The sequence below is a fragment of the Caballeronia eucalypticola genome (assembly GCF_047608185.1).
Lineage (GTDB): Bacteria > Pseudomonadota > Gammaproteobacteria > Burkholderiales > Burkholderiaceae > Caballeronia.
Genome location: NZ_JBLKRU010000037.1, coordinates 1 through 57,671, shown reverse-complemented (window position 1 = coordinate 57,671; position 57,671 = coordinate 1). Strand labels below are relative to the sequence as shown.

General features: G+C 58.3%; 46 protein-coding genes and 3 pseudogenes (1 of these 49 running past the window's edge). 18 read left to right on the top strand and 31 right to left on the bottom strand.

Translation table 11 applies throughout. The annotated features are described in order from the left end of the window. Positions 1-483, bottom strand: partial view of an NmrA family NAD(P)-binding protein gene (locus tag ACMX25_RS30675; RefSeq protein WP_414953671.1) — the 5' portion only. It extends 441 nt beyond the left edge of the window; the window shows 483 of its 924 coding nt (coding positions 1-483); the start codon lies at positions 481-483; its stop codon lies beyond the left edge, outside the window. A 75-nt stretch (positions 484-558) separates the two neighbouring features. After that, positions 559-1,731, bottom strand: coding sequence for an iron-containing alcohol dehydrogenase (locus ACMX25_RS30670; RefSeq protein ID WP_414953670.1), 1,173 nt, complete (start codon positions 1,729-1,731; stop codon positions 559-561). Between the two features lie 205 nt (positions 1,732-1,936). On the opposite strand from ACMX25_RS30670, the gene ACMX25_RS30665 reads away from it, so the two are divergent. Genes ACMX25_RS30665 through ACMX25_RS30655 form a run of 3 tightly spaced genes read left to right on the top strand, consistent with a single transcriptional unit; the run spans position 1,937 to position 5,995 of the window. Beyond that, entirely contained in the window at positions 1,937-3,739 is a 1,803-nt protein-coding gene (locus tag ACMX25_RS30665) for an acyl-CoA dehydrogenase C-terminal domain-containing protein (RefSeq protein WP_414953669.1), read from the top strand. A gap of 47 nt (positions 3,740-3,786) precedes the next feature. Then, on the top strand, positions 3,787-5,076 hold the full coding sequence (locus ACMX25_RS30660; protein ID WP_414953668.1) for a CaiB/BaiF CoA transferase family protein: 1,290 nt from the start codon (positions 3,787-3,789) through the stop codon (positions 5,074-5,076). 43 nt (positions 5,077-5,119) lie between these two features. After that, positions 5,120-5,995 (top strand): SDR family oxidoreductase, encoded by an 876-nt coding sequence (locus tag ACMX25_RS30655; RefSeq protein WP_414953667.1) that lies wholly within the window; start codon positions 5,120-5,122, stop codon positions 5,993-5,995. A gap of 210 nt (positions 5,996-6,205) precedes the next feature. Here the strand turns inward: ACMX25_RS30655 and ACMX25_RS30650 are convergent, their stop codons facing one another. The 5 genes from ACMX25_RS30650 to ACMX25_RS30630 all read right to left on the bottom strand — a co-directional run bounded on the left by ACMX25_RS30650 (position 6,206) and on the right by ACMX25_RS30630 (position 13,076). Then, positions 6,206-8,074: an AMP-binding protein gene (locus ACMX25_RS30650; protein ID WP_414953666.1), complete on the bottom strand. Its 1,869-nt coding sequence runs from the start codon at positions 8,072-8,074 to the stop codon at positions 6,206-6,208. Positions 8,075-8,155: 81 nt separating this feature from the next. Next, on the bottom strand, positions 8,156-9,292 hold the full coding sequence (locus ACMX25_RS30645) for a thiolase family protein (RefSeq protein WP_414953665.1): 1,137 nt from the start codon (positions 9,290-9,292) through the stop codon (positions 8,156-8,158). Positions 9,293-9,366: 74 nt separating this feature from the next. Continuing rightward, positions 9,367-9,846 carry a MaoC family dehydratase gene (locus ACMX25_RS30640; RefSeq protein ID WP_414953664.1) on the bottom strand — a complete coding sequence of 160 codons (480 nt, stop codon included), beginning with the start codon at positions 9,844-9,846 and terminating at the stop codon, positions 9,367-9,369. Positions 9,847-9,894: 48 nt separating this feature from the next. After that, on the bottom strand, positions 9,895-11,982 hold the full coding sequence (locus ACMX25_RS30635) for a 3-hydroxyacyl-CoA dehydrogenase NAD-binding domain-containing protein (RefSeq protein ID WP_414953663.1): 2,088 nt from the start codon (positions 11,980-11,982) through the stop codon (positions 9,895-9,897). Positions 11,983-12,329: 347 nt separating this feature from the next. Then, a complete protein-coding gene (locus ACMX25_RS30630; protein ID WP_414953662.1) occupies positions 12,330-13,076 on the bottom strand; it encodes a TetR/AcrR family transcriptional regulator in 747 nt (248 codons plus the stop codon). Between the two features lie 286 nt (positions 13,077-13,362). Between ACMX25_RS30630 and ACMX25_RS30625 the strand changes: the two genes are divergently transcribed. The 8 genes from ACMX25_RS30625 (at position 13,363) to ACMX25_RS30590 (ending at position 23,492) form a co-directional block, all read left to right on the top strand. Next, positions 13,363-14,160 carry an ABC transporter ATP-binding protein gene (locus ACMX25_RS30625; RefSeq protein ID WP_414953661.1) on the top strand — a complete coding sequence of 266 codons (798 nt, stop codon included), beginning with the start codon at positions 13,363-13,365 and terminating at the stop codon, positions 14,158-14,160. Between the two features lie 4 nt (positions 14,161-14,164). Further along, positions 14,165-14,935: an ABC transporter ATP-binding protein gene (locus ACMX25_RS30620; protein ID WP_414953660.1), complete on the top strand. Its 771-nt coding sequence runs from the start codon at positions 14,165-14,167 to the stop codon at positions 14,933-14,935. A 70-nt stretch (positions 14,936-15,005) separates the two neighbouring features. Then, positions 15,006-16,256, top strand: a complete 1,251-nt coding sequence (locus ACMX25_RS30615) for a branched-chain amino acid ABC transporter substrate-binding protein (protein ID WP_414953659.1) — start codon at positions 15,006-15,008, stop codon at positions 16,254-16,256. A 34-nt stretch (positions 16,257-16,290) separates the two neighbouring features. Then, entirely contained in the window at positions 16,291-17,238 is a 948-nt protein-coding gene (locus ACMX25_RS30610; RefSeq protein WP_414953658.1) for a branched-chain amino acid ABC transporter permease, read from the top strand. 11 nt (positions 17,239-17,249) lie between these two features. Further along, positions 17,250-18,572, top strand: a complete 1,323-nt coding sequence (locus ACMX25_RS30605; RefSeq protein ID WP_414953657.1) for a branched-chain amino acid ABC transporter permease — start codon at positions 17,250-17,252, stop codon at positions 18,570-18,572. Between the two features lie 352 nt (positions 18,573-18,924). After that, complete coding sequence (locus ACMX25_RS30600; RefSeq protein ID WP_414953656.1) at positions 18,925-19,995, top strand: porin; 1,071 nt, start codon at positions 18,925-18,927, stop codon at positions 19,993-19,995. A gap of 97 nt (positions 19,996-20,092) precedes the next feature. Continuing rightward, positions 20,093-21,661, top strand: coding sequence for an amidase family protein (locus ACMX25_RS30595; RefSeq protein ID WP_414953655.1), 1,569 nt, complete (start codon positions 20,093-20,095; stop codon positions 21,659-21,661). Positions 21,662-22,229: 568 nt separating this feature from the next. Continuing rightward, positions 22,230-23,492 (top strand): IS110 family RNA-guided transposase, encoded by a 1,263-nt coding sequence (locus ACMX25_RS30590; RefSeq protein WP_414953654.1) that lies wholly within the window; start codon positions 22,230-22,232, stop codon positions 23,490-23,492. 1,574 nt (positions 23,493-25,066) lie between these two features. Here ACMX25_RS30590 and ACMX25_RS30585 read toward each other — a convergent pair. Both ACMX25_RS30585 and ACMX25_RS30580 read right to left on the bottom strand, forming a co-directional pair. Then, positions 25,067-26,305 (bottom strand): dienelactone hydrolase family protein, encoded by a 1,239-nt coding sequence (locus tag ACMX25_RS30585; protein ID WP_414953653.1) that lies wholly within the window; start codon positions 26,303-26,305, stop codon positions 25,067-25,069. A 694-nt stretch (positions 26,306-26,999) separates the two neighbouring features. Next, a complete protein-coding gene (locus ACMX25_RS30580) occupies positions 27,000-27,959 on the bottom strand; it encodes a LysR family transcriptional regulator (RefSeq protein ID WP_414953652.1) in 960 nt (319 codons plus the stop codon). Positions 27,960-28,053: 94 nt separating this feature from the next. On the opposite strand from ACMX25_RS30580, the gene ACMX25_RS30575 reads away from it, so the two are divergent. The 4 genes from ACMX25_RS30575 to ACMX25_RS30560 all read left to right on the top strand — a co-directional run bounded on the left by ACMX25_RS30575 (position 28,054) and on the right by ACMX25_RS30560 (position 31,401). Continuing rightward, positions 28,054-28,809, top strand: coding sequence for an SDR family oxidoreductase (locus ACMX25_RS30575; RefSeq protein WP_414953651.1), 756 nt, complete (start codon positions 28,054-28,056; stop codon positions 28,807-28,809). 59 nt (positions 28,810-28,868) lie between these two features. Then, entirely contained in the window at positions 28,869-29,567 is a 699-nt protein-coding gene (locus ACMX25_RS30570) for a pirin family protein (RefSeq protein ID WP_414953650.1), read from the top strand. 13 nt (positions 29,568-29,580) lie between these two features. Beyond that, complete coding sequence (locus ACMX25_RS30565) at positions 29,581-30,600, top strand: zinc-binding dehydrogenase (RefSeq protein WP_414953649.1); 1,020 nt, start codon at positions 29,581-29,583, stop codon at positions 30,598-30,600. A gap of 516 nt (positions 30,601-31,116) precedes the next feature. After that, positions 31,117-31,401 carry a nuclear transport factor 2 family protein gene (locus tag ACMX25_RS30560; protein ID WP_414953648.1) on the top strand — a complete coding sequence of 95 codons (285 nt, stop codon included), beginning with the start codon at positions 31,117-31,119 and terminating at the stop codon, positions 31,399-31,401. An 18-nt stretch (positions 31,402-31,419) separates the two neighbouring features. Here ACMX25_RS30560 and ACMX25_RS30555 read toward each other — a convergent pair. From ACMX25_RS30555 to ACMX25_RS30535, 5 genes and pseudogenes are all read right to left on the bottom strand, one after another. Beyond that, positions 31,420-32,098, bottom strand: a pseudogene (locus ACMX25_RS30555) (IS5 family transposase); the annotation flags it as partial. A 339-nt stretch (positions 32,099-32,437) separates the two neighbouring features. Then, positions 32,438-33,463 (bottom strand): IS110 family RNA-guided transposase, encoded by a 1,026-nt coding sequence (locus tag ACMX25_RS30550; RefSeq protein WP_414953647.1) that lies wholly within the window; start codon positions 33,461-33,463, stop codon positions 32,438-32,440. A 153-nt stretch (positions 33,464-33,616) separates the two neighbouring features. Further along, complete coding sequence (locus tag ACMX25_RS30545; RefSeq protein WP_414953646.1) at positions 33,617-35,071, bottom strand: efflux transporter outer membrane subunit; 1,455 nt, start codon at positions 35,069-35,071, stop codon at positions 33,617-33,619. Beyond that, entirely contained in the window at positions 35,064-38,243 is a 3,180-nt protein-coding gene (locus ACMX25_RS30540) for an efflux RND transporter permease subunit (protein ID WP_414953697.1), read from the bottom strand. The genes ACMX25_RS30545 and ACMX25_RS30540 overlap by 8 nt, the downstream gene beginning before the upstream one ends. An 11-nt stretch (positions 38,244-38,254) precedes the next feature. Next, positions 38,255-39,478 (bottom strand): efflux RND transporter periplasmic adaptor subunit, encoded by a 1,224-nt coding sequence (locus ACMX25_RS30535; protein WP_414953645.1) that lies wholly within the window; start codon positions 39,476-39,478, stop codon positions 38,255-38,257. A gap of 581 nt (positions 39,479-40,059) precedes the next feature. Between ACMX25_RS30535 and ACMX25_RS30530 the strand changes: the two genes are divergently transcribed. Then, entirely contained in the window at positions 40,060-40,509 is a 450-nt protein-coding gene (locus tag ACMX25_RS30530) for a MarR family winged helix-turn-helix transcriptional regulator (RefSeq protein ID WP_414953644.1), read from the top strand. Positions 40,510-40,665: 156 nt separating this feature from the next. On the opposite strand, the pseudogene ACMX25_RS30525 reads toward ACMX25_RS30530, so the two are convergent. Both ACMX25_RS30525 and ACMX25_RS30520 read right to left on the bottom strand, forming a co-directional pair. Beyond that, a pseudogene (locus ACMX25_RS30525) lies at positions 40,666-41,169 on the bottom strand (2Fe-2S iron-sulfur cluster-binding protein); the annotation flags it as partial. 461 nt (positions 41,170-41,630) lie between these two features. Further along, on the bottom strand, positions 41,631-42,152 hold the full coding sequence (locus ACMX25_RS30520) for a hypothetical protein (protein WP_414953643.1): 522 nt from the start codon (positions 42,150-42,152) through the stop codon (positions 41,631-41,633). Between the two features lie 524 nt (positions 42,153-42,676). On the opposite strand from ACMX25_RS30520, the gene ACMX25_RS30515 reads away from it, so the two are divergent. Beyond that, positions 42,677-43,219, top strand: a complete 543-nt coding sequence (locus ACMX25_RS30515) for a MarR family winged helix-turn-helix transcriptional regulator (protein ID WP_414953642.1) — start codon at positions 42,677-42,679, stop codon at positions 43,217-43,219. Between the two features lie 159 nt (positions 43,220-43,378). On the opposite strand, the gene ACMX25_RS30510 is transcribed toward ACMX25_RS30515, so the two are convergent. The 10 genes from ACMX25_RS30510 to ACMX25_RS30465 are packed head-to-tail and all read right to left on the bottom strand — an operon-like array spanning position 43,379 to position 52,751. Then, positions 43,379-44,590, bottom strand: a complete 1,212-nt coding sequence (locus ACMX25_RS30510; protein WP_414953696.1) for an ABC transporter substrate-binding protein — start codon at positions 44,588-44,590, stop codon at positions 43,379-43,381. 55 nt (positions 44,591-44,645) lie between these two features. Continuing rightward, positions 44,646-45,686, bottom strand: a complete 1,041-nt coding sequence (locus tag ACMX25_RS30505; protein WP_414953641.1) for a branched-chain amino acid ABC transporter permease — start codon at positions 45,684-45,686, stop codon at positions 44,646-44,648. Positions 45,687-45,694: 8 nt separating this feature from the next. Further along, positions 45,695-46,579, bottom strand: coding sequence for a branched-chain amino acid ABC transporter permease (locus ACMX25_RS30500; RefSeq protein ID WP_414953640.1), 885 nt, complete (start codon positions 46,577-46,579; stop codon positions 45,695-45,697). Positions 46,580-46,593: 14 nt separating this feature from the next. After that, a complete protein-coding gene (locus tag ACMX25_RS30495; RefSeq protein WP_414953639.1) occupies positions 46,594-47,355 on the bottom strand; it encodes an ABC transporter ATP-binding protein in 762 nt (253 codons plus the stop codon). Continuing rightward, positions 47,352-48,131, bottom strand: a complete 780-nt coding sequence (locus tag ACMX25_RS30490; RefSeq protein WP_414953638.1) for an ABC transporter ATP-binding protein — start codon at positions 48,129-48,131, stop codon at positions 47,352-47,354. The genes ACMX25_RS30495 and ACMX25_RS30490 overlap by 4 nt, the downstream gene beginning before the upstream one ends. Before the next feature lie 49 nt (positions 48,132-48,180). Beyond that, positions 48,181-48,870: a DUF2848 domain-containing protein gene (locus tag ACMX25_RS30485; RefSeq protein ID WP_414953637.1), complete on the bottom strand. Its 690-nt coding sequence runs from the start codon at positions 48,868-48,870 to the stop codon at positions 48,181-48,183. Positions 48,871-48,924: 54 nt separating this feature from the next. Continuing rightward, positions 48,925-50,277, bottom strand: a complete 1,353-nt coding sequence (locus tag ACMX25_RS30480) for an amidase (RefSeq protein ID WP_414953695.1) — start codon at positions 50,275-50,277, stop codon at positions 48,925-48,927. A gap of 2 nt (positions 50,278-50,279) precedes the next feature. Next, complete coding sequence (locus ACMX25_RS30475; protein ID WP_414953636.1) at positions 50,280-50,660, bottom strand: cupin domain-containing protein; 381 nt, start codon at positions 50,658-50,660, stop codon at positions 50,280-50,282. Between the two features lie 50 nt (positions 50,661-50,710). After that, positions 50,711-52,192, bottom strand: a complete 1,482-nt coding sequence (locus ACMX25_RS30470) for a 4-hydroxyphenylacetate 3-hydroxylase family protein (protein WP_414953635.1) — start codon at positions 52,190-52,192, stop codon at positions 50,711-50,713. A 31-nt stretch (positions 52,193-52,223) separates the two neighbouring features. Beyond that, the gene (locus ACMX25_RS30465; protein WP_414953634.1) at positions 52,224-52,751 is read right to left on the bottom strand and encodes a flavin reductase family protein; all 528 of its coding nucleotides are present in this window, start codon (positions 52,749-52,751) and stop codon (positions 52,224-52,226) included. A 259-nt stretch (positions 52,752-53,010) separates the two neighbouring features. Between ACMX25_RS30465 and ACMX25_RS30460 the strand changes: the two genes are divergently transcribed. Then, positions 53,011-54,240, top strand: coding sequence for an IscS subfamily cysteine desulfurase (locus ACMX25_RS30460; RefSeq protein ID WP_414953633.1), 1,230 nt, complete (start codon positions 53,011-53,013; stop codon positions 54,238-54,240). A gap of 349 nt (positions 54,241-54,589) precedes the next feature. Here ACMX25_RS30460 and ACMX25_RS30455 read toward each other — a convergent pair whose 3' ends face one another. The 5 genes and pseudogenes from ACMX25_RS30455 to ACMX25_RS30435 form a co-directional block, all read right to left on the bottom strand. Continuing rightward, positions 54,590-54,889, bottom strand: coding sequence for a hypothetical protein (locus tag ACMX25_RS30455; protein WP_414953632.1), 300 nt, complete (start codon positions 54,887-54,889; stop codon positions 54,590-54,592). 87 nt (positions 54,890-54,976) lie between these two features. Further along, positions 54,977-55,324, bottom strand: a pseudogene (locus ACMX25_RS30450) (nitrilase-related carbon-nitrogen hydrolase). 92 nt (positions 55,325-55,416) lie between these two features. Beyond that, positions 55,417-55,566: a hypothetical protein gene (locus ACMX25_RS30445; protein WP_414953631.1), complete on the bottom strand. Its 150-nt coding sequence runs from the start codon at positions 55,564-55,566 to the stop codon at positions 55,417-55,419. A 244-nt stretch (positions 55,567-55,810) separates the two neighbouring features. Next, positions 55,811-56,395: an LOG family protein gene (locus tag ACMX25_RS30440; protein ID WP_414953694.1), complete on the bottom strand. Its 585-nt coding sequence runs from the start codon at positions 56,393-56,395 to the stop codon at positions 55,811-55,813. Between the two features lie 691 nt (positions 56,396-57,086). Beyond that, entirely contained in the window at positions 57,087-57,539 is a 453-nt protein-coding gene (locus tag ACMX25_RS30435) for a carboxymuconolactone decarboxylase family protein (protein ID WP_414953630.1), read from the bottom strand. Positions 57,540-57,671 lie beyond the last annotated feature (132 nt).

The following is a 57,671-nucleotide window of genomic DNA, read 5'->3' as shown; positions in this document are numbered from 1 at the left end:
TGAAAACATAAGAAAGAACCCCTCGAGAAAGACGGTCGGCCGCACATGCACCACACCGAGGCCCGACCAGTCCAGCGCTTGCTCCGCCAGCCAGTGCAGCTTGTGCTGTGGGCTCGCAGTCGTCTCGGTGATGCTCATCTGCGACAGCGTCATCTGTGACATATTTACGAACGCTTTCACGCCATGATGTTTCGCCACCGCGGCCGCGTTGATGGTGGCCGCCAGATAAGTATCCGATACCGACATGCCGAAATACATGGTCTCGCAGCCTTCGATGGCCAGATGCATCGCGTCCAGGTCAAGCAGATTACCGATCACGACCTCGGCGCCCATTTCACGCAGCGCCGCAGAACGTTCATCCTCCTTGCGCACCATCGCACGCACAGCCCTGCCCTGTTGTCGCAGCAGTTCCGTGACGGTCCTGCCCACTGCGCCGACGCGGCCCGCAGCACCGGTAACCAGAATGGGTTTCTGATCAGACATTTCAATTCCCTTTTCCAAATTTAAGCTTTAGAAACGACGGCTGCGTGCCTCGATGCCGCAACGCGCCCGGCACTCTTAGGCCGCCAGCTTGAGAATCTCGAGTACGCCCGCCGGCGTACTTACAGGACGCGGATTGCTGAAGATAAAGAACTCCGCCATCGTGTTCCTCGCAACAATTTCGAACTGGTCCGGACCGACATTCACTTCGCGCAAACTGGTCGGTAAGTCGAGCGATTGGCAGAACGTCTTGAATGCCTCGGACGCCGACACCCCGGGTTTGCCCAACGCCTTCGCGAGCGCAACCTGCGCATCGACCGTGAACGGTTCGTTGTACTCCAGAACTCCCGGCATCATGACCGGTGTACACAGGAAGTGCGGCACATCGCACGTGCCACCCAGCACGTGGCCGATGGCATGACTCGCGCCCATCGGAACCCGTGCCTGCAAGCCGAAAGAACACAGCCACGACGCGACTTGACACTGATTAGCTGCGTCAAGGTCGTGCCGGTCTTTTCGGGCGCGTGGCAACCACTCGCTCATCAATTCGATGCCGCGCAATACGGTTGCGTCGACAAGCGGATTGCCTTGCGCCGAGCACAGCGCCTCGATCGCATGGTCCATCGCGCGTGTACCCGAACCCAACAGCAACGACTCCGGCGCATAGGGCAATAGGTGGGGATCAAGGATGATGGCAACTGGCATCAGCTTCGGATGAAAAAATGTCTGCTTGAGTTTTCTGCGCGAGTCGGTGACAAGGCAACCGGCGTTATATTCTCCGCCAGAGAGGCTGGTCGGTACCGCAATCATGCGCACAGAGGGGCCATTGAAATCGCGGATTTTACGACGTCCCTGCTCGCCTACTCGCACTTCGAAGCCGTCCAGGCCGTCTTCATCGGTAATGTTGTGCTCCATGCACAGTGTCGTAATCTTTGCGATATCGACGACGGAGCCCCCTCCGATCGCCACAATCAAGTCTGCGCTTGCGGAGAGCGCTGCTTGCGTCGCCTCAATCGCACCCTGACGCGTTGTGTGCTGCGCCACGCCATCAAACAGGCCGGCGTAGCGCTCGCCAAGCGCGTCGGCAATTTTGCTGATCTCGGATGTCGTGGTGTTCAGCGTACGGCTGACGATTAAAAATACCCGCTTCGCGTTCAGTCGTTCGGCTTCGGATGCAAGCATGGTTGCCGCCGGCCGACCAAACGTGACTCTCTCCATCGTTGGGAACAGATGGGTTCCTTTGGTACGCATAACACTCCTCCTTGGATAGTGACCGATCTCGGCCGAGTCTGTCCTCTGATTGGCAACGCAACGACCAAACATACGTGCCATTTCCTCTTGCACTGCCAAGTATCGGGAGATAACATAACAGTGTCAAGATTAAAAGTGCGGCAGCCGGAAGACTACCTCGTCAGGTGATGGGCTGTTATGTGAAAACCACCTTTGCGAGTCAACCATGTCAGGTTACGACGCACCAATCCGCGAAATCCGTTTTCTTCTCGAAGATGTCTGTGGGTATGAGGAAAGAACGGCCGCACTGCCCGGATTCGAGGATGCGACTCTCGATCTCGTGATGGCCGTGCTCGACGGTGCCGCCTCCTTCGCGCAGGAGGTGCTCGTTCCCCTCAACCTTCCCGGCGACGAAGAGGGCTGTCACTTCAGCGACGGAAAAGTGCGCACGCCGAAGGGCTACAAGACAGCGTACGACTTGTACTGCAAAAACGGTTGGCCTTCGCTCGCGGCCTCGCCGGCCTGGGGCGGCCAGGGGTTGCCGCCCTCCGTCGCACTGATGGTCCGTGAATTCATCGCCTCCGGATCAATGTCCTTCGGTATGTATTCAGGCCTGTCGCAAGGCGCTTACCGGGCCATTCTGGCCCACGGCACCGATGAGTTGAGGAAGACCTACCTCTCCAGGCTAGTCGACGGATCCTGGACCGGCACCATGTGTCTTACCGAACCAGAAAGCGGGTCCGACCTGTCGCGCCTGCGCACACATGCGGAGGCGCTGCCCGACGGCAGTTATCGCATAACGGGCACGAAAATCTTCATCTCCGGCGGCGACCATGATCTCGCGGAAAATATCGTTCACCTCGTGCTCGCCTGCTTGCCCGGCGCGTCGTCCGGCACGCGTGGACTCAGCCTGTTCGTCGTGCCGAAGCACGTTCCCGATGCAGTGACAGGCGAAATATCCCTGTCGTCGCCCAATTTCGTCACGACCGGCTCCATCGAACACAAGATGGGCATTCGGGCTTCTGCAACTGCGGTGCTGAACTTCGACGGCGCGCGTGGCTGGCTGGTCGGCAAGCCGCATTGCGGCTTGCGCGCGATGTTCACGATGATGAACTCCTCCCGTGTAGGCGTTGCAGTGCAAAGCGTCGGCGTTGCAGAAATCAGCTATCAGAACGCACTTGCCTACGCGCACGGCCGTCTGCAAGGCCACGCACTAAAGGCCGCCGAGTCACGATCGGACGCACCTGTACCGATCATCGATCATCCGGACGTGCGCCGCGGACTGCTCACCATGAAGGCCTTGGTCGAAGGCATTCGCGCGCTTTACATCGACGCTGCGCTGCTGCTCGATGTGCGCGCAGCTCAGCCGCAATCTGCCGAAGGTGAGGCCGCGGAGAACCATCTTGCGCTGCTTACGCCGGTACTTAAGAGCTTCATCAGCGAGAGCGCGCTACAGGTGACCGACCTCGGCATCCAGATTTATGGCGGACACGGTTATGTGCATGCGAACGGCATGGAACATCTTTACAGGGACGCGCGCGTCGTGCCGTTGTACGAAGGCACAAACGGCATCCAGGCGCTGGATCTCGTCATGCGAAAGGTAGAACTCGACAACGGTCGTGTTCTCGATTCATGGCTTGCGTCCATCGATAAAGTAGTCGAAAGGGTAATGTGCACCACAGACCTCGCTCATATGGCGGTAGCCCAAGGCAGGGCGACCGGACACTTGCGCCAAGCAACGGCCGCGCTTCGTGAATGGGGTGCAGGCAACGAGCTCGATACCTGCGGTGCGGCGACAGACTACCTGCGGCTGTTCGGGCTTGTCGCCCTCGGTGCGGCATGGCTGCGCATGGCGGAAGCTGCCAGCAAGGGTCGTCAGACACACCCCCAACTTACACCGTTCTATAACGGCAAGATCGGTACGGCGGACTTCTATTTCCGGCGTCTCCTACCCGAATCCGAATGGCGCTTCGACGGTGTGATTCATGGCGCCCGTTCGCTGATGACGCTTGCTCCTGCGGAGTTCTGACACGTCGCCCGTAAGCCTCCTTCATTGCAGCTCAAAGGAATTGAAACATGCCTGACAGCACAACCCGTGGTCCACTCTCGGGAGTTCGCATTCTCGATCTAACGAGTATCGTACTCGGCCCCCTCGCGACACTGACGCTGGCGGGACTTGGCGCCGAAGTCATCAAGATCGAGGCGCCGGACGGCGACAACGTGCGTGAAGCCGGCTCCATGCGGCACGACGCTCAAGGCAATGAACACGTCAAGATGGGTCACGTGTTCATGCACAACAATCGCGGCAAGAAAAGTCTCGTGCTTGATCTCAAGAAAGCGCAGGCACGCGACGCGCTGCTGCGTCTCGTCAAGGATGCCGACGTGTTCCTGTCTAATGTTCGCCCCGCCGCAATGAAGCGGCTAGGTCTCGACTACGCGGCAATGGCGGCAGTCAACCCACGTCTCATCTATGTGACGGCGTGTGGCTATAGCACACGCGGTCCCTATGCCGACCGCCCCGCCTACGATGACCTGATCCAGGGCGCGGCCGGAATTCCATGGTTGATGCAGCAGTACGGCACGGCAGAGCCCGTCTATGCGCCCGTCTCGTTGGCAGACCGTGTAACCGGCCTGCATGTTGTCTACGCCGTCAGCTCTGCGCTGTTCGCCCGCGAACGCAGTGGCCACGGGCAGGAGATCGAAGTGTCGATGTTCGAGAGCGTTGCGCACTTTGTGCTCGCGGACCATATGGCTGGCAAGACGTTCGAACCGTCCGAGGGTGAGGCTGGGTACGACAGGCTTCTCTCTGCGGATCGCCGTCCCTACCAGACCGCTGACGGCTACTTGTGTGTGCTGATCTACAACGACAAGCACTGGCGCGAGTTCTTCAAGGCGATCGGCAAACCCGAACAGTTCTATTCGGATCCTCGTTTTTCGACTCAACGAAACCGGTCGCGCAATATCCGCGAGGTCTACGCATGGGTCGGTTCGGCCATGCGCACGCACACCACTGCGCAATGGCAGACCCTGCTCGACCAAGCCGACATTCCCTATCAAGTCGTCAATTCGATCGAGGATCTGTTGAACGACCCCCATCTGACCGCCACTGGATTTATCGGCGAAGAAACACATCCGACCGAGGGCCGGGTGCGCACACTTGGCAACCCCACCGTGTGGTCCGGCACGCCGCTGCCAGCGCTCGAACCGGCACCGGCACTCGGACAGCACAGCGCGGAGGTCCTGCTGGCCATTGGCTACTCCAGCGACGAAGTCGCACGACTCATCACGGAAGGCGCCACCTTCGCACCCGATATGCCCGCACCCACCGCGGCAGTTGCTACCGTTTCGACAATCACGCCGGCCTGAGCCGGCACCATCCAGACATCGACTCGACCATCAAGGAACTCACATGTTCAAGAACGACCTGTTGAAAGGCAAGCGTATTCTCATTACCGGCGGTGGTTCGGGCCTGGGCAAAGAAATTGCAGCGCGTTACTTGGAACTGGGCGCAGACTTGTACATCTGCGGGCGGCGCGACATCGTGCTGCAAGAGACGGCCGCCGAACTGACGAGCCGTTTCGGCGGCTCCGTCAAGGGACTCGCGGTCGATATTCGCAACGCCGACGCCGTCGACCAGATGATCGGCGAAATCTGGAAGGAGGGTGCCCTTACCGGACTCGTGAACAACGCTGCGGGCAATTTCGTGAGCCGCACCGAAGATCTCTCATCCCGCGGATTCGACGCAATCGCCAACATTGTCTTGCATGGCACGTTCTACGTGACCCAAGCTGTCGGCAAGCGCTGGATTGCTGAAGAGCTTCCCGGCAGCGTGCTTTCGATCCTCGTCACATGGGTGATGAATGGTGGCCCGTTCGTGGTGCCCTCCGCGATGTCGAAGGCCGGCGTGAATGTGATGACGAAGTCGCTAGCCGTCGAGTGGGGACGTCACCAGATTCGCCTGAACGCGATTGCACCAGGCGTGTTTCCGACTGAGGGCATGAGCAAGCGTTTGTATCCGGGACGCGACGATGCCGGCCGGTCTGATGGCAGCAGCCCAATGGGCCGCGCGGGCTACATGTCGGAACTGCAGAATCTTGCAACCTTCCTGATGGCAGACGGATGCGAGTGGTTAACCGGCCAGACGTTGACAATAGACGGCGCCAATTCGCTCGCTACCGGCGGTAACTTCTATCACTTCAAGGACTGGGCCGACGATGACTGGGCGAACGCGCGTAATTCGGTTCGTGAGTTGGACGACAAGGATCGCGTTGCCCGGGCGGTTTGAAGAGGTTTGATTATTCAGACGTAGAGGATTTTGGGCCTCTCGCTTCGATGCACTGGGAGCGGATTACAATCCGGCGCCGTAGCCAGACAGTCAACGGAAAACGAGCGCTACTTTCAGGCTTGAGATGGAAGGCTGATCCATCAGGAGTTGTCGTGCCGTTCTCGTATGCGTGCTGGCGCTAGCACTAGCGCCAGCACGACGTAGTCTCATCTAAGACGAAGCTACGACATGCGGTGCTCGAGGCACGCCGAACAATGTGTCGATCTCATCCTTGCGCCGCTCGATCACCGCGCGTTGATTGATACTGCCTTTGTCCGTCAACTCGTAATGCTGCATGGACGGCGGCTCCGCCAACACGAGGAGACGCTCGATGCGCATCGACGCGCCTCTTTGCCCCTCGTTGAGCGCGGCGAGATTGCGCTCCAGTTCTGCGAGCAGCACCGGATGCGCGAGCAGATCGTCACCTGCCGCTCCACTCAGCTCGGGCAATACAAGTGCACATTCGGCCTCGTCAAGCCAGGCCATAGCACCGACGGTGTCCTGGCCGTCGTGTGCTATCACGACCTCCTTGACGAGAGGATGGCAAGCCTCGATCAGCCGCGTGCGCAGTGCCGCCGTTCGCACCCACGTACCGTTCGAGAGTTTGAAGTCTTCCGCAAACCGCCCGGCAAAGCGCAATCCCGCCACAGGCCGTTCCGGATCCACGAACCGCACCGCGTCGCCGAGGATGTAAAACCCTTCATCGTCGAAGGCCGCGGCGGTCTGTTCGGGCGCGTTCAGATACTCCCTGATGATGTTCGGCCCTTTGATGCGCATCTCGTAGCGCCCCGGCAAAGCCGGATCTTCAATCAGTTTCAATACGACATCCGACACCGGAAGTCCAATGCAGCCGACATCGTCCACGGCCCAGTATTGCGTGACGGCCGGACCCGAACTTTCCGTGGCGCCAAACACAGATGTGAGCACAATCCTTTGCCCGGTAGTGCGCACCGCGATCGACTGAAAGCGATCGTAAATGGCGCGCGACAGAACGGCCCCTCCGTAATAGACATAGGCGAGCCGCGAAAAGAAATGCGCGGCGAATTTCTCGTCGCGCTCCATCGCATCCACCAGCATCGAAAGCCCCGCGGGGACGTTGAAGTAAAGAGACGGCGCGACTTCGCAAAGGTTCTTGAGCGTCGCGTCGAAGCGTGCCGGCAAGGGACGGCCTTCGTCGATATAGAGCGTCGCGCCGAACCGCAGAATCCGGTTCAGCACAATGTTGCCGCCCATCACGTGGTGCCACGGCAGCCACTCCAGGTAGACTGGCGCTTCGTCGGGGTCCTTCTCGAAGACGCGTGCAGTCATTTCTTGCGCCGCCGCCAGATTTCTCCGGCTTTGCACCACGGCTTTGGGCAACCCAGTCGATCCCGAAGTGAACATGTATTTGGCTGGCAGATCCGCGTGGAGTTCGCGATGGTGCAGCTCGACGTCCGGGTCGATAGCCATCCTTACCAGTTCATCGAATTGACGCATGCCGGGTGCAAGATTATCGACTGCGATTACGCGCTCCGGCGGTATGTCGAGCGCGGCAATTGCACCTGCAAAACGCTGCGCGTCCTCAACAAAAACCAGATGAGGCGCAACGATAGACACAGCACTTCTCAATCGCGCGTAGGTCCCCCCGAGCAAAGAATAGGCCGGTGAAACCGGCGCCACGGGAACGCCCGCATACAGTGCACCCCAGGTCAGCAACGCCTGTGCGACCGAATTTTCCGACAGGATGACGAGCGGCGCAAACGGGCCCGCGCCGTTCCAGAGCAATGCCGTGGCGATCGAGCGCACCGCGCCCCATACTTCGCTCACGCTCCACGAGACCCACTCGCCTGTCTTGTTTCGTTGAGCCAGCATCGGGCTCGTCGGCCGTAAATTCGCCCAATGTTCGAGCCAGTCCGTCGTGCACGATTTTATCGGCGGCAAGGGCTGCCCCGCTCTCAAGATGAGTGTGCCATCCGCCCGCCGCTCGATATCGACCGACGGTGTCCGAAAGCCAACTTCGCGAAATGGCGTATCCATGATGTCCACAACCGTTGACGTCATATGTTCCTCTGATATGTTGCGGTTGGCACGTCTTTCGTAAACCGTGCCACGACTCTTTCCACTCTGATGAAACCGCTCGGCCTAAAGCGCTTCCAGCACCGTGGCAATTCCTTGCCCTCCGCCGATGCATTGCGTCGCCAGCGCATAGCGCCTGCCGTGGCGCTTGAGCAACGACGCCGCCTTGCCGACGAGCCGTGCACCCGTTGCGCCCAGCGGATGCCCGATGGCCAGTCCGCCGCCGTCCAGATTGACACGTGCTTCGTCCAGATCGAGTTCGCGGATGCACGCCACTGCCTGGCTGGCGAACGCCTCGTTGATTTCTATAACGTCAAGATCGTTCGTCTTGATGCCGGCGCGAGCCAGCGCCTTGCGCGTAGCCGGAATCGGGCCAATACCCATCAGCTCCGGCTTGACCGATGCGACCGCAGCGGACTTCAGCCGCGCCAGCGGAACGAGTCCGTGGGCGCGCGCGAACTCCTCCGTGCAGATCAACGTGGCGGATGCGCCGTCCGTCAGCGGAGAAGAAGTGCCCGCCGTGACACTGCCATCTTCCTTGAACACCGGCTTGAGCCCGGAGAGCGCCTCGGCATTTGTGCCGGGACGAATGCAGCCGTCCTCGGAGACGAGGCCATCCTGCGTCTGGATCGGCACGATCTCATCCGCGAGCCGGCCCTGCGCGCGCGCCGCGGCCGCCTTTGCGTGCGACACGACAGCGAGCGCTTCCTGCGCTTCCCGACTGACTTTATAGAGCGTTGCGACGTTTTCCGCTGTCATTCCCATCGATGTGTAGACCTCCTTTTGGTCACGCTCGAGCGTCGGATTGAACGACTTGTTGTGGCCACCCTGGGGCACCCGTGTCATGGACTCAATGCCGCCGCAAATGAACGCATCGCCGAAGCCGAGTGCAATCTGGCCCGCCGCATAGTGGATCGCCGACATGGATGAACCGCAGAAGCGGTTGATTGTGGCGCCGGGAACATGGTCACCGATCCCGGCGCGAAAGCTAACAATGCGCGCTATGTTGTAGCCCTGCTCCGCTTCTGGGTACGAACAGCCGAGGATGAGATCTTCGATGAGCGCCGGGTCGATATCCATGCGCTCCAGCAGTCCCACGACCACTTGTGCCGCGAGGTCGTCTGGACGGATGCAGGCAAGCGCACCCTTGCGTGACAGATGAAATGGCGAGCGCGCAAATCCGGCTACGACAATATTGTTCATGCTCTTCTCCTGAATTGGTGCCAGCCGGGCGCGGACCCGCTGGCATATAGCTGTAACTTGATTCGAAGCGTTGTTCAGTGCCGGCTGTGGGCATTGTCGGAGATGCCAGCCGGGCGACGTGGAATACTGCTTAGCCCATAGAGCCGCATCACCAGTTCGCCACGCTGATTCTTCAGATCGATACGCGCTCTCGCTATGCCGCGCTTCGGCTTGTCGGGAATAGCCTCTATGCCGACTAGTTCGCGCTCGACAAACACCGTGTCTCCGGGCCGCACTGGTTGCAGCCAACGCAACTCGTCCGCGCCCAGTCCGACAATCGGCGTTTCGCCGAAGAGGCGTGCACCCACGCACAGCCTCATCGCCAACGCGGCAAGATGCCAGCCGCTTGCGATCAGACCGCCAAATGGACTGGCTTTAGCCGCCTCCTCGTCGGTATGGAAAGGCTGCGGGTCGAACTTGCGGCCGAACTCGATAACCTCTTCGACCTCGATGAGCACCTTCTCACTTGTCCATGCCTCGCCAATCTTCAGGTCTTCCAGATATCGCCGGGTCATTTGAGTCGTTTCCTGTAGATGCGGCTTTTGAACAGCGTAGGCACTCCGCTATTCGAAGCGTGCGCCCTGCTGTGCAAGCTCCACCAGCAACGCGCACGGCTGCCACTGGCTGCCTTGGTAGCCCCGCTGATACTGCTTTATCCTATCAAGCACATAGTCAAGGCCCAGCGTGTTCGCGTAATGCATCGGGCCGCCACGCGTCACGGGAAACCCGTACCCGGTTGCATAAACGACGTCGATATCGGATGCGCGTTGAGCAACACCCTCTTCCAGGATCAGCGAGCCCTCGTTGATCAGGGCGAGCATCAGGCGCTCAACAATCTCGGCAGCGTCGATCTCGCGCTTCGGCACGCCGATCTCCTTGCGGTGCGCCACGAGAATCTCATTCACTTCCGGATCTGCGAGGCGTTTCCGACTCCCCGCTTCATAGCGGTACCAACCCTTGCCGGTCTTCTGTCCTAGCCGCCCTGCTTCGCAGACGCGGTCGGCGATACGCGAATACACCATGTCGGGCCGCTCGACATAGCGACGCTTGCGGATCAACCAGCCGATGTCGAGGCCGCTGAGATCGCCTACCGCCAGCGGACCCATTGCCATGCCGAACTGCTCCATCGCCGAATCGATTTGCTCCACGCTACATCCTTCATCGAGTAGGAACAGCGCCTGTTGCAGATAGCGCTGCAGCATGCGATTGCCGATGAAGCCATCGCATACGCGCGACAGCACCGCTGTCTTGTTCAGCTTGCGGGCCAATTGCATCACCGTGACCAGGACGTCGTCGGATGTCTGTGCGCACCGCACGACTTCGAGCAAGCGCATGACATGGGCCGGTGAAAAGAAGTGCATGCCGATCACGTCTTGCGGACGGCGTGTGACGGCGGCAATTTCATCGACGTCGAGCATCGACGTATTGGTCGCTAGAATCGCGCTTGGCGGTGCCAGCCTGTCGAGATCGCGGAAAATCTGTTGCTTGAGGTCGAGGCGCTCGAACACAGCTTCAATCACGATATCTGCCTCGCTCACTGCCGCGGCGAGATCCAGTGTTGGTCCGATGAGCTCCAATGTGCGCTCGCGCGCGTCGTCACCCATGCGGCCCTTTGCAACATGGGTCTCGTAGATTCCTCGAATGATCGACATGCCACGCTCTAGACCCTCGCTTGTCGCATCCACGAGCGCTACCCGAATGCCAGCATTAGCAAAGCACACGGCAATACCTGCGCCCATGGTTCCCGCGCCAACGACCACCGCCCGTCTGAGTGCGCGCGCCTCTACACCGGGTGCAACTCCCGTGATCTTCGCGGCTTGCCGTTCCGCAAAAAAGTTATAGCGAAGCGCTTTGGATTCAGGCGTCTCCAGCAACTCCAGAAATCGCTCGCGCTCGAACTTCATGCCTTCCTCAAAGCTCTCTTCAGTCGCGACCTCACAACAATCGACGATATACAGCTTGCCTTTGTGGCCGGGTGAGCGTTTCCTGATGTCGGCGCGCAACACCTCAAAGAGGCCGGCTGGCGCGGAGTCCATACGGGCCGCGCGTTCACGGGTCCTGCGCAATGGCGCACCGCTGGCGATAAGCTCGCGTGCAAAGTCCAGCGCGTCCTCAAGAAGATTGTCGAGCGAAAGCCGGTCAACGAGTCCGTACTCATACGCTACGGACGCGCTGATCGGCGAGCCGCTTAACATCATCGGCGCGGCGTGCTCCATTGGAACCAGCCGCGGCAACCGCTGCGTGCCCCCGGCTCCCGGCAGGAAGCCGAACTTCACCTCTGGCAGGCCGAGGCGCGCGTCCACAGAGACGACCCGGTAGTGCATCGCCATTGCGAGCTCGAGCCCTGCGCCAAACGCAAAGCCACCGATCGCAGCGATCAGTGGCCTGTCTAGTCTGTCGAGACTTTCAATCAGTTCCGGCATGGTTGGCGACAACTTCTGCGCCGGTGTATCGAACTCGCGTATCTCCGCGCCGCCACAAAAAGGCTGGGCGCCCCCCGTGATGACAATGGCCCTGACGTCGTCGTGCGCCGCGGCATCGATGAGCTGATCGTGCAGCTTCTTGCGTTGCGCAGCGGACAGGCTGTTGACGGGTGGATTGTCGAAAACTATGACGGCTACGCCATCTGTCACCACATATGGGGGCACCATGACCATCTCGTCTCCTTTTGATTGCGCTTGCTGAAGCGCCTTTTATACGAACAGCGCTACGGACATAGCCGCTTCGCGCAGGCCGCCTGCATAGACCACCAGCAAACCAGTTCGCCGGTCATTCATGCAATCGATTGTGACAGCGTCAAGTTTGAGTGTCAACACAACCGTTCGGCGTGACAGGCACACATGACACGCGTGTCTGGACGCTGCAATCGCAATAAAGATGGGAGAGGACGAAACAGCCGCCTGCAATAGGTACAGCCGGCAACAAACGGGGTAACGCGAAATTGGACTGCGCGCAAAGTCAATGGCTCGATGCCAGAAAGGCGGGTTCTGCCTGCGAGTTACTTCTTGCGTCCGTCTCGGCGCACGGGTGCTTCTGCTTCAACGTGTGACGACTTGAGGCCGCCCAGCAGAAGGTTGATGACGCCCGTGCATACGTCATCGATCATCGTGTCAGGCACCTGGCAAAGGCCGCTATCGCGATCGGACAAGAGCGTAGCCAGTCCGTGCATGCCGGACCATACCGCAATGGCGGAAAAGCGCGGCGGACGTCCGTCTTTGCTATGGTCGGACATGAATTCCGCAATCGTATTGTTGAGAAATTCAAATGACCTCGCGCTCACTTCCATCAGTTCACGATGCTTCTGCTTGTCCGAGATGCGCGGACCAAACATCAAATGAAACAGCTCCGGGTGCTGCAATGCAAATTCGACGTATACGCGCATGATCACGCGTAGACGGCGCTCCTTGGTCATGCCGTCCTTCAGCGCGGCGAGACGCTCACCCATCAATTGATGGAAGCCCTCAGTTGCAATCGCTGCGAGCAGACCGTCCTTGTCGCCAAAGTGATGGGTCGGCGCAGTCTGCGAAACACCCGCGAGACGCGCAACTTCACGTAAAGAGAGGTCGGCCGCGCCGCGTAGCTCCAGCAACGCAAGGCCGCGTTGCAGCATTTCTTCGCGCAGGTTGCCGTGATGCCAAGAAACCTTCTTGGTCGGCTCAATATCGGTCGATACAGGGTTGGACATAATCTTTTCACTGAAAATTTTCGGATGCCCCGCCTCGTTCCTGCGGGTCGATGGCGACATTTTACTCCGCCGATCAACCTGATCCCCGTCAGGAAGCGCCAATTCGTAACGCCGCGGGAATATGCAGCAGTGGACACGTTGCTTAACCAAGGGAAATCCCCAACAGAAAACTGTTTGCCAGCCGATCGCCAGACTCCTATCATCGCTATAAACTTGACGCTGTAATGTTTAAGATCAGGTAGATAAGCATTCAGAGCGTCCGCCAGCATCCGAGTCCGCCGGTTGTCCCGAACGAGTTGGCGCGGCCAACGAACCCTGTAGCTAGCGAAAGATTCAGGATCATAAAATGACAGTGACGAACACACGATCGACCGAACCGCCGGCAGCCCTCGCGCTCGCAGGGCTGAGAAAAGCGTTCGGGCCGACCGAGATCATCAGAGGTGTCGACTGGTCAATTCCGAGCGGCGAGAGCCATGTGCTCATCGGACCGAACGGCGCCGGCAAGTCCACACTCTTTCATCTGATCAGCGGCCGGTATCTGGCCACCGAGGGCACGATCCATTTGAACGGTATCGACGTAACCAGATACGGCGCCAATCGAATCAGCCGCTCGGGGTTAGGAAGGACTTTCCAGACCACGAACTTGTTCGGCCGAATGAGCGCGTTTGAGAACACCCGGATCGGCGCGCTGCGCGCGCTCGGCTACGGTCCGTCCTTTTGGCGCGGATTGCCCCGGGGAGGCCCCACGGACATTCGTGCGCTCGAAGTACTCGATGAAGTAGGACTGCTCGACAAGCGCAATGAGCCGGCCGCGCTCCTCTCCTACGCCGATCAGAGGGCTCTCGAGATAGCGTTGGCGCTGGCCGGCGGTCAGAAGGTCCTGCTCTTCGACGAGCCGACCGCAGGCATGAACAAACAGGAAACCCGTCGGGTCATCGAACTGCTTCAACGGGTGCGCGCAGCCGACAGCGGGCGCACCTTGGTCATCATTGAACACGACATGGATGTGGTGTTCGAACTCGCTGACAGGATCTCCGTGCTCGTCTATGGAGAAATCATCGCCTGTGATGCGCCGGCGCAAGTACGTGCCAATCCGGCCGTGCAGGAAGCCTATCTCGGCACTCCCGCACAACGGACACATTGAAAACATGAACACACAGATCTTCCCTGGCGGCGCCCGTAACAATACCGCCCGTTCACCGATATTTAGCGCCACGGACATCGTCGCGGGATACGGCCAAAGCCGCGTGTTGCACGGCGCGAGCGTCCACGTGCACGCCGGCGAAACGATCGGTCTGCTTGGACGCAACGGCGTCGGCCGGTCGACACTGTTAAAAGCTATCATGAAGTTGTTGCCGTCCTCAGGCACGCTGCTAATGGACGGCAAGCTGCTCGATACGGCAAAGACCCACGAGATGTCGCAAGCCGGTATTGGCTACGTGCCAGAGAACCGGGCCATCTTCCCCGATCTCACGGTACGGGAAAACCTCTCGGTTGGCTTGCCGCAACGCAGTCGCGGCCATCGCGTAGCGAGCGGCCACGCACCATGGACCGAAGAGGAGTTTCTTGAGCGGTTCCCCAATCTCAAGCGCAGGATCAACGTAGCCGGAGGCGTACTGTCCGGCGGCGAACAGCAGATGTTGACGATCTGCCGCGCGCTGATGGCACAGCCCCGTCTTCTGCTGGTCGACGAACCGACCGAAGGTCTCAGCCTCTCTATGGTCGAGCAAGTCGCGCAGTTATTGAAAGAAATCGCACGGCGTGGCGTCGCTGTCTTGCTCGTAGAACAGAAGCTGACCATCGCACTCGATCTGTGCGACCGCATCAACGTGATGGGACACGGCCGCATCGTGTTCGACGGCCGCGTCAGCGAGTTTAATAGTAGTCCGAATGTACGCGCGGAGTGGCTCGAGGTCTGATCGCGCTTGCGTAATTTAAAGGACGCGGCACCCGGTGTTTGCCAACGTTCGCATTAAGGAGAAGTCAGAGATGTTGAAGAAGATGAGTTCTGCCGTGTTACATGCCGTGCCCGCATGCCTGCTGACCGCAGCGTGTGCCGTCATGGCCGTCCACGCGCATGCGGGGGCTCCCATAAAGGTGATGGTCATCGACCCGCTGTCCGGTCCACAGTCCTCGACAATGGAAGCGTCGGCCAAGAACCTGCAATACGCAGTCAAGCGCGACAACGACGCGGGAGGCGTTCTAGGCTCGAAGATCGATCTTCAAATGTGCGATGACAAGTTCAATCCGAAAGACGGCAAGAATTGTCTGGACCGGGCCATAGGTGACGACGTGCACTTCATCATGCAGGGGATCGGCACCAACGTTACGCTGACGCTTCTCGACGCAATCGAAAAATACAACGCGCGCAATCCCAGCAAGGAAATCGTTCTGATTAATTGGTCCGGTCTCGACGAAGAGATTACCGGCAAGTACTGTTCTTTTTGGCAATTCCGCACCGATGGTCATATTGGCATGAAGATGAAAGCTGCGGTGCTCTCGCTCGATCCGTCGGTCAAGCGCGTCTACCTGATCAACATGGACTACTCGATGGGCCAAAATGCGGATGCGGCGACGCGCCGCCTTCTGAAGCAATATCGGCCAGACATCCAGATCGTCGGCAGTGAGCTGCATCCGCCCAATCGCGTGCAGGATTTCACACCGTACGTCGCCAAGATCAAGCGGGACAATCCGGACGCAATACTCACCGCCAACATCGGCACCGATTTGAACCGCCTGATTCGAGCCGGCAACGATATCGGCCTCAACGCTCGCTGGTACACCGTGCTCGCATCGCAGCACGGTCAAGTCACCGCAATCGGCGAGAAAGGCGTCAACAAGGTGTTTCAGGCGTCTGACTCAATCATGAGCATGGACAATCCGGCGCTCGACACACTGGTGCAACAGTCGCGCGCTGACGGCTACGGCGACTTTGAAAGCGTACGCATTTATCGCGGGTATCTGTTCCTGACCGACGCGATTCGCGATGCGAAGTCGACTCAACCATTAGCGGTTGCAAAAGCCATGGAAAAGACCACAGTTTCGATTGGCGACTACAAGGCAACCATGCGTGCGTCCGATCACCAGGCGCAACTGCCGATGAACCTGTCGGTGGTCAGCGCGAACGCGAAATTCAAGCAAGAAGGCACGCCCTGGGGCTTCAAGATGCTCAAAACATTCCCCGCTGCACAGATGACCGAGCCCACCGACTGCCAAATGAAGCGTCCCGCCGGCGCCTGATTGCAGATGCAAGCCAACCAAGGGATGGAGAGCGATGCAAACCCTCGCACTAGGTATTTTTAACGGCGTCAGTTACGGCATGCTACTTTTTCTGATGGCAGCCGGCCTGACGCTCGTCTTCAGCATGCTGGGCATGCTCAACTTCGCGCACCCCGCGTTCTACATGCTCGGCGCCTATTTCGCCTACACATTCGCACAATTGCTGGGGCTCGGGTACTGGGGCGGTCTCATCGCAGCGCCGCTTTGCTGCGCTCTTCTCGGGGGGCTTGTCGAGCGATTCCTCGTGCGCCGCGTGATCCATTTCGGCCTGCTGGGTCCTTTGCTCCTGACCTTTGGACTCGAGATCGTGATCGTCGAGTCCGTTACGCTGCTCTGGGGAAAGCAGCCCGTGGCTTACGCGATCCCTGCCATGCTCGATTTCCCGCTTTTCTCGCTGTACGGCATCGACTATTCCGCGTATCGGGCGTTCACGCTCGTCATGACCTTGGCAGTACTTGCCCTGCTATACGGCCTGCTCAAAGGTACGCGGATTGGCACGACGGTGCGCGCCTCGCTTTCTCACCCGGAGATTGTCAACGCGCTGGGGCACAACCTGCCGCGCCTGCGCACAAATGTCTTCGCGCTTGGCTCGGCATTGGCCGGACTCGCCGGCGCGCTCTCCGGCAACGTGATCGGCACCGATCCCGGCATGGCGAATCAGTTGGGCGGCATCCTGATGATCGTGATCGTCGTGGGCGGCCTCGGCTCGCTCTCCGGCGCGTTCGTGGCAGCACTTCTGATCGGCGTGCTGCAGACGCTGACGGTGTCGACGCAACTATCGTGGGCAGACCTCCTGCTGCCGTTTCAGCACGTCTTCACAGGTATTGCGACAAGCGATGCTCTCACTCAGTCGGTCAGCCGCTTTGCGCCGCTCGTACCGTTTGCAATTGTCATCGCCGTGTTGGCAGTCCGGCCGCGCGGCCTGATGGGGAACCGCCACTAATGGACTTCAACATGTCGACGATAAAAGGCGAGCGGGGTCCAGTTGCCGCTCAAACGACTCAGCGAAGCGTGCCTCCAGCGGGCGTCGAGCGCTGGAACGCTTACCTGCCACCGCGTCCTAATCGGACGCGGCGCATGGCGGGATGGGGCGCCGCACTTGGCGTGGCGATCATCCTGCCGTTTGTCTTTTCGGGGAGCCTCGGCGTCTCCGTCCTCACGCAGATCTGTATCGCCATTACGTTTGCTCTTGCATATAACATGCTACTAGGGGGAACCGGACTGCTGTCGTTCGGACACGCACTATATTTCGGTGCGGGCGCCTATACGACGGCGCACTTCCTCAATTATTTCGGCGATGTAGTGCCGGTCGTTCTGGTGCCTTTGGTAGGCGGACTCAGCGCGATGGCCATTGGCGCCGTCGTCGCCCTCTTCACCGTGCGCAGCGGCAAGGTTATCTTTGCAATGATCTCGCTTGCCGTGGGGCAATTGGCCTACTCCGCCGCGACTATCATGACCGGATTGTCGGGCGGTGACGAGGGCATCCGACTCGATCCTTCACAGGCAGCCGGGTGGGGAATCGACTTCGGCTCACCACTTGCCATCTATTTTCTTGTCGCGGGCTGGACATGGGTCGCGGCCATCGCGATGTTCTCTCTCACGCGCACGCCGCTTGGCCGCCTAATGAATGCGACACGCGACAATGCGGAACGGATGGAATTCGTCGGCTTTAGTCCGACTGTGATCAGAGGACTGGCGCTAACGCTATCGGCCGGCTTTGCGGGCATTGCCGGCGCGCTATATGCCCTGGCCTTCCAGGTCGTGACACTCGACACACTTGGCCTTCCCCAAAGCACGTATGGCATGCTGCACACATATATAGGTGGCCATACAGTATTCTTTGGTCCGGTCGTGGGTGCGGTGCTTATCACGCTGGTGTCGGCGCATCTGTCCACGTTGACCGAGGCATGGCCTCTTTATCTCGGGGTCTTCTTCGTTACCGTCATTATCACGATGAGGCATGGGCTGACCGGCTCGCTGTCAAACCTGTGGCGCCGAGCGGTAACGGCTTATCAGACCGGGGGCGCCGCTTACGTCGCCAGGCAAGCGGCGCCGAACCTCTTCGGTGGGTTCATCGCCTGCGCCGGATTCATTGCCGGGGTGGAGATGATTCGCTCGCTTACCGAAAGCATAGGTGCTCCTGTCCGTCTGCCCTTTGTCGGCGGCACCGGGTTTGCGCTTGACCCGCGAAACACGGTTCACTGGATTGTCCCGGTGATGCTGCTCGCCGGAGGCCTCGCGACCCTCACAGCCAAGACCCGCGCCGGGCGAGAATAATGGCACTGGCCCTTCGCCCGGCGGGCGAAACGGCCATCACCGTTCATATCGTCGCATTCCGCATCGACAAAATAGTTAGTTTTGCTTGCCTGCTGTAGATATGACAGGCAACAAGCGACACGAAGGTCATGGCATTCAGTCGGCCTCGCCTGGTGTTCCAGATGAGTCCGCGGGAGTGGCATCGGCAAATCTCCAACGAAACCTGATGCCCCACTGCCCCCTCTATTTTTTACCTGCTTCTACCTTTGAATTAAGTAGGATTCCTAATACCAAATAACTAAAGGGCTGGCGCAGAGGTTCGAGTTCATCCGCTTCAACCACAGAAAATAACAGCCACCTAATGGAGACATCAATGAAAAAGACATGCATCGCAGCAATTGTATTGGCCGGATTCGCAGCAACGGGAGCTGACGCACAAAGCTCATTAACGCTTTACGGAATCCTGGATAGTGGCATTCTATACAAGACGCATGTCGGTCCGGGAGGATCAGCGTGGGCGCTTGGAACCGGCGTCGACTCTACCAATCGTTGGGGCTTCATCGGACGCGAGGATCTTGGTAACGGACTGCATGCGACATTTGATCTTGAAAGTGCCTTCCGGATCAGTACTGGCGCTCTGATCAACAGCGGCCAGCCGGCATCCGCCGGAACAGTGCTATTTGATCGCTTCGCCACAGTCGGCCTGAGCAGCGATGTTGCAGGTAGCGTGCTCCTCGGCAGGAACCGCTCGCCGCTGCTGCGCACGCTGGCTCGCTTGGATGTTCAGGGCTACTCGAATTTCGGAACATTGAACACGCTTCTTTACCAGAATCTCTCAGGCTATGACGGTTATCAATATTCGTGGGTTGATAACTCGGTTGAGTATTTAACGCCTGACCTGAATGGATTTCAGGGGTCAGCAATGTACTCCTTCGGCGGTGTCGCCGGGGACATGCAGACCAAGCGCGTAATCTCGCTTGGCGGCACGTATCAAATCGGCACCTTCACAGCCGGCGCAGCATATTTCACTGGCCGGGACGCAACAGGCGCGACTGATTCGACGACGGCCCGGGCCTACACAGTGGGCACCAATTACGGCTGGAAACAGTTCAAGTTCATGCTCGACTTCGCGAACTTCAAGAATCCGCTGCGCAATACGAGCGACAACTTTTATACCGCCGAATTAGCGTACGCCCCCACCGCTTTCTGGACCCTCACCGTGACCTACATGCGGCAGGACGACCGTGTCAACAGTGAACGCAATGCGAACCTCTACAAGCTCGGCGCAAGCTATTTGTTGTCACGCACGACATCGGTCTACTCATTCGCCGGCTATGTGAAGAACGATCGGTTGGCCGCGCTGGGGCTGCAGAATATCGCGCCGACCGGCGTGGTGGGCTCCAACCAACTAGGCATCGCCATCGGTATCCAGCACCTGTTTTAGCGTGTGCCGCATGTGATGTTGCAAGGGCTCGGGATTTCGGATGTTAGACGGTGATACTGGGCATACACTGAAATGTTACGAACTACTAAGGACTGCAATGATTAAAAAAAATGACGGATTGGCGGCTCGTTCATCGCACGCACCTCTGCAGATTGAATCGATCGGTCGACGGGAGTTTGTCAAAGGCGTCGCCGCTGTCGCGCTGACTGGATATGGCCTTACCCCGAAATTATCTCTTGCCGGTGCTGCCAATGCATACGACCTTAGCCTATCCGACGCGGCGCTCGCAATCAAAAATGGCGACATGACTTCCGAGTTCTATACCCAGCAACTGCTCGCTCGCGCTCGCAGCCGCTCCGGACTCAACTCCTTCATCACCATTGACGCTGATTCAGTCCTTGAGGCGGCCCACGCAGCAGACAAGGCTCGTGCGGCCGGTAAAGTATCTCCGCTTCTCGGTGTTCCTGTCGCGGTAAAGGACAGCTATATGACCCGTGGCGTTGCCACTACGTTCGGCTCTGCAGTGGCTGACGGGTTTCTGCCCAAGCAGGACGCAGATGTCGTTACTTCGATCAAGCAAGCCGGCGCTTTGGTCTTTGGAAAAAACAATCTCGTCGAAATGTCTTACGGCCTGACGGGTTTCAATGCCCATCACGGACAGGTAAAGAACCCTTACAATCCAAAACATATAACGGGCGGCTCATCCAGTGGCGCTGCGGCTTCAGTCGCGGCCAGAATTGTCCCTGCGGCGCTAGGCGGTGATACCGTGGGCTCGATCCGTGTTCCGGCTTCGCTTTGCGGCGTAGTGGGATTCAAGCCTACTCCTGGGCGTTGGTCCAGCAATGGGGTCGCACCAATCTCCGAAACACTCGATACAACCGGCGTACTGGCACGCGACGTCGACGACTGTGCGCTGATGGATGCGGTGGTCACCGGAATTTTATTGCCTGTCCAAACCGGCCTGGTCGGTTTGAAAGGAGTCAGACTGGCGTACGCGCCGAGACAATTTCTGACTGGAGCCGACCCTGATGTTGAGGCATTATTTTGGGAGACGCTCAGAAAGCTGAAGGACGCTGGCGCAAGCCTGATCGAAGTAGATTTGGGTTCCGACTTTTCCGCAATCGCGGCGCGAGCAACATGGGGCATTTTCTTTCACGAAACGATGCCGGCGATTTCTGAGTTCATCAAAGACTACGAGGTCCCATTCTCATTCGCACAGTTTTATGAAGGTCTAGGCCCGCAGATCAAGGATCATTGGTCCCAATTCGTGCTTCCGGCCGCGCCAGGTCATCTCTCTGAGGCGGCATATGACGCCATTTTGACTAACGATCGCCCGGAAATGCAGCGACGCTATGCCGAAACTGTATTTGCTCGCGCCGATGCGCTTATCTTTCCCACTACGCTGTGTACCGCGCCGCCGATTGCAAGCCAGTGGAATTTCCCAGTTGCGGGAAAGATGGTCAGCGACGTCTTTCTTTCCAGGAATACTTACCCCGGAAGCTGCGCCGGGCTTCCTGGTGTCAGCCTGCCAATGGGACTGCTATCAAACCAGTTGCCCGTTGGACTCGAAATCGATGCGAATATCGGGCGCGACAGAAGTCTGCTCGAACTTGTGAAGCGAATAGAGCTTGTCATCGGTTGGGGATCCGCCCCACCAATGCTGTGAATCCGGAACACGAAGAAAAAGTCTCGCGAAGGTGGCGCTGCCAGAATTCAGGTATGGAAGCTGGTGCAAAGCAGTCGGCAGCCGTGCACCAGCTCGGCTTCACCATGCGCGTACGATCGCCGCTTCCTGATGGATTATGGGTCCGTTGGTAGCCGACAATACAAGTTCGGCGGTACGACGATATTGAAATATTCGACGTTGCGGCAAGACGTTCGTCTTCGGGTGCCTAGGGTCGTCGGACGCCTGCCCTGATCCGTCGCACGTCAACTCCCCAAACGCCAGCGGGCAGGGGTTGTACGGCCCCCAATATAGATAGTCCGTCCCGCTTTCCGTGATACTGGTCACAGCTGGCAGGTAGCTGCCAGCGAAAGCGGGACATGCACCCGCGGACTACGAATAACGTCCCCAAAACGTTTGACAATTACTCCCTTAGTTTCGGGTCCGCGGGTGCGCTTGCACTCGATAACGAATACTCAGGGTTCGCCGTCACACCGGCTCACTATATTGCCTTCGCTGAACGCAAGCATGCATGCCCCTGTCGGGTAATCTATCACTTGCGGAGGTTCATATGACACCTCTATCGAACCAGCAGTTCACGGCGTACGTCGGCATTGACTGGGCAGATACCAAACACGACATCTGCCTGCAGGCCGCCGGCGACATCAGGCGCGAATTCGACTGCATCCCTCACCAGGTCACGCGCATTGACAAATGGGCAAAGTCGCTACAGCGGCGCTTCGGTGGTCCGATCGCGGTTGCCCTTGAACTGGCGAGGGGGCCGATCGTCGCTGCACTGCAGAAGTACGACTTCTTCGCGTTGTTTCCGATTAACCCGTCGACACCCGCCAAGTGCCGTGCGGCGTTCAAGCCGAGTCGCGCCAAGGACGATCCGACCGACGCGGAACTGGCGCTCGATCTCCTGCTGCGCCATCCCGAGCGGTTTGCCCCGCTCAGGCCGCAGGGCGTTGTCATGCGTTCGCTATTGAGCCTGGTCGAGCAGCGCCGCGACCTGGTCGGTGACCATACCCGGCTGACCAACCGCTTATGTGACACGCTCAAGCAGTATTACGCGCAGGCTCCGGAGTGGTTCGAGGACAGGGACACAATTCTGTTCTGTGATTTCCTGACCTGCTGGCCAACGCTGGCGACCGTCAGGCGTGCCCGCAAGACAACCCTTGAGGCATTCTTCCATGCCCACAACTGCCGCCGCGCCAGGCTGATCGAGATGCGTCTGGAATCAATCCGCGCCGCTACCCCGCTCACCGAAGACCCGGGCATCGTCGCGCCCTGCCGGTTATACGTGCTGGCACTGGGGGAGCAACTGCGCACCGTGCTCACTGCGATCAACCGGTTCGACAGGGAAATCGCTACGGTAGCCGGTACGCTACCCGACTACACCTTGTTCCAGGGCCTACCGGGCGCCGGTCCCCAGTTGGCACCGCGCCTGCTCGCGGCCTTCGGCGAGCAGCGCGAGCGCTTCCACGGGGCGGACGAACTGCAGAAGTATTCCGGCATTGCCCCCGTGACCGAACGCAGCGGCAAGAAGAGCTGGGTGCACTGGCGCTGGCAATGCCCGAAGTTCCTGCGCCAGACGTTCGTCGAATGGGCAGCCCAGACCATCAACAGATCATTCTGGGCTGGCGCTTACTACCGGCAACAACGAGCGAAGGGCAGTTCGCATCAGGCTGCCGTGCGGGCATTGGCGTTCAAGTGGATCCGGATCCTGTACCGGTGCTGGCAGACCAGCACTCCGTACGACGAGACCACTTACCTCAACGCCTTGAGGAAGCGCGGTTCGCCACTCATCAGGAACCTCGGGCTTCCGGGGTAACCCGTTCCGGTCGAAGGTTACGAAGCTCGATTCCGAATCGGGTGCGTTGCCTGCGTTTGACCTGATGTCGCGGGTTGTCCACGGCCGGACGGCGGGTCGCCTCTCACGACCATGACGCTGGCCGGCGGTGGGCAACCCGCCAGGCGGCAGCATGACGTTTGGTCCGACATACGCCGTTTTATGAATGAGCGGCGGGCGATACTCGAGACCACGCGGGGATGTGGGCTGCACGACTCTTTGATAACAAAGGAGATCGTTCGGCTGGCCTGCCCGTGTGTGTCGAACCACGTGCCGGACACCAACTTCCCCCTGAAAAACCTTGACGGACCATCTCAGGGCGTGAGGGAGGATGCCGCGGGGTGCTCCGACATGTCTCAACATCTCAGCGGCGCTAGCGATTTGTTCGGGGGTATGGCGGATATGAACGCAGGTAAATCTTGACCTGGATAAGCCCGATCGCAGCAGCGACACTGCTAAGCGCTGCGGTCACGCCGACTCGGCCGGCTCCAAATCGCCTGTTTAGAAACAAAAATTTAGGTGTCTTAAAGTTTCCAAGCATCTGCAGTCGTGGAGATTGAACGAGCTCGGTATTAGTCGCCAGCCAATATCGCTATGGGGGCTCACATCTCCATTGGATGAACGATAAAAACGCTGGGTGATTCGTCAAGCATCGCAACCGAAACCTTCTCGCTGGTTAAATCCAACGGCAGCAGCTTTGTCAGTCGTGATGGTTGGCGCCGTCTGCTGCCGACGGAGAAGCCTTGGCAGGCCATGCCTGCCTGCGACGGGACGCATCACCTTCTGGCCTGGCGTTGAATGCCGAGGGGAATGCTAACCAATTGCGCAAATGAGCTCAGACGCGCGAACAATCAAAATGCCAGAGTGAAGGAGGACTTGGCCATCGCTCCGGAGCCGTTCGTGCGGGTTGCGATTGTCGAAGAAGCGCCGGTGCTGCTGTCATCCCCTGCTACGCGGCCATGCCGGAACCGGAGCCGTAGCGGCTCTGCCACGCCCGGCACCGTCGGCAGCAGGTGGAGATCGAGCTGACGAACGAACAGCTGCGCGGGCTGCGCGAGGGCATCGACGTGGCTCCGAAGTGAGGTATTTTTCTCGAGTTTAGCGCTTCGAAAAACACCGTCGGCACTGGGGAATCTATGGTTACGCGAATTTCCATACTGAGGACGGACCGTCAAAAGCGAGGACAGTAGGAGGGCATTGGACACATCCTGCTACGCTCCTCGCCAGCACGCTATGTTCGCGAAAATTCGCGCGGAGGCCTCCCTCACCAGTCAGCATTAACGGTGTAATACCGGCCGTTGAGTGCCCGACGAGATGAAAACGTTCTATGTATAAGCGGCTTAGGGGTGCTCTTGCGGTATCGACGAAATGGCACAAATACTGCCGAGATGTCGCGGCATTCCCTGTTGCCCCAGTCTGGCGCGCCATAGCAATGAATGGTCGACCTGAGAACTCAGTGCCATGCAGCGCCTCTGGAATGAAACCGGCGCCTCACGCCCGGCAAGAATGAAAGACAGGGCTTGCCAGATGCACTTCCCCGAGCGTGCCCCTTCGATTCAAAGCGGTTTGCCTTCGCTGCTTGCCCAATTGCGCATGAGCGTATTGGTGGGCAAGGTTTCATCCACCATTTTCTTGGCGGTCTGAATGCCTGCGACAGGTAGCCCGGTCGGATCGAGCACGCCGATTTGTACCAGCACCGAGGCCTGGTCCCAGTAGATATGTTCGTTATAGAGCTTGTCGCCGCGAAAGCAGATGACAGCAAGCATGGGCACTTCGAAGTATTTGCCGGTCGGCGCAAGTCCGGGGAGCAGCCAGTCGATTTCGCGATCGTGCGTCGCGCAGAACACGAATTCATCGACCACGCGGTCCGATCCGATCGTTCGCGACACGGGGATCAGGCGCGTGTCGGCCGGGTTCGAGTCAACAAAATGGTACTTGTAGAAGCGTTTGAGCTGATCGTGGCCGACACCGCCGGTCATCGTCGGCACATGGTTCACATAGGGCTCGCTGACCATCGTGGGCATCACGGAATCGACGTCGCGCGTGACGAACTCGTAGTAGCAGTGCATGTCCCATAGCTGGTTCAAGTCGTAGACCGGACCAAGCACCTTGCGCAGCAGGGCCATGGTGCGCGAATAGGCCATCATCGTGGCGGGTTTGTCGAAGCCTTCGCTCCCGGGTGTGGCGAAGGCGTGAGCGCAGCCCGGGTACACGTACTGTTCGATCTGTGGATGCTTGCCGAGCTCAGCCTGGACCTTTTCAAAGAGTATCGGCGGCGAGAAGCTATCGTTTTCGGCGAAGTGGAACACCATGGGGCAGCGTGCGGTGGCAACTTCGTCGAGGTGGGCGTCTATACCTACGCCGTAGTAGCACACCGCGCAGTCGACATCGGTGCGAGCGGCGGTGAGCATCGCGAGCTTTCCGCCCATGCAATAGCCGATGGTTCCGATTTTGCCAGCGTGTTGCGGCAGTGCTCGCAACGTGGCGATGGTGGCGGCAATATCCTTGACGGCAAGCGCCTCGTCGAAACGGTCATGATACGCAAGCGCCGTTGAGACATCCGCTTCGCTGTAGCTGAGCACCACGCCGGGCAGCATACGCCAGGAGAGATCGGGTACGAGAACCACGTATCCTTCTTCGGCGTAGCGATCGGCCATCGATTTCATGTAGTCGTTTATACCGAAGATTTCCTGCAGCAACACTAGCCCGGGGCCAGATCCCTGGGCCGGCATTGCCAGATAGGCGTTGAATGTGCCGCCGTCCTCGGCGCTTACGTTGATGTACTGCCCGTTCATGATTGGCTTCTCTTGCTAATTAGTGGGGAAAAGCGCGGATCTAGCGCTGTTGCTTTCGATACTAACCAGGATCATGGGTCGTATCCGGTCGAAGAGTAGTCCTCGACGTCCAAAACACTTTACGTGGGCATTTAATCCAAGTGTTGCGGTAGACAAGGTTCAGAGACCGAAAAGACACCTCTAAAAGCTAGCCATTCGAATAGGTGCACGATATGAACTGGGCAAGGATTTGCGGACACCCCCGCGCACATCACGAATCGATTGGAGGAAAACTCGGCACGCGCACTCCCGCACATTCTTGATACGTTCACAGTTGTCCCTGATAAGAACCGCTCCCATGCATTGTTAAGAATGATTATGCGGTTTCGAACCAGAAGGGTTCTCTTTGGTCTTCGGCGATCTCGCGTCCTTCCATGCGATGGCGCGACCAGTCTTGCATCGCTTTGAGGCGTGACGATCGACGACATCACCTTTCCTGCGGAAGAGCCATGAGTTGTCAATAGACATGGGCCATGCAGCGCGGAACCGATTCAACGGGTAACTAATTCGCCGCTGTTCGTCAGATGACCGCGCATGGGGAATGGCACTGCGCGGAGTCCGCGCGACAACCGCGATTATTTGATCTGGCTGAACGAGGAAAACGCACTGAAAACCGTTGAGGATCATGATTGCGCGATCGAATCCCGCGCGATGCTCAGCTGATATTCGGCGTGAAAGTATCGCCGTTAGCCCCATACGCTCCCGGCCAGCGCCATTCGGCCGAGCTGAGGCGTTCGGTCAGAAAATCGGAGAGCGCCTCGATTTTGGCAGGGCGTGTGCGCGCCGATGGCGTCACGAAATATACGCCGCCCCGCGGCAGGGTCCAATCTGGAAGGATCGCTTCCATTCGACCGTCACGCAGGTATTCCCCTGCGATGAATTCCGGCAGCTCGGCAATGGCAAGGCCGGCAAGAATGGTGGGGACCAGGGCGTCTGCATTAGTGACGCGCAGCGGCCCGGTGGGCGTGATCACTATCTCGTCCCCCGCGTCATTGCCGAACCGCCAGACATCGCTACGCGCACGATAGGCATAGCCGAGGCAATCGTGCTGCTCCAGGTCGTGAGGATGCCGGGGCCGACCATGTTGTTGCAGGTAACTTGGTGCAGCAACGACGAAAGGTGACACCGCGCATATTCGTCTGGCGACCAGCGACGAATCGGGCAAGACCGCGATCCTGAGCGCCGCATCGAAGCCTTGCCCGACCAGATCAACCGTCGCGTCTGAAAGGTGAAGATCGATCGAGATCTCGGGATAGGCCCGAAAGAAGTCCGGCAGGATGGGAGCGACCCAGCGCAACCCGAACGACATGGGCACCGCCAAGCGGATCAGACCGCGCGGTTGCGCTGACAATTCACGCGCAGCACCCTCCGCGTCCTCCGCGTCGCGGTAGATGCGGCTTGCAGCTTCAGCGACCGTAACCCCGAACTCCGTGAGCGCCAATTGCCGCGATGTGCGGTTCAAGAGCCGTGCACCCAAGCGTGCTTCCAGTCGGCTCACGCCACGCGATACCGTCGCCACGGACAAGCCCATTGCTCGCGCGGCCGCCGCGAAGGAACGCTCCTCAGTCACCTTGGCGAACATCGCCAATCCTTCGAAATCCGGCATTTTCGACATCGACAATTTTGCAATGATAGTTTGCAATCAATTCTATTTCGGATGGGAAGAAATGTCGATATCTTGGTTGTACCCCAACAATCAAGGAAATCTCATGTCACGCAAGCTCGAAGGAAAAATCGCCATCGTCACGGGTGGAACGACCGGCATCGGCCTTGCAGCCGCTAAGGCCTTCGTGGCCGAAGGCGCGTACGTGTTCGTCACAGGCCGTCGCCAGGCCGAATTGGACGCGGCGGTTGCGGCTATCGGCACGAACGTCGTCGGCATTCAGGCGGATTCGGCCAAGATGAGCGACCTGGATCAGCTGTTCGAAGCGGTCAAGGCGAAAAAGGGCCATATCGACGTATTGTTCGCCAACGCGGGCGGCGGTTCGATGCTACCGCTCGGTGCAATCACCGAAGAGCAGTTCGACGACACATTCGACCGGAACGTGAAGGGTGTTCTCTTTACCGTGCAGAAAGCGCTGCCGCTGCTCGCCAAGGGCGCATCGGTGATCGTTACCAGCTCGACCACCAGCATTTCCGGTACCCCGAATTTCAGCGTCTACAGCGCTTCCAAGGCCGCCGTGCGCAATCTGGTGCGTAGTTGGATTCTCGACGTCAAGGACCGTGGCATCCGCTTCAACGCCATCAGCCCCGGTGCCACCCGCACGCCCGGTTTGCTTGACCTGGCCGGCCAAGACCCCGCTCAGCGGCAAGGCTTGGTCGACTACCTGGCCAGCACCATCCCTCTCGGCCGCGTGGCTGAGCCGGAAGAAATCGCCAAGGTCGTGTTGTTCCTCGCGTCCGACGATGCGAGCTTCGTCAACGGTGCCGAACTCTTCGTGGACGGCGGCGCCGCTCAGGTCTGAGCCTCTCTCTGGCTGCGGGTGTGTCAGATCGTGCAGCTCTCCTTTGGAGGTTCTGGACCATGATCGAGCATCGGCCCTTTCACGCCCTGGGCGGCGCAAAGACCGACTGGCTGAATGCCAAGCTGCACTTCTCCTTCGCCGGCATGGGGCGGCCTGAGCATCGCCCGCTGGGCGCTTTGCGCGTCTGGAACGACGATGAATTTGCACCGTCCTCCGGCTTTGCGCTCCACCCACACGAGAACGTCGAAATCGTCACCTTCGTTCGGGAAGGCGCGATCACGCATGGGGACAGCTTGGGCAACCAGGGCAGAATCGCCGCCGGAGAGATACAGGTCATGAGCGCAGGGACCGGCATTCGTCATTCGGAATTCAACGCCGAAACGACGACCACTAGCCTCTTTCAAATCTGGCTCGAGCCGCAAACACAAGGCGGTGAGCCGAGGTGGAGCAGTGGCCGTTTTCCTCACGGCGAGCGTGCTGGCCAACTCGTGACGCTGGCCAGCGGAGATCCCGCTGACGCCGATGCGCTAATCATCAACACCGAGGCGCGAGTGCTCGGTGCGGCCCTCAAAGCCGGTGAAACAATCGTGCTGCCCTTGCCGCAGGGCCGGCGTATGTATGCCGTCTCGACCAAGGGCCGAATCGATATTCAAGGATGGCTCCTGGCTCCCCGCGATGGCGCGGCCATTTCCGACGAATCCGACATCACCATTACCGCGCTCGACGCCACTGAAATCGTGTTCGTCGAAGTGCCCTGAACAGGAATACCCCATGCGTACCATCCTTTACCGCAGCTATGGCAAACCCACCAAGGTGCTTGAACTCGTGGACGTTCCCGATCTGGCCGGCCCCGACGCAAACGAAGTGCTGATCCGCGTCCTGAGCCGGCCGATCCATCCCGGCGATCTGCTCGGGGTCGAGGGCCGCTACCGTGCTCCTAGTGATATGTCCAACGTCGCTCCTGGCGGCAATCGGCCGGGCTTTGAGGGCATGGGGATTGTCGAGGCCATCGGCAGCGCCGTCGATGCCCGTGCGGGCCTCTCTGTCGGCGTGCGGGTGGCGTTCTTCCCCGGCCGCTGGGCCTGGGGTGAGCGGGTCGTCGTGGCGGCCTCTTTCGTGACGGTATTGCCTGCCGATGTGCCGGACGACATCGCGGCGCAGTTGCACGTTAATCCGTTGACCGCGGCCATGCTGGTCAGGGCGGCCGAAGCGGCCGGCCTCGATGGCGAGGGAGTGGCAGTGGTCACGGCGGCAGCTTCTGGCGTCGCCAAACTGGTGACGGCGCTTGCCCATCAGCGCGGCCTAGCTGTGATCGGCCTGGTCCGAACTCAGGCGGCCGTCGCCGATCAAAACACAGGCCAACGCGACGGACCGGTTGTGTCTACCGCTGACGCCGGCTGGCAAGACCGTGTTCGGGATGCAGCCAAGGGCAAGCCGATACGCGCCGTGCTGGATTGCGTCGGCGGCGACCTTGCCAGCGATTTGCTGGTCATGCTCGGGAGCGGCGGCACGTTCATTTCCTACGGAGATCTGTCCGGCGAACCGCTGCGCGCCACGGCCTTATCGTTCTCCGTGCGCAACCTGCACATTCACGGCATGTCAGTCGGAGGCTGGACGAGTCTGCCCGAAGACCTGCGAGCCCAAGACATTCGTGCCGCAATCCTGCTCGCGCAACGCGAGCCGGCGCTATTCCATGTAGCGGCGTCCTATGACCTGGCCGACGTTACCCGGGCGGTCGAGCATGCACAGCGGGCGGGAAAGGGAGGCTCCGTGCTGCTGACCTCGCACTGACCCGTTCGGTACGTGACTGCTCCCGTCCAATTGGCGGGAGCAGTCGAGAATGTCGATTTTAATAGGATAACTTACTGATCCGATGGAACTTCATTTCAGCCAATCGGTGTAGCTGTGTCTTCCAGGACGAGCGACTCGAAGTCCGACTTCATTTGATCGGGCTGGAGACAGTGGCTTCCAGTATCTCAGCTGATAAGCTCCGCGTGCTCGCATGCACGTACGAGCGTTGTCGTTTCCACCATCTCGGAGAGCGCCGACATCGACTTGCGTCTCTTTGCCCGACTCGCTCTCCGGGCGGCAGCCTACCCACCCGATCGAGATATGAGCGTAACCGGCCATAAAAGCAAACTGAACGCGCCCTCCGACTTTGCAACGTCCGGTCCGAGAAACGCCATCACACATCCGTTCCTGCGTGGTCATGGTGGTTGACCGGCACGTACAGGTGTACAAACTTCGAGAACGCCTCATCGTTGCCGGACTCGATGAGCTTGTCGAGCGCGTTGCACGCGGACGCGATTGGATCAAATTCTGGGGTCGCATAAGCAGTTTCGCGAGGCAGCAATCGGATTTCATATTGCGGTCGTGTCCGCGCATATCACGCGGGGATACGGCACGATCGAGTGGATCATGAGTAGTACCGATACAGCGGTATTCGGAACTGGCAAGCCGTTTTCGGTGAGGGGCGTAAGCATTGTTGAGGTTCGAAATGGCAAAATCAATAGCATTTCTGACTACTACGACGCGGCCACCATAATGCGACAGGTTGGTGCGCTACCCGCTGCGGACCCAACGAAACATTAGTCAAGCTCATTAATGACGCCCGGGTAAATTGGACTTCCAGGTTCGATCAAAGCAGGAGGGTGTCGCGCCTTCACTCGGCGGAATCGATGGCGCCGCGCCCAGCGATCACCTTATGGCACTGCTTTGTATCATATCCACCGTCACCGCCTATCGTGTCGATGAGCTCATCGGCAGGAATCTGGGCTAACAAGCCGGATAACGCGCTGGCGTTATCGACATCTTAATGCGTCATCAGCACGGCTCGTATCATGCCATTCTTTGAGTCCAGCCCCAGGTGGACCTTACTCCACGTGCGCCGCTTGGAGTAGCCATGCTTGCGCAACTTCCATTTAACTTCGCCGCAGAGCTTCGCGACCGTACTATCGACGTTGAAATGAATCGGGTCGCTGCTCTACATCCCGTGAGACCTCACTTTGTAGTCCCTGTGCACGGCGACTTAGCGTCGTATAGTTGGGCACAGACAGGCCGCGACTGCGCGTTCACGGAGACTTTGCGCAAAGCCCTGGGCGGCTCGCAGCGTCAGGTGATAGACATGCTTAAGCGTGAGCGTAGCTTGAATCAGCGCCTCCAGGTCTGCCGCGCTTGACAGGCCTCACTTCGCTCTCACTCATGAATGCGCCTTCGTCGATCCACGCGGTCAAGCTGCTCGTGCGCTTAACCCTGCGTTGGACTCCGACCAGTTCCTGATCCGGTAGATCTCTTTAGGCTCGCGGCCCTTGCGTTAGTCCCTGCGGAAGCTCCCGCCATATATCGAGAATCTGCGGAGTTCCTTCCCAAGTTAATCTATGGTCACCCCCATTTTTGCAACACTGATTTTGATGGGTAGATGGCTAGCACAAATCTATCCGGCGTCTTGGTGAGGATCGCTCCTCGCGCCACGATGAGAATCGCGCCTGCGGTCCTGATAACAGCTGCAGCTTCAAAAAGCTCGTTAACTTGTCAGGGTTTCCGCAAGGCCGTTTTGCCGTTTACGTCATCAATTATCAGCGGTCGCAAAACCAGATGGTTGGTTACGTTAAGTAATAACAACGGTCCGTCATAGCACCGGAGCGGACCGCTGACTTTCGAATACCGTGTTGCAGCTCACGATTGCCCATGCAATTCGTGCCAGTTTGCTGGCTAGAGCACACGCGACCACGCTGGAATGTCGCCGTGTAAGCAGCGTGCGGACCCAATCGGCCACGCGCCCTGACTGCTTGTCCAGCCGAAGCATAAATGCTCGGGCGCACTGAACCAGCAGGTAGCGAATATTCTTGTCGCCTCGCTTGGAAATTCCGAGCAAATTTGCTTTGCCGCCTGTACTGAATTGCCTCGGGACCAGCCCCACCGCGGCGGCGAAGTCTCGGCCGTGTCGATACTGCTTTCCGTCACCAAGTTCCGATGCGAGCAGGCTGGCCGTTAGTGGACCAACACCAGGAATCGTCAATAAGCGTTGCCCGATTGGGTCCTCGGCCAGTTGCCGATCGAGTTCTTTTTCAATCTCGCCGATCTGCTCGGTGAGGTATTTGAAGTGTGCGTGCAAGCGTTCAAGGATCGCAACGAGGCGCGGCGGCAACTGATGTTCAGCCAGCACTACCGATAGGCGTTTCACAACAGCGTGGCCCACAGGAAGGCTCACGCCAAATTCAAGCAGAAATCCGTGCATCTGGTTGGTAGTGCTTACTCGATCACGGACCAAGGCTTGGCGAACCCGATGCAGGGCAGCAAGCGTTTGTTGTGATTCGGTCTTCGGCGTCACAAACCTCATTGACGGTCGAGCAGCCGCTTCACAAATAGCCTCAGCGTCGACGAAATCGTTTTTGTTGCTCTTAACAAATGGGCGCACAAACTGTGGAGATATCAGCTTAACCACATGGTTGAACTCACTGAGCTTACGAGCCATCCAATGTGCACCAGCGCAGGCCTCCATGGCCACGGTGCAACTGTGAAACGTAGCTATGAACTCGATCAACTGCTTCCGTGAAAGTTTCTTGCGAAACACCGCTTTGCCGGCTTTGTCTTGCCCGTGTAGGTGAAAAAAGTGCTTACCCAGATCGATCCCAACTAACGTGACGTTTTGCATGGCGATGGCCTCCGGTCGAAATTCTTTCCAGCCTACTCGCTAAGAGGCGGGGGTGACCATCCCATTACAGAGGCAGTCCCACGACCGTTGCGCTTAAACTTCCCCCTGCAGCGATCACTTTTTGCAACAACGCCACAGCGAGGGGCCGAATCTTCATTTTTGGTTCATCTGCCATGCGACTGTTTCTTCGCGCAGTGGCATATGCTGTGGCCAGCCGCCAGCCAGCGCCTTGTATAGGGCAATAGCCGTCAAAGCGCTGCGGGTGCGGCCGTCGGCGAAGCCGTCCTGAGCCTGCAGTTCGACACGTTCGGCATCGAGCACTTCATAGAGCCCGATCGTGCCGGCCTGGAACTGCGTTCTCGCCAATTGAGCGGCCCGGGTGCTGTCGGCGGCGGCACGTTCGAGGTGCTCGTCCTCCCGGCGCGTGTTCATGGAACGGACCAACGCATTTTCGGTATCCTCGAGTGCCAGCAAGACGGTCTGCTGGTATTGCGCAAGCAGACCAGACGCGTCGGCATTGCTCGCCGCGATGCGCGCCCGGACCCGGCCGACATCAAGAAACGACCAGTCCACACCAAGCGCAACCAGGCTGGTTTCACTTCCACTAGTGAACATCCCACCGAAGGCAAAACTGCCTATCATTCCCTGTAAGGTCAGACGCGGAAACAAATCGGCTGTTGCCACCCCTACGCGTGCGGTAGCCGCATGCAGACGCTGCTCTGCCGCCGCGACGTCGGGCCGGCGGCGCAGCACGTCGGCGGGTGTGTCCGGACCGATTCGGGCCGGTAGCGCGGGCAATGAGCCGGGAATATCGAGTTCCGCAATGAATGCTCCCGGCGCGCGTCCGGTCAGAACGGCAAGCCGGTGCTCGTCCACGGCAATCTGCGCCTCGAGCACGGGCACGCGTGACGCCGTGGATTCGTATTGAGCCTGCGCTCGCGCGGTATCGAAATCGGCATCGCGGCCGGCGTTCATACGCGCGTTGACAATACGCAACGTCTCAAGTTGATTGTCGGCATTACCGCGGGCTACACGCAAGCGCTCCTGAGCACCACGCAAGTGAACGTAGGCGCTTGCAACGTCGCCGACCATGCTGATCTGCAGTGCCTGCAGGTCACTGGATCGCGCCGCCGTTTCCGCGCGCTGCGCCTCGACGTTGCGGCGCACCCGGCCCCACAGGTCCAGCTCCCAACTGGCATTTGCGCTCACGCTGTAGACATCGGCGCTGCGCGGGAAGCCGTAGGCCTGATCCTGGCTCACGCGTTGATGGCCGACCTCTCCACCGGCGGTGATGGTCGGAAAGCGATCGAACTTGGCCTCGCGTAGCAGCGCATTGCCACTGTCGTAACGGGCCAAGGCGACGCGCAAATCGTTGTTGGTCCCGAGCGCCCGCTCGATCAGGGCGCTCAGTTTCGGATCGTTGAAACTGTTCCAGAACTCGGTATCTCCCACGGGCGCATTCGCAGCGCTCCCGGTGCCCGATTCGGCGCGGGCAAAATGCTCGGGCGTCGCTATCGATATGGCCGGCCGTTGATAGTCCGGCCCGACCGCACAAGCGGCAAGGGTGCTCGTGAGCAGTACGGTGGTCGCGAGTCCGCGCTTATACATGATCGAACTCCGGTTGGCTTTGTTCATGTGGCATCGGCTTGCCTTTTTCGCGGCGGGTGGCCAGCTTGCGCAACGTCACGTAGAACACAGGGGTCAGGAACAGGCCGAACAAGGTCACACCGAGCATGCCAGCGAAGACGGTGATGCCCGTGGCGTGACGCACCTCGCTGCCAGCGCCATGCCCCAGCAACAACGGCACCGATCCCGCGATAAAGGCGATCGAGGTCATCACGATCGGGCGCAGGCGAAGGCGGCACGCTTCGAGCGCGGCGTCGACGATACCCTTGCCTTGAATCTCCAGCTCGCGGGCAAATTCGACGATCAGGATCGCGTTCTTGCACGCCAAGCCCATCAGCACGACCAGACCGACTTGCACGAACACGTTGTTGTCGCCACCGGTAAGCCACACTCCGAGCAAAGCCGAGCACATGCAGACCGGCACGATCAGGATGACCGCCAGCGGCAAAGTCCAGCTCTCATACAAGGCCGCGAGTACGAGAAATGCCAGCATCACGGCCAACGGGAACACGACCGCCGCCGCATTGCTCTGGGTCACTTGCTGATAACTCAGGTCAGTCCATTCGAGCTTGATGCCAGGAGGTAGGACGCGCCCGGCGATCTCCGTCAGCTTCGTGATCACCTGCGCCGATGAGAGCACTTTCGGATCGGAGTCGCCGATCACATCGGCGGCAGGATATCCGTTGTAACGAATCACCGGATCGGGCCCGAAGCTCGGCACGATCGTCACCATCGCACCAATCGGCACCATCTCTCCGCGCACGTTGCGCGTGCGCAGCTTGCCGATGTCCGCCGCCTGCTGGCGAAAGGGGGTATCGGCCTGCGCCATGACCCGATACACGCGCCCGAACATATTGAAGTCGTTGATATAGGTCGACCCTAGATAGGTTTGCAGGGTGTCGAACAGATCGGTCAACGTTACGCCCTGTGCCTTGGCTTTGACGCGATCAACCTGCACCTCGAGTTGCGGGATATTCGACTGGTAGGCGCTGACGGGAAACGTCATGCCGGGGGTTTTCGCGATCTCGGCCTGGAACGCGTTCAGCGCATCCTGCAAGGCGCCATAGCCAAGTCCGGCGCGATCCTCCAGGTATAGCGAGTAGCCTGAGCCGTTACCGAGCCCTTGAATAGGCGGCGGCAGCAGTGCGAAGGCGAAACCGTCCCTGATCGCGGCGAACTTCGCGTTGAGCTCAGCGTTGATCTCCGCCGCGCTGCGATTGCGTTCATCGAACGGCCTGAGGATGATATAGCTCGCCGTGGTATTGGGCGTATTCACCCACTGCAACGCGTTGAAGCCGGCATAGGCAGCCACGACGTCGACGCCCTCGACGCTACGCGCAATCTCTCCCATCTGGCGCGTGACCTCAACGGTACGGCCGAGCGAGGCGCCTTCGGGCAGCTTGGCGCCGCCAAAGAGATAAAGCTTGTCCTGCGTCGGGATGAAGCCGCCAGGTACCGTCTGAAACAGTAAGGCAGTGGCCAGCAACAGGCCCGCATACACAACGAACACCAGGCCGCGGCGACCGAAACTGCGTGCTACCGCGCCTTGATAATTTCCGGCACTGCGTTGAAAGAAGCGGTTAAACGGACGGAACAGCCAGCCAAACGCGCCTTCAATAGCCCGCGCTAGTCCATCCTTGGGCGCATTGTGGCCTCTGAGCAGCTTCGCGGCCAACGCCGGCGATAATGTCAACGAGTTGACAGCCGAGATCACCGTCGATATCGCGATCGTCACGGCGAACTGCTTGTAGAACTGGCCGGTCACGCCGGTAAGAAAGGCCATCGGCACGAAGACCGCGCACAGCACTAGCGCGATCGCGATGATCGGGCCCGATACTTCGCGCATCGCCCGATGCGCCGCCTCGCGCGGACTCAAGCCCTGCCCGATGTACCGCTCGACGTTTTCCACCACGACGATCGCATCGTCCACCACGATCCCGATTGCCAGCACAAGGCCGAACAAGGTCAGTGTATTGATCGAATAGCCGAGCAGGTACAAGAAAGCGAACGTACCGATCACCGAGACCGGCACCGCTATCAACGGAATCAATGAGGCACGCCAGGTCTGCAGGAACAGGATCACGACCAGCACGACCAGTATCACCGCCTCGATCAGCGTGTGCTCCACGGCGCGGATCGACTCGCGCACGAATACGGTCGGATCCCATACTGCGCGGTAGACGATGCCGGGCGGGAAGTTCTTGGAGACCTCGTCAAGCTTTGCATAGACCGCATCGGCCACTTGCAGTGCGTTGGCGCCCGGAGAAAGAAAGATACCCACCATCGACGCATTCTGCTTATCCTCGAATACGCGCATGGTGTAGTCGCCGGCGCCAAGCTGTACTCTGGCCACGTCGGCAAGACGGACGACCTCGCCATCCGCCCCGCTCTTGATCACGATATTACGAAATTCCTCTTCGGTGCGCAGACGCCCGCGCACGTTGATAGAAACGAGCAGATCCGTGGTCTTTGGTGACGGCTCGGCGCCGAGTTGCCCAGCCGAGACCTGCACATTCTGTTCGCGCACCGCGTTGAGGATGTCGGAAGTAGTCAGATTACGCGACGCAAGTTTGTCCGGATCGAGCCAGATACGCATGGCGTAATCGCCCGAGCCATACAGCGCAACGTCGCCGATCCCATTCAGACGCGACAGTTCATCCTTGACATGCAAGGTCAGGTAGTTCCGCAGATACATCGAATCGTAGCGATTATCGGACGAAGACAGACCCACATACATCAGCGGCGTCGCCGACTGCTTTTGCGTACTCACACCATATTGACGCACCGCTTCCGGCAGCCTGGTCAGCGCCTGGCTTACGCGGTTTTGCACGCGCACGGCTGCTGAATCGGGATCGACGCCAGGAACAAAGGTCACGACTACACGGAGGCCACCATCGGAACTGGCAACCGACTTCATGTACATGATGCCTTCGACGCCATTGATCGCCTCTTCCAAAGGCGTCGCCACCGACTCAGCGATTTCCTTCGGATTCGCGCCCGGATAGTTCGCACGCACTACCACGCTCGGGGGCACCACTTCGGGATATTCGCTCACCGGAAGCAAGGGCATCGCGATCAGGCCGAGGGCAAAGATGATGATCGACAACACCACTGCGAAGATCGGGCGGTCGATGAAGAACTTCGAGAAATCTATGGAGGGGGTTTTCATTTCTCGGCCATCCCGGACTCGGACAACGTCGTAGTCAACACATTCATCGGGATTTCCGTGGGGGCTACAGGGGCGCCCGGAAAATATATCCGCTGCATGCCTGCGACGATCACCTTGTCGCCTGCCACGAGGCCCGCCTGAACCACGCGCAGGCCGTCGCTCATGCCCCCGAGTTCGACGTCCTTGCGCAGCGCCTTGTTGTCGGGACCGAGCACGTAGACATACTTGCGGTTCTGGTCGGTCAGCACGGCCTTGTCGTTGATCAGGATCACCTGGGTTTCACTCCCACCCGCGTATTCCACGCGGGCATACAGGCCAGGCGTAAAGACGCGGTCGGCATTGCTCAGTCTGGCGCGCGCCTGAATGGTGCCGGTAGCAGGGTTGACTTGATTGTCGATGAAGTCGACCGTGCCCACGTGTGAGAAATCCGCTTCGTCGGCAAGACCAACCCGCACCTTGAGCGCGGCGGCGCTGCCTTTACGCTGGCGTGCCTGTGCGCCGTAGCGCAGATAGCTGTGTTCGTCGGGATCGAAATAAACGTACACTGGGTCTTGGGAAACCATCGATGTCAGCAAGGTTTGATCGGCAACAGCCAGGTTGCCGATCGTCAGCATGGCTCGGCTCACGCGGCCCGCAATCGGCGCCCGCACTTCGGTGAATTCCAGATTCAGCTTGGCGACGGTGACAGCAGCTCGCGCATCACGCACGTCGGCCTCGCTTTGCATGTAGTTGGCATGACGCGTTTCCGCCTCTTCCCTGGACGTGGCACTGGCCTGCAGGAGTGTCCTCGCGCGCAGGTCTTGCGCCTGGGCAAGCGTGGCGGTGGCGCGGACGCGATCGAGCCTGGCAATTGCGCCATCCAGCGCGGCACGGTATGGACGCGGATCGATAGCGAACAAGAGATCGCCCCGTCGCACCTCGTCACCTTCCTTGTAGGCGATGCGCTGTACATAGCCGCTGATACGGGGTCGGATTTCCACCGATTCGATGGCATGGATGCGTCCGTTGAACTCGTCCCACAGTGTCACTTTCCTTGAAAGCACAGCAGCAACATCAACTTTCGCGGGAGGCGCGCCGGCTGCGGCCAGGCACTCGTCCTGCCAACCGGCGAGAAGAAACGTAAACGCGAGAAGTCCCCCGAACAAAAGGCGGTACGAACGTGGGGTGACAGACAGCGGTTTCCCCCGCGCTGTCAAAGGGCGGGCGGGAAACACTTTCATAGCGTCATTCCTTTGATCGGTCATGGTTCTGCGCACAGTGGATGTGACCGTGCCAGCGCGGCAGCCGCCTGCACTGATGGACCTGAGAGCGGTGTGAAGCAGGAACGGGAGATGCCAACCGGTAGCCTTGCATCACGGTGAGGCGTAATGATCGATGACACCAGCCTTCCCGCGGAAGAGCCATGAGTTGTCAATAGACATAGGCCATGCACTGAGGATCCGATTCGACGGGTGACTTATTTGCCGCTGTTCGTCAAATGACCGCGCACGGAGGATGACACCGCACGGAATGCATGCGACAATTTATAAAGATTAACTATTAATTCAGCATCCTAATTAAATTCTTTCCCGATCACATCACTTCCGGAAACAGTTCGACGCAAGGTCGGAGAGAACTGGGAAAAATATGGCTTTGACCCGCTGTCGTTCGATCAAGTAATTACCAGACGCGCCGTGCATAAAGCTCTTTTAAAATCACCTAAGATAGTTTGCGGTAGCTGATACGGACCGGACGACCTCTGTGCTCGATTTAGAGAGCCGCTCCTACGCCAGGAACAACTTTCACTTCGAACAAAATAATTATGAGCACATCCGCAGCACTTGGACTGCCATCGGGCGAGTACTATGCGATGACAAATCTAGTCCGGACGAGAGATCGCCAGCTATCCGCGAGACTCGCGTTCTTAGGACTGACGCTCCCTGAATGGCGTGCGCTCCGAGTCCTTTGCAGCTTTGGGACCGACATACCGATGAGTGCGCTGATGGCGCACTCGCAGAATGATCGATCCGCGCTTGGACGGACCGTGGACCGTCTTGTCGATCGCGGATTGGTAGAGCGAATGCCTGATCCGCAGGATAAGCGGGCGGTCTATCTTCGACGAAGGCCTGCGGCCAATGAGGTCTTCGAACGCGCTTTCGTTCTCGCAGCCGAATTGGATGAAAAATTGATGGCTCCGCTCTCTAACAGCGAGCGGCAAACCCTAGGAAGATCGCTAGAGAAACTCGAGGGCATTGTTGGCAAGGACGTGTAAAAGGCCAAAATATATCGTTACAAAATCGACCGTTGGCCGACATGATTCTGCTCATTAAGATTGATAGGTCGAAGGGAGGGGTTCAGCTCAAATTCATTTTTTCGCCCGCCTCTCGGACGATCACGGATCGTCGGATTCAGTGAGTACGGCGCGCCATCATTCCTCGACCTTGCCAATTACCATTGCGGGGTCCAGTCCCTTCGGGCACACAACCATGCGAATCATGATCGTGTGGCAACGCAACAGACGATTCAGAGGTTTTCCCGGTTGTCCGCACGTTCACCTCTCACTTCGTCGCCGTTGTCCGCAATGAAAACGATCGGCCTGCAGCAAGCACGCCGGACTCACGAACTTGTCCGGGTGTCGCCAGAGACTCAGGCGCGAAGTGAAGCAAACGGTGCTTAGAATTCACTCGTACAGGTCGTCTAGCTCGTCGAGTTCTTCAGGTGTCTGCAGACGCTCCTTTCCCTGCAGCGGTGTGTTGATAATCAGGCACGTTTGATCGAGTGACAATGGTTGAAAAATTGCACGAAGTCGCCGATCAGATCGCGCGCAACGCAGGCCCAGAAGCGGACGCAGCATAATTCTCTGCGGCAAGTCGTTCGTTTTCTGCACGCAGGAAAGATCGTTCTTGCCGTTGATGTTCACGGCGCCCGAACCGCGTTAGCCTTCGGTCTCGCGTCAACACTCAAGATTAGACCGACCGGTGTGCCGATAAAACAAAGTTCCGGCTAGCGAGGTCCCCCTTGTCGATCCCGAGCGTTTCGCCGAATCGGGCCTCCGCCATCAGATCGGGAATATGCCGACATCGTGGATGTAAATCCGACACGAGGGAGCACGCAAACGCCGCGCCGCTGTAATGTGTGCTGCTGCTGAATGCCCCCCGACACGCTGCTATCGTGTTCGCTGCGCACACCGTTCTGATCGTTACATACGGCAGGGCTATCAGTCTAGGGCGCCGGGCTCGAACGTCAGTTGGGCGCGGAAACTCTGGTCCATCGAGCCGGTGGGCACCTGTCGCCGGAGATAGCGACTTTCTGGTCTTGATAAACCGATTGTGCACGCCCTGTTGCTTGCTGCGACAGAGCCTGCGTACGCGCGCTTGCCGCCAACCGCGTGGATTATGATAGAGCGGCCCTGATGCGATCGACAGCATCAATGCTGAGCTTTCCATCTGCTAGGTGGTCACGCGGACACCATGGATACGGCAGCTTTTGCGCCCACAGCATGATCGGCTCGACAACCACACGCGGCAATGTGGTCATCTCTTCGATAGTTATTCGAAGCGTTCGAATCAGCCCTGCATCCTCCTGCGCCCATTCGTATCTGCCAAAGCCGACGCGCCCCAAACCTGTACCCTTTTCCGACATGCACACGAGCCAGTTGCAATCAAATGCTGAGTCAGTCACCGGTGGTTCACCTATGCAAAAGGTGTAGACATTTTCATAGCGCAGACCGAACTCACTGACTAATACGTCCGAAATGGCTTTTGCACCTTTGACCGTGCTCGGAAAGACGATATCCTGAGTGTTCACTTGCATCGTCAGTTCGGCGTGGGCGGAGAACACCTGAGGCATCAGATGCGGACGATTGCCGTCCTTGGCGCGAATATAGGTTTCGATGTTTTTTTGAAGAGAGATCATGAGCTATGCCTACGGTCGCAGGTTGTGAGGCGCTGAGTCTATCGCCGTACAGCGAGCGAATGGAAATAGCCCCTAATTCTTTCCGGGCATGAACTTAACGGTTTATAGAGAACGGCTAGCTCTGCAATAGTGCTCTTCGCTAAGTGTTCTCCCGAAGTAACCTTGTTCGCTGCAGTTGATTCCTCGGCAGTCCGATGTAGAGCCTTTGCGGAGTTGAAGTTCGTGGCCCGCTGAAATTCGTTTGCCAACACCGCTTGCTGCTTGGCAAAGGAACGTTTGTATTTGATCGCGGGCGTTCCTTGCGCGTCAAAACACCGCTAAAACTCGCTAAAAGTCACTTGCGCCCTGTACTGCCCGCGAACTGCGTCCCGCTGACGAGCACCCGCACGACTTGCGGCGCTGTATGCGTACTCCCAGGAATTGTGACCCTAAGCCGGTTGGGGCTGGGATCCAGTTGCCTTTGATCTTTGGCGTATAATTTTTAAACAAAGTTAGATAAGCAAGGTCATCAACCGAGGAATGTAATGGCAAAAACCCAGGCAGAAAGAGTTCTCACAGTGACCAACCCCAATTGTCTGGTGGACGGAAACGATATAGCGTTTCGGCACTTGATTAACGGGTTGTTGCCATTTGCTGCCCGTCTTCTATCAGTGCGGGACGGATTCGGCAATCTGATTGGGCTGACAGGAATCCAGTATTCGTTACTAGCCTCGATCGCGCACTTGACGCAAACTGAGACAGTTACAGTCAACCAACTCGCAGATCATCTTCACCTAAGCGGTGCCTTTGTAACTATCGAAACGGGTAAGCTCAAAAAACTGGGTCTCGTCGACAAGCGATCCCATCCTGACGACAAACGCAAGATGCGGGTGTCCGTCACGGCATCCGGCTCAAAGTTGCTTATAGAGCTTGCAGCTTCGCAACAGCGCATTAATGACGTGTTATTCGAAGGCGTCAGCAAAACCGAGTTCAAGGTGCTGTGCTCGGTGGTGGATCGGCTGGTCATTAATGGCGATCACGCAACCATTGATCTCGAACATCTGATTGCACGAAAAAGCAAGACATAACCTGTTGCAGCCTCCAACGGACTGCCAGTCCCTTTGCGAACCGGATCGCGGACAAGATCGGTCCAGTCCCTATCATATTGTGCGACGTGCTTGGTCCTCACCGCTTCGTAAAATTCGAACAGGCTTTTCGGACGGGCACCTAGATTTGCGGCACTGGCTCTATAAAATTGGGCAATGGCTCAACTTTAGCGGCTGGAACGCGTCTTTTCCTTGGACTACCTCCTTGATCTTGTAGTAATCCCACGGCCGTTGCGACTCTTGTGGGCTTTTCACTTGCACCAGATACATGTCGTGCTCCAACACTCCGTCAGGCCGGATTACGCCATTCGTCGCGTAGAAGTCGTTGACGGGTGTCTTGCGCATCTGGCTCAACACAGCGTCGGCATCGTCAGTTCCTGCGGCCTTGATCGCTTCAAGGTAATGCAGGGTTGATGAATAAACGCCGGCGTGCACCATTGTTGGCATGCGACCCGTCTTTGCGAAGAAGCGCTGCGACCATTTCCGTGTGGCGTCGTCGCGGTCCCAATAGAATGAGGTTGTCAGCGTCATGCCCTGTGCGGTCGCCAGCCCGATGCTGTGAATATCGCTGATGAAAATCTGCAGCGCAGCAATTTTTTGCTTTCCAAGGCCGGTGATCTGGAATTCCCGAGCCGTCTTGATCGCGTTCACGGCGTCGGCTCCCGCATCGGCCAACCCGATTACCTTGGCCTTTGACGCCTGCGCCTGAAGCAAATACGAAGACAAATCGGATGAATTCATCGGATGCTTCGAACGCCCCACTACCTTTCCGCCCGCCTCCGTCAGTGCGTTGCTCGCGTCTTTGTCAAGCGACGCACCCAGCGCGTAGTCGACGGTCAGGAAGTACCAGCTATTGTCGCCGCTCCGAGCCAGCGACCTAACGGTGGTGGCGGCTAGCGCGTAGGTATCGAACCCATACTGAAGCGTGTATGGCGAGCAGTCTTGGTTTGACAAGCGTGTCGTTCCCGCGCCCGCAGCTATCGCGATCTTGTGCTTCGCCCTCGCCACGTTCGAGACAGCCAGCGCGACGGACGACGGCAACAGATCTTCCACCATGTCCACGTTCTGATTGTCAAACCAGTCCCTCGCGATGGTCGCGGCCACATCCGTCTTGTCCTGATGGTCGGCGCTGACGACCTGGATCGGCGCACCAAGTACCTTGCCGCCGAAATCGTCTACCGCCATCTGCGTAGCCATCACCGACCCCTTGCCGCCGATGTCCGCGAACAATGATGACATGTCGGTCAAAACACCGATCTTGACGACACCGCCGCTGATCTTGCCGGACTGTGCAGCCGCAGCCGTGGACATACCAAGTGCAACCACTGCCCAACCTAATCTCCTCAAGCTCATCTTGTACACGATCGTTCTCCTGATTAATTTGAAGGTTTTCACATCTCAACGTCGCTTAGCCCAGCTTGCCGCCGCCCTCGAAACCATTCACCGTGGCGGGAAGATCTTTGTGTCGCGTCGTGTCCAGACGCTTGCGCTTACTCGCCCAGGAAGCCAATTCGCCTACAATCCCCCGGCGAAACAGCAGAACGCAGCCGACAAACATGATTCCAGTCACGAGGCTGACCAACTCGCCCAGGCTCTGGAATGACACGATATGAGTCACCTCGGCGAGCCAGACACCGAGCGAAGAAAGCTTGGTTTCGAGTGTGATCAATATGACAGCGCCCATAACCGGCCCCCAGCGGGTTCCGAGGCCGCCTAGCAGTGTCATCAGGATCACTGTGCCAGACATCGTCCAGTGCACGTCCGATAGTGTCTCGAAGCCAAGCACAAGTGTCTTCATTGCGCCCGCCAATCCTGCGATGGCCGCCGACAGAACGAACGCCAGCAATTTGAAACGACTCGCGTCATAGCCGAGCGAGATCGCACGCGGCTCATTCTGCTTTAGCGCAGTCATGATCCTTCCGAAGGGCGACGATGTGATCCGGTTAACGAACACAAATACTGCGACGCTGATGGCAAGGATCAGGTAGTAAAGCGTAAGGTCGTTGTCGAGCGAAATCACGCCTAGCAGGTGACCTCGCGGCACGCCCTGCAGACCGTCTTCGCCACCGGTGAAAGGCGCCTGTACACAGAAGAAAAAAAACATCTGAGCGAGCGCGAGTGTGACCATCGCGAAGTAGATCCCTTGACGCCTAATGGCAAGCAGCCCGAACACAAGACCGAACAATGCACCAGCGCACGTGCCGAGCAATAACGCCACTTCAGGTGGCCAGCCGAGGTCGCGCATAACATAGCCTGCGAAAAATCCGGCACCGCCAAAAAATGCTGCGTGTCCGAACGACAGCAATCCCACCCGTCCCAGTACCAGATTCAATGAGCACGCGAATAGCGCGAAACACATCAGCTTCATGAGAAATACCGGGTATGCGCCCAGCCAGGGAGCTGCTACCAGCAGCACCATCACCGCGCCGTTGAGAACTGACTTCTGCATACTGCACCTCATTTCGCGTTACCAAAGAGCCCTGCTGGACGGACCAGCAGCACTAGCGCCATGATGACGAACACAACGGTCGCCGACGCTTCCGGATAGAACATTTTCGTGAGGCCTTCAATCACACCAAGCGCGATGCCGGTGGTCACTGACCCAAGGATCGAACCCATGCCACCGATCACCACGATCGCGAACACCGATATGATGATGTTCTGGCCCATCAGTGGCGAGACCCGCATGATTGGCGCAGCAAGCACGCCAGCTAGCGCCGCGACAGCAACGCCGACGCTATAGGTCAGCGTCACCATGACCGGGACGTTGACACCGAACGCGACGACCATACTTGGGTTCTCCGTCGCGGCTCGCAGCAATGTCCCGATGCGGGTGCGTTCCACGGTCCACCACGTTACGAAGCACACTGCCACGGATGCCACTACGACCCAGCAGCGATACGTCGGCAACATCATGAAATGCAGATCGATGGCCCCCGTCAGCAGCGAGGGCGTGGCGTAGGGCAATCCGGAGACGCCATATGCGGAGCGCCCTAGGCCCTCAATAATGAGCGCGAGCCCGAGTGTCAACAACAACCCATACAGCGGATCCAGCCTGTAGACACGCCGCAGCATGGTCCGCTCGACCAGGGCGCCGAACGCACCGGCAAGCAATGGCGCAAACAACAACATGACCCAATAGTTGATGTCTAGATAAGTGCCGCCCATCCACGCCAACAATGCGCCGAGCATGAACCAAGCACCATGTGCAAAGTTGATGACGTTGAGCAAGCCAAAGATGACAGACAAGCCCAGACTAAGAACGGCGTAAAAGCAGCCGTTGACAAGGCCGAGCATCAACTGGCTTGAGAATGCAGATAACGGGATATGAAACAGTTCCACGGTAATCGTCCGGTTCAAACGTTGAGCAGTTCGTGAAGCACGTTCATCTTTTCGTCGAGCTGCGCAGCTTCGAAATGCTCGACAATCTGACCATGTTCCATGACGTAAAAGCGATCCGCGAGGGGCGCGGCAAAGCGAAAATTCTGTTCGACAAGAATGATCGTGTAGCCCTTCGACTTCAGCAACGCGATCAATCGGGCCAGCGCCTTGACAACGACCGGCGCTAGCCCCTCGGATATCTCGTCGAGCAGCAAGAGCTTTGCACCGGTACGTAGAATGCGTGCTATCGCCAGCATCTGCTGTTCACCACCCGACAGGCGCGTGCCTTGACTTGCACGGCGTTCGGCAAGGTTGGGAAACAGGCTGTAGATCTCCGCAATTGACATCACGTTACTGACAGCATCGTCATAATTAACGGCAGCGAGGCGCGGCGGAAGCATCAGGTTTTCCTCGCAGGACAAACTCGCAAATATGCCGCGCTCCTCGGGGCAATAACCGACGCCGCAACGCGCAACACGCTGAGTCGAGAGCGTGCTGGTTTCCCTACCGTCAATCCGAATCGAACCCTTGCGGGTATCCGTCAAACCCATGATGGCTTTTAGCGTCGTACTGCGGCCGGCGCCGTTTCGGCCAAGAAGCGTTACGACCTCGCCACGCGCAGCGCGCAGGTTGACGCCGTGCAGGATATGGGATTCGCCATACCACGCGTGCAAATCGAATATCTCGATCGCGTCCGGACGCTTGATCGGTCGCATATCAACAGCAACTTCGCTCATGCGACGGCTCCCTGGTGTTCGTCATAGGTCGTCCCCATATAAGCCTCCATCACTCTCGGGTCAACCGAGACAACGGCATACTGTCCCTCCGCCAGCACTTCGCCGCGTTGCAGTACCGTGATCGTGTCAGAGATACTCGAAATTACCTTCATGTTGTGTTCGACCATCAAAATCGTGCGCCCCGCCGATACCCGCTTGATTAGTTGCGTGACGCGATCCACGTCCTCACTTCCCATGCCTTGAGTGGGTTCATCGAGCAGCATCAACTCCGGGTCCATGGCAAGCGTCGTGGCAATCTCCAATGCTCGCTTGCGGCCGTAAGCCAGTTGAACAGTCGGCACGTCTGCGAACGCCGCAAGCCCAACCTCATCCAGAAGCACCATGGCTCGCTCATCGAACTGTTTTAGCACCGCCGCACTTTTCCAGAAGCAGAACGACACCCCCAGCGCACGTTGCAGTCCGACACAAACGTTTTCGCGTGCGCTCAAATGAGGAAACACGGCAGAAATCTGAAACGACCGGATGATTCCACTGCGAGCAATCGCGGCCGGCGCTGCGTGCGTAATGTCCTCGCCATTGAAGAGAATCTGTCCATCCGAAGGCGTCAGAAACTTAGTCAGGAGGTTAAAGCACGTGGTTTTTCCCGCGCCGTTGGGTCCAATCAACGCGTGTATCGTGCCCCGCTGGACACGCAGATTGACCCCGTTCACAGCGGTGAAGCCATTGAACGACTTCGTCAGAGCGCGGGTCTCAAGAATTAAATCGACCTGTGTCATGTTGTCTTATGTCCTCCCCAAATGTCCGTGTGCTGACTGGTTCCTGAAATCATCCCAAGACAGGTAGGGGCTGCACCGCATACTCGTGGCGCAGCGTCCGGCCTAGTACCGGGTCGTCCAGTTCGATCTCGAAGCGCTCTGCGGGCCGGATGCCACCCAGCGCAGCCAGCGTGCCGCAGAGCATGGCCGTGCCGTCGATAAACGTGCCGCCATGGTCTTCATATCGTTCGAGCAAGTCCTGTGGCGAGCGCATGGCCGTGACCGCGCCCTGCTGATAAAGCACGCGTTCTCCGTCGATGGTTGCATGGGCCCGTAGCACCAGCTGGTCCCAATGCGCTGAGACCTCGTTGAGCGGCCATACCTTGCGCGAACACGGCTTGTCGCACATTTGCTTGGATACGGTAATGCCATAGGTCTCGACTTCGCGGTCCGTATGATCGGACGCGATACCCACAAAAAATTCTCCCCGGTCCCTGAGCAGCAGGAACTCGACTTCTCCGCTGCTTTGAAAACCGCTCACCTGAACCTGAGCCATCGGTCCGAGTCGCTCGGAGGCCACGCGATAAAAAACCGGTGTGTAAGCCGGTGGCTTTACGCCCAGTTCTTCAAGTTCGCGAATATGCTTTCCCATTGCTATCGTGTCGCGGCCGGTCCAACCGGCAATGACCAGCGTGTCGATGGCCATGACACGCTCGGAATGGCCATTGCGATCTTCAATATCAAAAATGAGTGTTTTCATCGGAAACTCCTTGTCGGTTTGGGGGCGATTTTTCGGACAAACATGCTGAGGCCACTACGCCCTTCCGGTCTGTTCGCGTATAAGCGCTTCCACGCCCATGGCCGCCGCGAGCAGACGGCGGTCGCTCATGTGTGGTCCCATCAACGTTACGCCGACAGGTGCGCTAGCATTCTCATGACACGGCAGTGATACAGCGCAGAGATCGAGCATGTTGGCAATGGAAGGATTGCGCAGCAGCAGGCGGTTCGTCGCGGTAAAGACGTTTTCATCGGTGAGATCATCAATACGGGGCGCCACGATGGGCACGGTCGGCATCAACACCGCGTCAAACGGTCGAAGCTCGTCGTGGGCTTGCTCGCACAAAGTCGTGCGACGCGCCTTCGTCCTCAGATACTCGGCGGTGCTTTGCTGGCTCCCGAAGCGAATTCGCGAGAGCACCCGCGGGTCGTAGCGCTCCGCGTGACCGGCGATCATCTCGACGTGCCACGCCCATGCCTCTGCTGCCACCAGTCCTCCATGCGAGCTCAATTCGGCGACTTGATTCCAACTGGCGAACTCGATTCGCTGTAGTAAAGCGCCCGCCGCTTCAAGCCGAACGAGTACGCGTTCGTACGCGTTCGCCACGTCCGAGTCCATATCTTCAAGCACAACGTTGCACGGTACCGCAAGCCTCAGGCCGCGCACCGCCCGCGGCGCGGGAATCGAGCGAGGGTCGCCGGCCATGACCGCGTCTACCGCCGCACAGCACGCGACACTGGGCGCCATCGAGCCGATAGAGTCGTAGCTCGACGACAAGGGCACCGCGCCGTCCAGCGAGATGCGCGCAGCTGTCGGCTTGAAGCCTGTAGTCCCGCATAACGCAGCTGGAATACGGCACGAACCGCCCGTGTCTGATCCGATCGCGACTGCAGCCATCCCATCTGCTACTGAGACCCCCGCTCCCGATGATGACCCGCCGGGAATGCGGCCGACGCCCCGGTCGAAGGGATTGCGCGGCGTCCCATAGTGGGGATTGATTCCCACGCCGGAATAAGCGAACTCCGTCATGTTGGTGCGGCCGACGAAGATCGCGCCTGCGGCGCGCAAGCGCCCGACAGCGACGGCGTCGCGCGTCGCAGCGCGCTCGGGTAGGATTCGGGCACCTGCACGTGTCACTTCGCCTTGTACGTCGAAGAGATCTTTGACGGACACCGGAATGCCCGCGAGTGGACCTGCGACCCCGTGTTCTCGCAGCAGATCGCTCGCGCTCGCTTGCACTGCCGCGGCGGCGCTCACGCCGTACGGGAAGACGCGCGGGCCTTCCCCGTTCTGGCGTTCAATGCGCGCCACGCAAGTCGCGAGCAATCCACGCGCATCGATCCTGCCATCAGCGAGCTGGGTTAGCAGCGCATTGAGTGTGGGCAGCATCATCAGGCCGGATCGAAGTAGTGAATTTCGAGCAACGTGCAACCGGCCTCAGACTTGAAGGGACCGTGATACGCACCAGGCGGACGGCATGCGTAGGTATTCGGCGCAAACGACTCCCCGCCCCCACCCTCTGCGTCGTTGCCAACGGTCAGGTCACCATCGATCAGATAAACCTCTTCCCAATAACGGTGCACAAACGGAGCCGTGGTAAATACCCCGGGCTGGAAACGCAATAAGCGCGTGCGGCTGCCAGTACCGCTGTTCTCATCCAGCGAGCCAGACAGAATCTTTTGTTCGATCCCGCTCGGGTAACCAGGAGGAACCTCCCAACCTGCCGACAAATCCAACGCGTGAAATTCGTCATGAAGTTTGTTGATGGCCATGCCATGCTCCCTGAAATAAGAAAGTAAAAACAAGAAAAAGGTCGAAGTTCTCAGGCAGCGCGCCGCGCCGGCGCAAGTTCGTCAGCGAGGGAGTAGCTGCCCATGATGTTGTCGACAAGGTGCGTGGCGCGCTTCCAGTCATAGGTCCGGTACGCGTGGCCTTTCGTAACGAACGAAGCGCCCGCGTAAAACAGTTCGTATTGGTTGTGACGGGATGCAAATTCGGAACCGACAGCGTCCCAGGCAAGTTTGAAGAACTTGACACGCTCTTCGGGATTGCATACGGGTGATTTCTGCGTCTTTTCAATGATCCGCAACAGGTCATCATTTTCGAAGTCGTGTACGCTCGACGGCAACATGATCATCCCGCCGCCAGCGAGCTCACGCAGCGTATTGAGCACCTTCGAGTACAGCTGCTGCGTCACCACTTGCGAGCTGTACATCAGATTTCGATCAGGGACGTAGTAGCCCTGTTCCATGTGACCGCTTGCTTCCATGCCGGCCACCCAGGCCTCCACCATCGCAGCCTCAGACGCCAGTTGACCCAGCGTTTCGCGGACCTGAGGAAAACCGTTGGTGCCGTTGACCTCGGTAATCTTGAGTGCAATGCCGACGAGAAACCGCAGCTTGACCATCAAGCGAACCTGGCATTGGTAGTTCTGGTAGCTGTGCGCCGGCGTGGCGTGAAACTGCTTCGCGCACATTGCTACGTCACCTGCGACAAAAATGCGCTCCCATGGCACCTTCACATCATCGAAATAGAGAACTGCGTCGTTTTCGTCGAAGCGGCTGGAAAGCGGATTGTCGAAGACCGACGGCGCATTCTCCTCGTACGACTTCCGTGACATGATCTTCATGCCCTTGGTATTCATCGGCACGGCGAACGACAGCGCGTACATTTCGTCGCCTTCGCGAAGTGGCTGTATGCAACTGCAGAACACTTCGTTCGCCATGATCGCACTCGTGGCAAGCATCTTCGCACCACGTACCGTGATGCCTTCCGCATCCTGATCCACGATGCCCACCGCCAGGTATTTGTCTTCCTGCTCGTGCGCCCCCTTGGCCTGGTTCGCTTGCGGATTGACGATCACATAGGTCAGGAACAGATCGTTGTCCCGCGCATATTTGTAGTAGTCGCGCAAAGCGCCAGCACGGGCCGGATCGTATTGCTCGAACACGTCAATGCCCATATACATCCCCGAGATGCAGGACGCCACGTGATCCGGCGAACGACCCATGAAGCCATAGTGCAATTCCGTCCAGGCCTCCAAAGCGGTGCGGCGCTGGACAAGCTCGTCGTAACTGGTCGGCAGTTGCCATATTCGGCTCACCCCGTCGCCTGTATCGGGCGACTTGAACGTCATTTTCTCGGCATTCTCCGGGCGCGCCTGATAGTCATACAAATTGGCGTAGCTGCGGATTGAATTACGAAACGCTGGATGCTCGGTTACGTTAGCGACAGCCTGACCGTTCAAATAGACTTCCCGGCCATCGTGCAACATCGCGATATGTTGGGTCCCGTTCTTGATCATGATGTTCTCCTGGGTCATACGACGTGTGTGTTCAGGCCGCAATGGGCTGAAAGCTGTGTAAAGCGTGATATTTACCGCCAAAGAAGATCAGCGGGCGGCCGTCTGCGCGCGCTTGGTATTGCGTAACACGGCCGATAAAAATGACGTGGTCACCGCCGTCGTGCTGGGCGTACGGTTCGCATTCGAACGTCACAAGCGCGTCGGGCAGCAGAACTGCCCTGCCGTCAGCGCCAATCTGGTCCATTCCGTCCCATTTGGCGGTATTTGCCTTGGCAAAACGATTCGATATCTCCTGCTGGCTTTCGTCGAGGACATTGACCGCGTAGGACTTCGCGGCGCACAAGTCTGGCAAGCTCAAGCTGCGGCGATCCACCGAAAACAGGATCAGAGCCGGATCCAGCGAAACCGAGTTGAATGACGCCACAGTGATACCAATTGGGGCCCCCTCGTCCCGCGGTGCAGTAATCACCGCGACGCCCGTCGCGAACATCCCAAGCGCCCCTCTATACCGACGCTGCGCGTCTTCGCGATTGCTTTGCAGTACCCCGGTGTTGTCCATCTCTCGCTCCTTTGTCACGATCAAATCGCCCGGCTCCGCCGGCAAGCTAATCAACTAATTTAGCTTTGTGTCATAGCTATTATTAAAGGCTTAATCTAAAAGTGTTTCAAGATGTCGTAAACCCTGATTTTGCAACCTGTGCCTTAAACAACCCTACTGGAAGCAAGGGAGAAGCACTTCTGGACTGACAAGCAGCGCTAGACTCGCGGATTTGAAGCTGACCTCGCACACGATCTGCACTCGCACTGGAGTATGTTCAATGGAAAACCAATACAAAGATTCGACCCGGCCGATCTACATGGACTACAGCGCAACGACACCCGTCGATCCGCGTGTGGTCGAAAAAATGGTGCCTTTTCTGTACGAGAACTTCGGCAATGCCGCTTCCCGTAGTCACAGCTACGGATGGCACGCGGAACAAGCTGTCGAGGCTGCGCGCACGGAGGTCGCTGCGCTTCTGCACGCGGACTCGCGCGAGATTGTTTGGACTTCGGGCGCCACAGAGGGAAACAACCTGGCCATCAAAGGCGCGGCGCGCTTCTACAAAGGCAAGGGGGGGCACCTCATCACGGTTAGAACGGAGCATAAAGCCGTGCTTGACACATGCAGAGATCTCGAGCGTGAAGGGTTCGAAGTCACCTATCTTGATGTTCAGGATAACGGACTGCTCGACCTCGATGCGCTACGCGACGCACTGCGCCCGGACACGATTCTTGTCTCTGTAATGATGGTCAACAACGAGATTGGTGTGATTCAACCCATCGCGAAAATTGGCGCGATGTGCCGCGAACGAGGCATTATTTTTCATTGCGACGCGGTACAGGCCGCGGGAAAGGTGCCCATCGACGTGAATGAACTTAATGTGGATTTGATGACGGTTACCGCGCACAAGGTATATGGACCCAAGGGAATCGGCGCCTTGTACGTGAGGCGCAAGCCCCGCGTGCGCATCGAGGCCCAGATTCACGGCGGTGGCCACGAACGTGGCATGCGCTCAGGCACCCTGCCGACCCATCAGATTGTGGGAATGGGCGAAGCGTTTCGAATCGCCAAACTCGAGCTGGCATCCGAGAGCATGCGGGTAGGCGCGCTGCGCGACCGTTTGCTGGCGGGGCTCAAGCAGATCGAGGAAACTTATGTCAATGGAGACATGACGCATCGCATTGCGCACAACCTGAACATCAGCTTTAACTTCGTGGAAGGCGAGTCACTGATCATGGGCATAAAAGGCGTCGCCGTTTCGTCAGGATCCGCCTGCACCTCGGCCTCTCTCGAGCCATCGTTCGTACTTCGCGCATTGGGCCGAAACGACGAACTAGCTCATAGCTCGATTCGTTTCACACTAGGAAGATTTACGACCGAGATGGATGTAGACGCGGTGATCCTCCAACTGCACACTACGGTGGCGAAGCTGCGTTCGCTTAGCCCGCTTTGGGACATGTACAAGGATGGCGTGGATTCGAGCACGATCGAGTGGGCAGCGCATTAAGCCAATGCCGGCCCAATTCTGTCCTGGGCCAGAGGTGAGCACGACCACAGTGTCGTGTGACCTTCGTTCGGCACAATACAGTCTTCAACAGAACATACATCCTTGGAAGTGTGTCTCGTCTGTGATCGAGGAAGCGTGGTCATTACTGTTCCAATACGCCGGGCCTATCCGACTTTGAGGTGCTCGCAATCTTTGAATTCCAGACGACGCACAGCGTAATCCCGCTCCCGCGTTTCTCATTCGAGTGCGCACCGATCCGTAGGTCTCCCGCTCCTGCACCGGTTGGGCGGAAGCGAATTTAGATGCGCAAGTCAAACGGTTGTAATATCGTTGCCGCTCTATCAAACGCTTACTTGAGCAATTCCACGGAATCCTCGACAACCGTCTTCGACTGGGCGGTCCGCTCGTGCACATGCGAAGTCTCCGTGCGATCAATCAGCAAACCTAAGAATGCCAGGCCGACTATGGTGCCCCGCGAATCCATCATGCGTTTGCACTTGTCAATCAATCGGAAGTCAAGGTCGGCAATGACCTCTCCCTCGCCGGAACGCAGCGGCTCGCCCAGCAACTCACGTTCGGGCGAGACAATCGCCGTAAAGCAACCGCTCGAGATCGGGCCAATTGGGCATCCCCTATTCTTCATGATCATGGCTTGCTGTTCCGCATCCAGCCATTAGGTGGCATTGGTCATGAACGCACCGGACTCCAGTGCGTGCTGACGGATGTTGACCTGGATTTACTCGGAAAAAGCGTCGCCCGAAAACGAACCGGGATACATTGCCGAGTGAATTTGCTCTCCATCGGCCATCAGCGCGTAACGCGCGCGTGGATTGTAATGCTCCCAGCAAGCCAGTTGACCGATTCGCCCGACCGCGCTGTCGGCCGCCTTGAGATCCGACCCTTCGACTTGGCCCCCAGGACCATTTGTTCATGGTAAGTCGGGGAATTTTTTTCGACGCCGCTGAATCAAGGTGCTGTCCGCGATCAACAATAACTGGGTGTTATAGATCGTACCGCCGTCGCGCTCGTTCACGCCGATAGACACAACCGTGGCCGCCTCTTTTGCCGCGTTACCAATGGCCAACGTGGTGGCCGTCGGGACCGTTACCGACTGCTCAAGCAAACGAATCTGTCGGCGCCCATCGCGTAAGGCGACGGCACAAACGAGAAGTACGGTTAGTACGGCACCACGGTTTCCGGGAAGGTAGCGAACTGCACACCCTGGCGACCCAATTCGAGATTCTTTTTGGCGACTTTTCCGGCCGTGCCTTCCCGACTGTAAAGAACCGGACTAATTTGTACTGCGGCAGCTTTAACGATAGTCATGACACGTCCTATTGAGGATAGTGAATTTAGTAGCGCAAAATGTGTTGAAGGTACAAGCAACGTTCGTTTGTACCTATGCGGCAGTTGCGCAAGGACAAATCCGGTAACAAGGAAAGCGGCGCTCATCCAGTTGCGGGTGTATTTTCCCGCAAACGTTATTCCGCTCCCTCAGCACCGCGAGTTGGCCACGGATGGAGTGGCGCTATCGTGGCGGAGACGTTATCGGCTTCTAATCCTAGTTCAATCAGACCGCGTTATGCTTCTCAGCCCATCTGTCGTAGCGGGCCGGCACATAACGCTTCAGCTTCTCGATCATCTCCGCTGGCTCCGCCGACACCTGCAGCATGCCGAGATACGCGCGCTGCATGAACCCTTCCTCGACGGTGTGCTGCAGCATTGCGAGCAGCGGATCGTAGTACCCGACGACATCGAGTAGCGCGACCGGCTTCTGGTGATAACCAAGCAGCGCCCATGTAAAGACCTCGAAAAGCTCCTCGAACGTGCCGATTCCGCCGGGCATCGCGACAAACGCATCCGACAGTTCGGCCATCTTCTTCTTGCGCTCGTGCATGTCAGGCACGATGTGCAACTCGGTAAGATTGGTATGGCCGACTTCCTTGCTAAGCAGTAGTTCAGGAATCACGCCGACGGCGCGGCCGCCCCTCGCGAGCACCTCGTCGGCGATGAGACCCATCAGGCCAACGCGGCCGCCGCCATAAACCAGTGACATGTCCGCTTCGACCAGCGCACGGCCGAACGCTTTTGCGGCGTCGGCATAGACGGGGCGGGTTCCGAGCGCGGAGCCGCAATACACACAGATTGTCTTGATCATTGGGAGTCCTCCGGCATTACGATTTTCGGCGCGGCGTCTTTGCGCGGCGTCAGGAAAGGTGCCGCGAGCGGCCGCTTATTACACTCCAGTGGAAGGGTCAATACAGTTCAAGTGCTAAGCCCAACTATTTGTATGGCTACTACCCACGCTACACAGCACTTGCATCAGCAGCCCGACTCATCGCCATCGAGGTCAACAAATACCTCAAAGAAGCCCATGGCATGAGCGAGCACTCCTTCTAAAATCGAAGCGCTGCCATAGTGCCTTGTGCAAACCCGTATCGAACACGAACTATCTACAACTGTTCCCTACGCATATACACGAGAGACAGAAAGCAATTCCGCTCCCACGCCACGACTTCGTAACTCCTTGTGTAGAACCCGGTCGTCAACACAGAGGAATCGCCCATCAGTAGATTTTCATGCGAGCGGTGACCAATGACTCCTACAATTCGGCCGCCGCACCACGCTGCTGACGATCGAGATTCATGTTCGCGCTGGTGTGTCACGTGTCGAACGAACGATTAGCGTCCCTCAAGTATGGACCTAACTCCAGAATGACCCATGACATGCGCAGGTATCTGCGAACTGCTCGACGCCTCTGAGCTCAATATCTCGGTTCATAAAGGTTCCGCAAGGATGGCTAACGAATCGACGTGCTACGAGCGAAGCACTCGCTTACGAGGCCTTCATGCTTTGGTGGCGGCGGGAGGCGAGCGGAACGCAATTCCGAATCGATTAAAGGCGTTCATCAAGCCGATCGCATAGGTTAGATCAGCCAGTTCTTTATCGTTGAATTCGGCAGCAGCGGCTTCGTAGTCAACATCGGGAACGTGGGTTTCGGCTACGCGTGTCACGGCTTCTGCCCAGGCGAGTGCGGTGCGCTCGCGGGTACTGAATACTTCCCCTGCGTCGCGCCACACGGGTACGAGTACGAGCTTGTCTGCCGTAAGGCCGGAATTGAGGAGGTCTCGGGAGTGCATATCGATGCAATATGCACAGCCATTGATTTGCGAAACTCGCAGATACACCAGGTCGACCAGTTGTTTTGGCAGACCGCTTTTCTGAAGAGTGACGTACACCGCTCCGAAAGCCTTGAAACCATCAGCCGAAGCTTTGGCGTAGTCGATTCGATTACTCATGATGAATCTCCATATGCGAAAATTAAGAGACTCCATCGTGCTGCAACTTGGCCTATTGATAAAGGTCCATGATCCGGCTTAAGCACTAGGCCATGATCCCCCCAAAGATGACCACCGCCGACGTCATATCAA

Bases quoted from the DNA above. Each gene is read 5' to 3' on its own strand.
- ACMX25_RS30505 (WP_414953641.1), bottom strand. From the start codon at position 45,686: ATGCAGAAGTCAGTTCTCAACGGCGCGGTGATGGTGCTGCTGGTAGCA.
- ACMX25_RS30515 (WP_414953642.1), top strand. From the start codon at position 42,677: ATGGCAAAAACCCAGGCAGAAAGAGTTCTCACAGTGACCAACCCCAAT.
- ACMX25_RS30480 (WP_414953695.1), bottom strand. From the start codon at position 50,277: ATGCTGCCCACACTCAATGCGCTGCTAACCCAGCTCGCTGATGGCAGG.
- ACMX25_RS30495 (WP_414953639.1), bottom strand. From the start codon at position 47,355: ATGAGCGAAGTTGCTGTTGATATGCGACCGATCAAGCGTCCGGACGCG.
- ACMX25_RS30670 (WP_414953670.1), bottom strand. From the start codon at position 1,731: ATGCGTACCAAAGGAACCCATCTGTTCCCAACGATGGAGAGAGTCACG.
- ACMX25_RS30590 (WP_414953654.1), top strand. From the start codon at position 22,230: ATGACACCTCTATCGAACCAGCAGTTCACGGCGTACGTCGGCATTGAC.
- ACMX25_RS30470 (WP_414953635.1), bottom strand. From the start codon at position 52,192: ATGATCAAGAACGGGACCCAACATATCGCGATGTTGCACGATGGCCGG.
- ACMX25_RS30550 (WP_414953647.1), bottom strand. From the start codon at position 33,463: ATGCAAAACGTCACGTTAGTTGGGATCGATCTGGGTAAGCACTTTTTT.
- ACMX25_RS30610 (WP_414953658.1), top strand. From the start codon at position 16,291: ATGCAAACCCTCGCACTAGGTATTTTTAACGGCGTCAGTTACGGCATG.
- ACMX25_RS30520 (WP_414953643.1), bottom strand. From the start codon at position 42,152: ATGATCTCTCTTCAAAAAAACATCGAAACCTATATTCGCGCCAAGGAC.
- ACMX25_RS30575 (WP_414953651.1), top strand. From the start codon at position 28,054: ATGTCACGCAAGCTCGAAGGAAAAATCGCCATCGTCACGGGTGGAACG.
- ACMX25_RS30660 (WP_414953668.1), top strand. From the start codon at position 3,787: ATGCCTGACAGCACAACCCGTGGTCCACTCTCGGGAGTTCGCATTCTC.
- ACMX25_RS30615 (WP_414953659.1), top strand. From the start codon at position 15,006: ATGTTGAAGAAGATGAGTTCTGCCGTGTTACATGCCGTGCCCGCATGC.
- ACMX25_RS30545 (WP_414953646.1), bottom strand. From the start codon at position 35,071: ATGTATAAGCGCGGACTCGCGACCACCGTACTGCTCACGAGCACCCTT.
- ACMX25_RS30465 (WP_414953634.1), bottom strand. From the start codon at position 52,751: ATGGACAACACCGGGGTACTGCAAAGCAATCGCGAAGACGCGCAGCGT.
- ACMX25_RS30665 (WP_414953669.1), top strand. From the start codon at position 1,937: ATGTCAGGTTACGACGCACCAATCCGCGAAATCCGTTTTCTTCTCGAA.
- ACMX25_RS30445 (WP_414953631.1), bottom strand. From the start codon at position 55,566: ATGACTATCGTTAAAGCTGCCGCAGTACAAATTAGTCCGGTTCTTTAC.
- ACMX25_RS30510 (WP_414953696.1), bottom strand. From the start codon at position 44,590: ATGAGCTTGAGGAGATTAGGTTGGGCAGTGGTTGCACTTGGTATGTCC.
- ACMX25_RS30635 (WP_414953663.1), bottom strand. From the start codon at position 11,982: ATGGTGCCCCCATATGTGGTGACAGATGGCGTAGCCGTCATAGTTTTC.
- ACMX25_RS30655 (WP_414953667.1), top strand. From the start codon at position 5,120: ATGTTCAAGAACGACCTGTTGAAAGGCAAGCGTATTCTCATTACCGGC.
- ACMX25_RS30595 (WP_414953655.1), top strand. From the start codon at position 20,093: ATGATTAAAAAAAATGACGGATTGGCGGCTCGTTCATCGCACGCACCT.
- ACMX25_RS30605 (WP_414953657.1), top strand. From the start codon at position 17,250: ATGTCGACGATAAAAGGCGAGCGGGGTCCAGTTGCCGCTCAAACGACT.
- ACMX25_RS30640 (WP_414953664.1), bottom strand. From the start codon at position 9,846: ATGACCCGGCGATATCTGGAAGACCTGAAGATTGGCGAGGCATGGACA.
- ACMX25_RS30435 (WP_414953630.1), bottom strand. From the start codon at position 57,539: ATGAGTAATCGAATCGACTACGCCAAAGCTTCGGCTGATGGTTTCAAG.
- ACMX25_RS30630 (WP_414953662.1), bottom strand. From the start codon at position 13,076: ATGTCGCCATCGACCCGCAGGAACGAGGCGGGGCATCCGAAAATTTTC.
- ACMX25_RS30600 (WP_414953656.1), top strand. From the start codon at position 18,925: ATGAAAAAGACATGCATCGCAGCAATTGTATTGGCCGGATTCGCAGCA.
- ACMX25_RS30625 (WP_414953661.1), top strand. From the start codon at position 13,363: ATGACAGTGACGAACACACGATCGACCGAACCGCCGGCAGCCCTCGCG.
- ACMX25_RS30490 (WP_414953638.1), bottom strand. From the start codon at position 48,131: ATGACACAGGTCGATTTAATTCTTGAGACCCGCGCTCTGACGAAGTCG.
- ACMX25_RS30485 (WP_414953637.1), bottom strand. From the start codon at position 48,870: ATGAAAACACTCATTTTTGATATTGAAGATCGCAATGGCCATTCCGAG.
- ACMX25_RS30530 (WP_414953644.1), top strand. From the start codon at position 40,060: ATGAGCACATCCGCAGCACTTGGACTGCCATCGGGCGAGTACTATGCG.
- ACMX25_RS30455 (WP_414953632.1), bottom strand. From the start codon at position 54,889: ATGATCATGAAGAATAGGGGATGCCCAATTGGCCCGATCTCGAGCGGT.
- ACMX25_RS30565 (WP_414953649.1), top strand. From the start codon at position 29,581: ATGCGTACCATCCTTTACCGCAGCTATGGCAAACCCACCAAGGTGCTT.
- ACMX25_RS30460 (WP_414953633.1), top strand. From the start codon at position 53,011: ATGGAAAACCAATACAAAGATTCGACCCGGCCGATCTACATGGACTAC.
- ACMX25_RS30645 (WP_414953665.1), bottom strand. From the start codon at position 9,292: ATGAACAATATTGTCGTAGCCGGATTTGCGCGCTCGCCATTTCATCTG.
- ACMX25_RS30620 (WP_414953660.1), top strand. From the start codon at position 14,165: ATGAACACACAGATCTTCCCTGGCGGCGCCCGTAACAATACCGCCCGT.
- ACMX25_RS30585 (WP_414953653.1), bottom strand. From the start codon at position 26,305: ATGAACGGGCAGTACATCAACGTAAGCGCCGAGGACGGCGGCACATTC.
- ACMX25_RS30535 (WP_414953645.1), bottom strand. From the start codon at position 39,478: ATGAAAGTGTTTCCCGCCCGCCCTTTGACAGCGCGGGGGAAACCGCTG.
- ACMX25_RS30650 (WP_414953666.1), bottom strand. From the start codon at position 8,074: ATGACGTCAACGGTTGTGGACATCATGGATACGCCATTTCGCGAAGTT.
- ACMX25_RS30570 (WP_414953650.1), top strand. From the start codon at position 28,869: ATGATCGAGCATCGGCCCTTTCACGCCCTGGGCGGCGCAAAGACCGAC.
- ACMX25_RS30475 (WP_414953636.1), bottom strand. From the start codon at position 50,660: ATGGCCATCAACAAACTTCATGACGAATTTCACGCGTTGGATTTGTCG.
- ACMX25_RS30580 (WP_414953652.1), bottom strand. From the start codon at position 27,959: ATGTCGAAAATGCCGGATTTCGAAGGATTGGCGATGTTCGCCAAGGTG.